Raw genomic sequence first — 40,940 nt, forward strand, 5'->3', positions numbered from 1 at the left:
AGTCCATCCAAGAAAGCCGCACCCAGTCTGCCGAGGAGAACGCCGCCCGTCTGCGGGAAATCGAGGAGCTGCGTCAGTCCATCCAAGAAAGCCGCACCCAGTCTGCCGAGGAGAACGCCGCCCGTCTGCGGGAAATCGAGGAGCTGCGTCAGTCCATCCAAGAAAGCCGCGCCGAATTTGCCGAACAAGCTGCTGCCCAAGCTCAAAGCCTGCGAGAGCTACAGCAAGTTGTCAGCGAGACCCGCTCTGACTTAGCTCACCTTGCCGAGTGGGCAGAGGAAGTGACTCAAGCTCTTGTCACCCTCACCGCCCTACAACGAGAGCACGAACGCGCCATCCAGGCCATCAACCAACGGCAGGCGGAAACGGATCAGAGGTTCAACGTTCTCCTTGAAGAGGTGCGCTACCTGATTCGCCGGCAAGGCTCTGACGGAAATCCTCCCCCCTCGTTGCCCTGAGCACTGGGATCCCTTTAAGAACTGCAAGGACAGCCCTAATCTTCATCCACTTCCCACTCCAACAGATGTGCATAAGGGGCCACCAAGTCGGGGGCGTAAAAGGCGATGGCTCGAAGGGCATGCCAGTCTTCCAAGCAGCCAAAGACGGTCGGATACTCATTGCGCTCCAACCGCTCTGCAATTGCCGCCACCTCAGCTTCGGTAAACTGGCGGGGATCCATCCCCTTGGTAGGGGCTTCCACTTTGGACTTGGATCGGGCAGACATAGGCAGCCTGAACACGCTACAAGCCGATCTTAGCCTCTTCCTTTTTGCCCGGCCGACTTTGAAAAAACTTGACACACTCCCCACCTCAATCGCTTGCTTCTTGCGCAGTTGTGAGGACGGGGCCTCAGACCCAACTTTTGGGTAAGCCAACCCCTGTTCTCCCGAAACTCTGAAAAGGGATCCCCATTCCTCCAGTTTCGTGGCAAGGTGAGGACAGATACCGCATCGGAGGCTGCTATGGAGAGCAAGATCCCCGCCCGCGATGTCCAAGTTGCCCTTATCGGCCCGTCCACGTTGGTTCTCCGCTCCCGCACCTGGGATCGCCTGAAGTTTGAGCTGGAATACGCTCGGCAACGGGGCACCACTGCCAATAGCTACCTCATCCAGGCCCGCCAAACCCTTCTCATCGATCCTCCGGGGGAATCGTTCACCGGCATCTTCTTAGAAGAGTTGGCCCAACACCAGTACCTGCAGCGGTTGGACTTTATTTTGCTCAGCCACGTCAACTTTAACCGCATTGCCACTCTCAAAGCCCTATTGCCTCTGGCTCCCTACGCGATGGTGCTCTGCTCCAAGCCGGGATCCATTACGCTACGGGCCGCCTTTGAAGAGATGGATCCCTTGCCCCGCAGTCGCGACGAAGAGGAAGCCGCCGATCTGGGCATTTTCTACAATGGCGACCAGTCTTTCCGTTTGCGGGTCATCCGGGATGGGGATCGCCTGGATCTGGGGGAAGGGCATGAGTTGCACTTTCGCACCGTGCCCACGCCCCGCCACCCCGATGCCCTCTGTACCTACGATCCGGCCACCGGGATCCTCTACACCGATAAGCTGTTCGGCGCCCACGTGTGCGATGAGCAAGTTTTTGACGAACATTGGCGGCAGCTTAGCGAAGACCGTCGCTACTACTTCGACTGCTTGCACCGCAACCAATTGCCCCAGGTGAAGGCAGCCCTGGCCAAGTTGGAAGAATTTCCCGCCCAAATCTATGCCCCTGCCCACGGCCCCTTGGTGCGCCACAGCCTGCGGCGGTTGCGGTTGGACTACCACACTTGGTGCGAGGAGGATCCCGGCGAGCAGCGGGTAGCTCTTCTGTACACTTCTGCTTACGGGAATACAGGTTTGATGGCCATGGCTATAGCCCAAGGGCTGGAGCGGGCCGGCGTTAAGGTGGAGCGGATCAACTGCGAATGGGCCACCCCGGAGGAGATCGCCCAAGCTCTGGAGCGCTGCCAAGGGTTTGTTGTCGGATCCCCGACTTTGGCCGGCCATCCTCCCGTGCAGATCCAAACCGCCCTTGGCATCATCCTTTCTTCAGTTCCCACCACCCGATTGGCCGGGGTTTTCGGCTCCTACGGCTGGAGCGGAGAAGCGGTGGATCTCATCGAGAGTAAGTTGCTCAATGCCGGCTTTTCCTTGGGGTTTGAGACGATCCGCGCCAAGTTTAAGCCCACCCCTGAAATCCTGGAAGCCTGTCAAGAGGCGGGATCCCAGTTTGCTCAGGCCCTGCGCAAAGCCAAACGAGCCCGCGCCCCTCGCCAAACCAGCAGCGAAACTCAGGCGGATCGGGTTGGGCAAGCCCTGAGCCGGGTGGTGGGATCCCTGTGTGTAGTCACCGCCCTGCAAGGAGAGACCCGCCGTGGCTTTCTCACCTGGTCGGTGGCCCAGGCCAGCTTCAATCCGCCGGGGCTAACCCTGTCGGTGAACAAGGAACAAGAAGCCGAATTGCTGACCTATCCCCAGGCCCCCTTTGTGCTCAACATCTTGCGGGAAGGCAAGGGCAGCAACTTGCAGCGGCACTTTCAGCGGCCCCAGCGCCCTGGAGAAGATCGCTTTGCCGGCTTGGCCACGGCCACTGCTGAGAATGGCTGCCCCATTTTGTTGGATGCCTTAGCTTACCTGGAGTGCCGTGTCAAAACCTGGATGGACTGCGGGGATCGCTACCTGGTCTATGCCGAGGTGGAACGGGGCAAGGTGCTGGATCCCACGGGGGTTACGGCCATGCGGCGGGGGTAGTGTATTGGAGAACAAAGATTTGTTGTGGAGTCAATGCTAACTGGATCCCGTCGATCACCTTAAGCTGACGATCTCCTCGGCAAATTTCCGGCTCTTGTTGAGGGGCAAATATCAAAATAGAGTAATCGTCTAAATCCACCATCCACCCTAATTTGCTGCCGTGCTTTAGGCAATGCAGGATATTATCGATTACACGGCTTACCCTTTGACCCGGCGAAAGAATTTCGATAATCCAGTCGGGTGCTGCGGTGAAGTCATCTTCTGGGTCGCCTGTTTCACTGAGGCGAATTCGATCCCACGCAATTACGGCAATATCGGGAACAATGGAACGACCGGCAAAAGTGCATCGCAATTCGGGTAGGGCAGTATAGTCGGTGGTGCTGCCGTCAACCTCAGCCAAAAGGCGTTTTTGCAAAATGGAATGGCGGACTTTGGGCAGCGGTTTTTGAATGGCAACTCCATCCACGTACTCCCATGCCGGAGACTCTTCTATGTGAGGCAACTTGAGGAAGTCTTCAAGAGTGAGAGCCAAATCTAGGCGAGTTGTCATAGGTTTAGGCAAAGCCCCCCCGGATCCCTGCCAGTAATGTATCCCAAAGCGAGGGGAAGAAGTGGAATTAAAATTGCGGCAATTCGGGTAGATGTAGCGTAAAAGTCGTCCAACCGGCAGAGCTGTTGACCTCAATGGATCCCCTCAGTTGATCCACCATTTGTTTCACCAAAGCCAAGCCCAGACCGGTGCCCCCTTCTTTCCAAGGATCATGGCTGGGGATCCGGTAAAAACGCTCGAAAATGCGCGTGAGCTCCTTGGCCGGGATCTCCCGGCTGTTGCTGACCTCTACAACGCTGCGACGGCTTTCGGTTCCTATCCGTAAGCGGATGGATCCCTGAACCGGGGTGTATTTCACAGCGTTGTGCAGGAGCTCCCGCAGGATACGCCCCAAAAGGAGAGGATCTGTGGTGATGCTGCTCTCCAGAGGGACACTGGCTTGAAAGGTTTGCCCCTTAGTACGGGCGCGTTCGCCAATAGCCAACAGCAAATCCCCCAACAAGGCTTCCCAGGTCAGCGTTTGCAGATTCAAAGCATAGGCTCCTGCCTCTAGCCGCTGCAAATCCAACAGGTCATTGATCAGCTCGATCTCCCGTTGGCATTCCCGCTGGGCGATGGATAGGTACTGGGCCTGCTTCTCCCTCGCAGGGGCAACTTGCAGCATGTGCAACGCCATTTTCATGCTGGCTAGAGGAGTGCGCAGCTCGTGGCTGACGGTGCTGATAAAGTCATCTTTGAGGCGGTTAAGGCGCTCTAGGGCTTGCACCTGCTCTTGGGCAGCTCGGAATAGGCGCGCCTGCCTTAGGCCGATAGCACATTGATTGGCCACTTGAGCTACGAGATTCATTTCCTGCTCATCAAAACTTTCCTCGCTGCTGCGAAAAACCCACAGATCCCCCAAGACTTGCTCCCCATCCCGCAGAGGGCAGGCCAAGACTGATCCTTGGCGGGGGGCGTCAGGAAGTAAACAAAATATGCAGGGCTCTCCTCGCAACAACTGGGCGTAGAGATCTGGATATTGGGCAAAGGGAATACAAGTATGCAAGGCCGACCCCAAGCGAGGACAATACTCGTAGCTGATGGCGGAAAGGGTGAGATCGGCGTTGTAAAGGCCAATATCGCAGCCATCTGCATTTAGGTTTTCTCCCAGCTCGCGCAGAGCGGTGTTGAGAATTTCAGCTTCATCCAGAGAGTCGCGCACCCGGTCAGTGATGCGTTTCAGCAGGGCCTCAAATTGCAGGGATCGCTGCAACTCAGAGGTGCGTTGCCGAACCTTTTCTTCCAAGGTTTGATTGAGGGCTTGCAGTTGTTCATATAACTGGGCCTGTTGCAACGCGATGGCTAATTGATCGCTCAGCTCTTGTAAAAGCCGGATTTCCCACTCTTGCCAAGGGCGGCTGGATTGGCAGTGCTGAACTACCAATAGACCCCACAAAGCCTCACCCTGCCGAATCGGGATCACCAAGTTGGCTTGGGCTTGGAAAGACTCCAGCAACTCCCGATAGCAAGGATCCAAATCGGCTATTGCTACATCCCCCACTGCCTGGACAAAGCCCTCTTGGTACTTGCGATAGCACGGATCCCTTTGGAAATACTCATCCCACACGTAGCGGCCCAGGTGGCTGGGCCAGGGATCCGCTACCGACTCGGCGGCCACAATCCCACCCCCGTTTCCCTGCAGTCGGTAGATCATCACCCGATCTACCTGGAGAAACTCTCGCACTTCCGCAACCGTTGTTTCCAAGAGGGTTTGCAAGTTCAAAGCTTGGCGGATCCGCCGCAATAAGGCCCCCAACAGTCGCTCCCGCTCTGCCTCTTGCCGAAGCACTTCTTGAGCTTCTTTGAGGGGGGTGATGTCCACAACAACACCGCAAACGGCATAGGGATCCCCTTGCTGATCCCGCAGGGCAAACTTGGTGACCCACTGGGTCAATCTCTTGCCATCGCGGAAAAAGGTTCGCTCGTAGCTGACAGGATGCGGAGATTGCAGGACTTTTTGATCCTGATCTCGAAATTCTAGAGCCTCTTCTGATGCGAACAGCTCACTATCCAACTTTCCAAAGAGCTCTTCTGCCTTGCAGCCTCTCTGTTGTAGATAAGTCTTGTTTACATGAAGATAGCGCCCTTCCAGGTCTTTGAGAAAGATAGAAAAAGGGATCCCGTCCAGAATAGCCCTAAGCCGAGCTTCGCTTTCTTGTAGAGCCAGCTCTGCTTCTTTCTGCTCCGTAATATCTTCGGTAATGCCAACAATACGGATAACCTCTTGCTGTTCGTTCAAGATGGGTCGGCAAGAAGTACGCAGCCAGCGCAGCCTGCCACCCCGATGGAAAATGCGGTAGGTGATCTGCTGGGCTTCTTGAGTGGCTCGGGCGGCCGCCTGCAGTACCCTTGGCAGATCTTCGGGATGGATCGTGTCTTTCCAGAGATCTGGCTTGCGGCGAAACTCTTCTGCTGTGTAACTCCAGATCTTCTCGCTTTGGGGGCTTTTGTAGAGAGACTGGCTCAAGTCTGCAGAATACACAAAGAAAACCACCGGTACAGCCTCTGCAATTTCTCGGAAGCGGGCTTCGCTCTCTCGCAAAGCCAGTTCCACCTGCTTTTGTTGGGTGATATCGCGGGTACTGGAAACGATCCCTTGCACAGAGGGATCCTCCAAAAGATTGGTGCAGAGGCTCTCCAGCCACACCCACTGGCCGTCGGCATGTTGGGCCCGGTAAATAAAGCTGAGTGTCTCGCCAGGTCGAGCCTTGAGTTGCTCAAGAGCATTAGCAACGTTCTGCCGATCCTCGGGGTGAACCCAATCCAAGGGTACGGCCTCTCCCTGATTGGGAGCACGCCCCAAAATTTTCTCAGCAGCCGGAGGATTTAAGGTATGCAGCAGACCTTGGGCATCGATCCGACACAAAATGTCGTGGCTGTTGTTGAGGAAGGCGCGAAAGCGTTCTTGTTGATCTGTTAGCTCTCGTTGCAGGCGCTTTTGTTCGGTGATATCTAGGACAATGCCGAGAAGTCCCAAACCTTTAGACTGATCCTGAAGCTTTACGGCCAGGCGATAAGTATAGCGCTCCTGACCTTGAATCATTTCCTTACCTTCGAATTGGCAAAACCCTTGCCGCTCTACGTCGGATAGAACTTGAGAGGTGTACTCCAGCCAGTGAGGATATTCTCGAGCTGCCTCCTCCAGAGAAGTACCCAGCAGATCGCCAAACCAGGCGCGGTCAGTGGCATTTTGCAAAATTAGCACTCCCTGGGGATCCCTGGCCCACACCGCCAATGGCAGGGCGTCCAACAAGGTGCGCAGTTGGGCTTCCCGCAGCCGCAGGTTTTCTTCCAACTGTTTCTTCTCGGTAATGTCTCGGCCCACCCCGCGAATGAACTGCAAGCGGCCCCGCCGGTCAAAAATGCCTTGGTTGATCCACTCAAACCACCGCACCTGCCCCGCTGCATCCGCCACTCTGCTAATCCGGGTAAAGGTGGGCTGCTGAGGGGTAAGGTGGGCTATCTTTTGCTGCGCCTGCTCCTGCTCTTCTGCCAGCAGCACGTCGATCCAGCGCCTGCCCCGCCAATCCCCCAAGATTTTCTGGCAAGCTTCGTTACATTCCACCACCGTCGTATCTGCACGCGCCAGCATGATGACATCGGGAAAACCCACCTGATCCCGCTGCAGCCAGCGCCTTTGCCAGTACATCACCACGGCCAGTGAGGATCCCCAAAGGAGCAGCCAAAGCCATCCGGGCAGAGTGTTCCAGTTGAGTAAGGTAAGCAGGTTGACCAGATCCCAGGAGGCGCTCATGAAGGTTGTCGATTAAGTTAAGTTTAGAAAGTGTCAAGGAGTGCACTGCTTTTCGGTAGCATTTCTAACCCAGGATCAAGCACTGTGCCAACAATTCCCCATCTCCCCGAAAAGGAGAGCAAAGTTTGAGTCTACTGGAACGGTGGGGCAGTATCCTCGAAAAGGGGGCTTTCAGGGTGAAGAGTTGTTTCTTAGGTTTCCTGAGTGTTCGGATAGATAGTTCTGAATCCAGCGCACCAGCCGCTGAGAGAGCACGAAAGCTTCTGGTTCGTCCCCTTTGATGCCGACTTGGCTGCTAAAGCAGGCGATGACCTCCTCGTTCAGCTCCGGTTTAGAAGGATCGCTGTGAAACTGCAGCCGCACTTGGCTTTGGACCTGAAAACTCTCTTGAGCTTGGTTATCCAAAACTTCCTGACCCACTCGATGCAGCCGCACTCCTTGCAACTGAGCCAAGGGATAGGAAAACACCTGCTGCCGCCAAAAGCCCCAAGGGCCACCCAGCCGGGTCAAGGTCACCCGTTGGCTTTGGCAATCTAGATTCAGGATCTGCCCCAACCCCCAAGGGATCCCAGCCCACAGGCCCATCCCCACAGCCACCAAACCCAACAGCGGCGAACGAGCCCACAGTTGGGATCCCACAATCAGCAGCACCAAGCCTGCTGCCGCCCGCCAAGCCAGTTGCTGGGAAGTGAACCGTTGTAGGGCAATGCGCAGCCGTTTGGGATTGCGCTCCAGAACCTGCGGATAGACCGGTGCCATGAAATGGGATCCCACTGCTTAGGCTAGCTTAACAGGGGTTGCTTTTCCCTAGGCGCTGAAGGCGTCTTATCCGGGCATTGCGTTGGTGAAAAACTACAACTCCGGCTCGGCAAAAAACTCTGATAAATCCAGCGCAAATCCAGGGATCACCTCTCCACCTTCCAGGATGTCGCCGGGTTTCTTCAATGCTTCAGGCTCAGGCCGGCGATAGACCAGAACGTATTTCTCTTCAGGATGAATGATCCAGACCAGCCGGGATCCATTCTCAAAATACTCAACGAGCCTATCATGGATCTCTCCAACGGTGTTGGCATCGGAGAGAACTTCTACAGCCAAGTCTGGGGATCCCTCAATATAACCCCTTGGGATCCCGCCCAGAGATTGCAGTCGTTCTTTGGAAAAAAAAGAACAATCCGGAGAGCGGCGATTACCGGATTTCATTTTGAAGGAAGTATCGGAATCGAAGGTAAATCCAATCCTTTGACTGCGAACGTAGGAGCCCAGAATGATGTGAATCAAACTTACGTAGTACCCATGCTTTGCACCTGCCGAGCCCACGGTAACCAGTTCTCCGTTCACAACCTCATAGCGATTGCCATCCTCCGGTAAAGCCATAAACTCTTCGTCAGTCCAAATTTTTCGAGAAGCTGCCGGAGAACTATCAGCAGGTGCCTCGGCCAATTTTTCTCTTTCCAAAACCTCGACCATCATGACCTCCGCAATGAAAAACGGCTAAACCAACCAAGGGAGCCGGTCTGGGGTCAACACATCGTAAACTACCCGACCCTGACTGCTTCGCAGTACAGGGCGGGCTTTCGGTAGCCCTGCAGTTGGCAAGCCAACCACGAACCTCTAGGCTGGTTTACAGCAGCCCCCAAAAGCGCAATCACATTCGCACCATTCAAATCCGCATCCCCTTCCCATCCACAGTGTCCACACTTAAACTTCTTTCCACTGCGGTAGGATTGCGCAGGGTCGGGATGAATGTGCAAACACCGGTGGCAGGTCTGCGACGTGTAGGCAGGCGGAACAAGAATCAGAGCAACCCCCGCACGCAGAGCCTTGTACTCCAAAAATTGACGGAGTTGATAAAACGCCCAACTATTTGCCCGCCTACGCTCTGTCTTGCTGCGTGGCTGTTGATTGACCCTTTCCCGAATCCCTGTCAAGTCTTCCAGAGCAAGAGCGCTATTTGTCGCCTTTGCCCTAGAGACAATAGCTTTGGAGATGCGATGATTGACCCACGTTTGAAAGCGTCTTTCCTTGCCAGACAGCCGTTGCAACAGTTCTCTGCATCTGCGCCGCGAACTGCGTGTGCCCTTACTGGCTTTGCGTTGGAGTGCCGCCCTCAACCGGGAGTAGTGGTCGCGGACTCGGTTCAACTGCTGCCCATTCCAATTGTCCCCCTCTGACGTATGGGCGATATCCGTCCTGCCCAAGTCCACCCCGATCACCCTGTCGGTATCTTGTTGCTTGGGCGGGTTTTTCTCTACGCAAATCTGGATGTAGTAGGAGCCGTCCTTCCGCTGGACTAGGGTGGCCGATTTGGGGTTAGAGCCAGCCAGCATTCCCCTCTGGTAGTTACCAATGGCTAGTTCAAAGCGTTCTCTCCCTTCCACCGTGGTCAGCGACACCGTCCAGTCTTTCTCGCGGAATGAAAAGATACGTGCGTCGTAGGTAACGAACCTACGCTTGAACTCTTTAACCGGACGGTTGCGCTGTCTCGCCACTTTGCGAGCGCCTGCCACCCGTCTGCACACCTGTTGAGCCAAGTTACTGGACAAGCCGAACCGGGCTCGAATCTCGTAGTAGCAAAGGGATTGCAGTTTGACCGCGTTGACGATCTTCTCCGGCGTGTTCTGGTTGACCCAGTTCAATGCCTGCACAAAGACATCCATCGTCGCGTCCAATTTGGCGGCTTGTGACGGGAACGCCTTGAGCTTACAGGATATGGTCAGGACTTGGCTCATAAGTTCATTGTACTTCATCAAAGCGCATTCCTCCCGGCACTGACCCTACGGGTACAGTGCGGGGCTCCTGCGATTTCTAGCTGAAGAGCGATCTGCACGCCCGGTAAGAAGTCAGCAAGCTGCCCTGAGGGATCCCCTTATTCAGGATCCACTAGGGATCCCATGAACAACACGGTTTGGGCCGCTGGGTTGCCGCCGGATCCGGAGGCCACAATGGCAAACCAGAAGGGCCGATCTGCCACAAATTGAAAGGGCTCTTGCCGGTCGACAGCAGTCCGGGAGACGATCACCCCAGTAGCGGCTGCCGCCTCGGATCCCTCTTCGTTCACTTCAATTGCTGCTTTGTGCAGGACTTTGCTGATCCGCGCTGGCTCTGGGGTCATCTGGCTGAAATCGGCTCGGTTGGAAAAGGCAACTCCCAGGCCCAACTGCTGCAGAACGGAAGTGAGATCCGTTTCATAAGCCAATTCAAATCTCGGGATCCGCACCGAACCTGCACGGGGGCGCAGGGATCCCGTCCATTCTTGCCAAGTTTCCGGGCTCAGCTCTGCCCGCAGCGATTCCAGCTTCACTCCCTTCTTGGGCAGCAGGATCAGCATTTCCAGTTCTCCTTCCCCGTAGGGCAGGCTCACCACCTGCAACTGCTCGGTTTCCAGGTAGTCGTAACGACCTGATTGAACCATCATGGGTACTCGGACGCGGCGGCCATCCAACCGAGTAAAGGGCTGAGTTTGGGTGCGCTCCGGATCGAAGGGCTGAGTCCACTCGCCTTTGAAGTAGATGGCATTGAGCAAAACCATCAAATCCTCGCGGCTGAGGCGATCCACAATGCGGTTGATCTTGCCCTGGGTGCGCTCGGCCACCCAGCCGTTGATCTGGTTCACCGTTTGCCGGGATCCCAAATTCACCCGATTCACCACCGCTTGGTAGTAGGTGGCCAAAGCCTGCAAAAACTGGGGCTGTAAGGTGAGGGTTTGATCCACCCAGAGGCCGTTGGCCATTTGCACCTGGACTGGCCCTCCTGCCGGGGATCCCTCCGCCAGCCAGACCACCATTTGGGCATTGCTCCAGTTCAACTCATTAAGGGAAAGGTCCTGTGCCTCCAGCACCTCGGCCATTGCCGTTTGAGTCTCCCCAGAGGCGCTGTTGTAGAGCATGCTCAGGGCCAGGCGGATGCTCAAGGGGGAGAAAAAGAGGTTCTCTTGGGGCTGCTGACGGAGCAGGTGATCAAACAGTTTCAGCGCAAAGCGGCTTTGGGCTTGTTGGGCCACGGTCTTTTCCCCATACCCTTCCCCATAGGTCACCGTTGGCTCAAAGGGAATCCGCACCGGGGTTTCCTGTGAACGGGATCCCATCCCGTGAGTGGGCCAGAGGCCCAGGCTCAGTAAACCCAGCAGAGCCAGAAGAGGGATCCGGCTCACCAAGGATCGATTGAACAGGTCTTTCATAGGGCTCTCCTGGCAGAGTCTATGGCTATGCTATCGGGTCGGTTGTGGGCTGCCCTTGCCCAGGGACGCCATTTCCGCTGCGCTCAAGGTGGAAAGACGCAGGCAGCTTCCGGCAAGCAAGAATTGGCAAGGCTCTCCCAGGGGGGAACTTCCTGCGTCTGGCTGGTCAAGTCGCAGCAGCAGCGTCTGGCGCGATAGGATGAAGCCTGCACAGGAGAGTGCCACATGGTTCTGTTCACGATACACGTTCCAAAAGGGTGCAGAGTCGCCTTGGGCCTGGCTCTACTGCTCCTGGGATCCGGCTTGGGATGTACTGCTGCCACGGAGAGATCTCCCGCCTCACAAACTCAGGTAACCGAAGCCATCTCTCCATCCCCCCCAGCCATAGGGCAGCCCCAGCAACTGCCGGTTGAAGCCGAAGTCACCCTTGCCGGCCAACGCTTTGAGCTAGAGGTGGCCCGCACCCCTGAGCAACAGCGCTTGGGCCTGATGTTTCGCACCGATTTGCCGCCGGATCGGGGCATGTGGTTTCCCTTTGATCCGCCCCAGCCAGCTTCTTTTTGGATGTTCAACACCCTGATCAACCTGGACATCATTTTCCTTCACCAAGGCAAGGTGGTGTACATTGCCGCCGATGTGCCCGGCTGCCCCGCCCAACCCTGCCCCACCTATGGGCCGCCTCCTTCCCAGTTGGTGGACGGTGTGCTGGAGTTCCGCGGCGGGACGGCTGCTGCTTTGGGTTTGGCCGTTGGAGATCCGGTCGAGATCCGAGAGCTTCAGCCCGTAGCCCCTTGATTTCTACCTCCCTTGGGGACAAAGAAGACGGGCTCGAAGATGATCTTTTGAAGAATTTTTGCGATGATTTTTGAGAGTCGCCAACTGAGTCCATAAAAGAGGCGACCGCGAGCTCAGGATTGGTTTGGCTACTGCGAGCGAGCCTATGGATGTCGGCAGCGCGAGTCATTGGATAGGGGTGGGGGCTGTCGCCCTAGCCTCCATCCTTTGGGCTGAGATCGTGCGGGATGTGCGCCATTGGCTGGCCCATCGGTGGCCCTGGCTGATGCCCAAACACATCCTGCACCACCGCCTGTTCCGCCCCGACCTTAGCGTGGTGGATGCACAGCTGTACCGAGAATCCCAGTGGCACCACGACGTTCCCGAAGCGGCGACGATGATCCTGGCCGGGATCCCTTGGGTGGTGGTATTGGGCCAGGGATCCTGGCTGTACGGCCTGGCGGCAACGGTGGGCATTCTCTACTCGGCCAGTTTTTGGGTGGCAGGCATGCTGCGGGGTTGGGGGCTGGCCCTGCAGACGGATATCACCCACCAGCCGGGGCCTTTCCCCGTTCCTCCCAGCCAATGGCATGTCAACCGCGCCTACCACTGGCGGCACCACTTCGACGATACCAACGCCTATTTTTGCGGCACCCTGACTCTCGTAGATCGGCTCATGGGCACCAGTCTCTCCTTGAAAGGTAAGCGAGTAGCCGTCACCGGCGCCTCCGGCACCCTGGGCCGGGCCTTGCTCAAGCATTTTCACCAGCAGGGGGCCAAAGTCATCGCCCTCAGCTCCCATTCGGATTCGGTTCACATCGAAGTGGACGGCCAGATCCAGCCGGTGGAGACCGTTCGCTGGCAGGTGGGGCAAGAGGGATCCCTGGCTGAGCTGCTGGAGCGGGTGGATATCTTGGTGCTCAACCACGGCTTCAATGTTCATGGGGATCGGGATCCCGAGGCCATTCGCCAGTCTTACGCCGTCAATACCTTCTCCAGTTGGCGCCTAATGGAGCTGTTCTTCCAGACGGTGCGCGGCAACCCCGAAATGGCCACCAAAGAGGTGTGGGTGAACACCTCAGAGGCTGAGGCTAGCCCTGCTTTCAGTCCCCTCTACGAGCTCTCCAAGCGGGCCCTAGGCGATCTGGTTACTCTGCGCCGCCTCGATGCTCCCTGCACAGTGCGCAAGCTCATCCTCGGCCCCTTCAAGAGCCAGCTCAATCCCATTGGGGTTATGTCGGGAGATTGGGTGGCCGCTCAGATCTTGGCCCAGGCCAAACGAGACTGCCGCAACATCATCGTCACCATCAACCCCCTGACCTACTTGCTTTTCCCGCTCAAAGAGCTGGCTGTGAGCACTTATTTCCGCTTGTTTAGCCGTCGGTCTCCAAGGACTCCGTCCCGCGAGCGCGAACAGACAGGGATCCCTGCCCCCAACCCAGATGCTGCAGGTGAGGCGAAGTCCCGCGAGTTCCCTTTGGTTTAGAAGGGATCGGATCCCAACCCGTCCCATAGCTCTATGGCATTGGGCGCAAAAGTGGAGTAAGACAAGAGCAGGTTCCTTGGCGTCAGCAGGGTGGGATCCCTTGCGCCAATACGAACTCTTGGGGAGCGAGAGCGCCCCTTGGCTTGGCGGAACACAGCAGCTCGATCCCCGGTGAGCGTTGGGTGTGAGGAGTAGGAGTGAGCGTGAACATGGTGCGACGGTGGGTGGGCGCAGTGCTCTGCGTGGTGAGTGGGTCGTTGATGCCGGGGCTGTTGTCCGGCTGTGCCATCCCGATGCCTTCGGCATCTGCGGGAGTTTCTGAAGTCCAAGTGCGCTTGGTGCATGTGGCCCCCAATGCCCCTCGGATCGACTTGGAGGTGGGAGGGGTGAGAGCTGCTCGGGGCATAGCCTATGGCTCGGTGAGCGAGTACGTGCGCATACCGGCGGGCGAGTACGACATTGTTTTGTTTTCAACGCCTGAGAACCCTGGCCAGCCTGCGAGTTCTGCGGTTGCGGCCAGAACCGTAGCCAATCTCAGGGGCGGGGGAGTGTTCTCGGTGGTGGCCGCCAATGAGCCGAATCGCATGACAGCCCTGGTCTTAGAGGACAACATCCATCCGCCGTTTGATCAGGCCCTGGTGCGGTTTGTCCACGCTGCCCCTGATGCGCCGGCCCTGCAATGGCAAGGGGAGCAAGGGCGGGTACTGCTGCCCCAGTTGGCGTTTGGACAAGTATCCACCTTTCAAGCTATGCGCCCCGGCTTTACCCAAATTCAAGTGGCCATAGCCCCTTCAGCCTCCGCGCCAAGTGTGCAGTCGGCTCCCAGCCGGAGCATTCCCTTGCAACGGTTTGACCTGCAGCTGGAGGCGGGGAAAGTCTATACCCTCTATGTAGCGGGATTGTTGCGCAGCAATCCGGCCCTAAGCCTGGTGCTGGCAGAGGAAACTCGAGCTCGTAGGCTCCTATAGCCAAGGTGTTTCGGTCTCTCTTCTCCTTACACTGAGTTAAGGAATACCTCAGGGTGGGGGCAGATAGGGAATATGCTCTGTGGTGGAGCAAGCCAATGCCGTTGGCGTTCTCCGCTGCCAATATGATCTTACAAGGATCTCAGAATCCTAACATGCGGTGCGAAGCACTAGGGGATGCAGCCTGTGGATGCTTTGTTTCAAGTTGTGGTGCTGAATCAAACCCCAGATCCAGAACGGGTCATCTACCAGGCCATGCATCAGGATTACAGCCCTGATTTTGTCACTCCAGAGAGCCGGATCCCGGAAAAGTATGGAGAGGCCGTGGTGAGGCATTTGCTGGAGGGCAACCGTGGCCACTATGGGCCTCTAGAGCATCCTCAGATCACGTTTGGGGTGGGCTATTTTCCCCACGCCGTCATGCAACAGGCCCGTACTCATCGGGTGGGAATTTCTTTTGATGTTCAATCCTTCCGATATACAGGCCAGCAAATTGCCGATTTGGGCAAAAAGCTCTTGTTCGCGTCAGCGGTGCGGAGCACAACCGAGACTGCTGCTCCTGTTGGCGAGACCGGCTGCGGTTGCGTCAGCAATGCGGAGCACAGTGGCGGGACGGAGTCCTCCTTGTCTTTGCAAGAGCTGGAAACTTTGTTTTACGTTCCTGCCAGCGTCAAGGAGGGCAAGGCCAAAACCCGCCAAGGCTTTAGGCCCATCTCCCCCGAAGCTTTGGATATCATTCTTGCGCAATATCGCAGCCAGGCCATTGCTTATTATCGCCTGGTAGAAGAGTGCGGATTGCCCTATGAAGATGCCCGTAACATCATTGGCTACGGGATCCGACAACACTTCGTGGTCTCTTTCAATTGCCGTAGTCTAATGCATTTTTTGGATTTACGAGCCAAAGAAGATGCTCAACGAGAAATTCAACATCTGTGTGAACTGATTTGGCCCCACTTTGAAGCGTGGTGTCCCCACGTGGCGGCCTGGTATCGTAAGCATCGCTGGGGAAAGGCTCGATTATCCCCCTAAACTTAGTTTAGATAGATATGCTCTGCTAACCCCTTCTGCGGCTAATCCTGTTTTTGATCTTTTGTTGGGTTACGGGTATGGATCCCGAAGCTTATGAGCAAATGGCAGGCTTGGAAGACCGGCATTGGTGGTTTTTGGGTCGCCGTCACATTCTGAGTCGGGTTATTGGATCCCTGCCGCTTCCCCCCTCTGCTTATATTTTGGAAGCTGGCTGTGGTAGCGGCGGCAACCTGGAGATGTTGTCCAGATTTGGCAAAGTTTGGGCTATGGAAAAGAGTGAAATTGCACTGCCGCTGGCCCAAGCTCGCGGTATTGGGATCGTGGCAGAGGGGGAGTTGCCAAACCGGATCCCCTTTGGTTCTCAACGATTTGATTTGATTGCTTTGCTGGATGTGCTGGAGCATCTGGAGAATGACAAAGAAGCTCTCCTAGCCCTCAGTCAAAGGTTAACCCCATCTGGCTACTTAGTTGTAACTGTTCCGGCTTATCCGTGGCTGTGGAGTTTACATGATGAGCTTAATCATCACAAGAGACGATATACCCGCGGGCAACTTTTGTCGTTGCTTAAAAGCTCAGGTCTAGAAGTTTATACCCTTGTTTTCTTCAACAGTTTTCTTTTCCCAATCATTTCAGGGATCCGCATAATGCAGAAAGTGCTTCGCCTGAGGGAAAGCCAAGATCTGAAAATGCCGCCGCTTTGGCTCAATCGACTGCTGACGGGTATTTTTGCTGCAGAAGCCTATCTGATACCTAAGTTTTCTCTGCCCTTTGGTGTATCTCTGCTGGCAGTAGCCGGCCCGGCAACGAAATCGTAGTATCCTGTCATCATTGCTGTTCTCAGACTGCACTTTGATCATTGCTTAAACTCTCATGTTTCGACATCCAATGTCTGCAATTCTGGTAGTTTCTACAACAGCCTTTTCCGACGGTACTTAACCCACTCAACAGGGATTTTTATCTCTTGCGTGATGAGGATCCCAATTACTTAAAGAACTTATTTTGTGTCAGTAGCATGAAGTCCTTTGAAGCTGGGAAGGGCCGTCAATAGAATTATCTGGTGAGGGCTACCCATTCAAGTTTTGGTCAACACTGATCTTGTCCAATAGCCTCAGATGCACAATCTTTTCTGTAAGATTGTCAACAGTCTTGATGCCGAAGGAGATAACCCTTGGCCGAACGCGGCTATAAAACTCGTCTGGATCTGCATCGTTTGTGGGTGCCCTTGGCCTGTTTCGGGGATGGCCTTTGTATTTGGTTGGCCTTTGGGGCGGGCTACTGGCTGCGCAGCTTGCGTCCTCATCAGCTCTTGCCTTGGGATGTCTACGCGGCCTTGGGATTGTTGACCGCCCTCAGTTATTGGGGCATTCAGGCGGGCTTAGGCGGATACGGTGAGTCGAAGCGCTTGTCTCGCTTTGAAGAATGGGCCAGTTTGCTGGTGGGGTTGGGATTGACGTTTGGTTTGGTGCTGGCAGGGGCCTTTTTCGTTCGCTCGGTCTCTTTGTCGCGGCTGGTGGTGGGCTACGCCGGCTTGTTGGCTCTGCTGAGTTTGACTTTGGTACGGGTGGGGTTGCGGCTGGGCATGGGCTGGTTGTGCTCTAGGGGCTACGGTCGGCGGCAGGTCATCTGGGTGGGATCCTGGTCGGTGTTGGCGGAAGTGTTGGAGCGATTGCAGCGATCCCCGCAGTTGGGCTTCCAGGTAGTCGCCTGGGCAGGCGTAGAGCAAGGCTCTTTTGAGGAAGATCCCCCATCTCAAAATGGGGATCCCTGTCAAGATTCATATCCAGTACTAAACACCGCCCGCCCTACCTCTGGCGGGGTTGAGTCTGCCGACAGGACTCTGTCCGGCTCATCCCGAGGAACCCTCTCCTGCTTGTGCAGTCAGCTTGAGCCTTCCTGGTCGGCTCTTGAGCGTCTGGATCTGGTCCATTTGATCGCCTATCTGCAAGCCCACCCAGAAGTGCAGGAGGTGTGGTTTGGGCAACCGGAGCTGGCAACTGCTCCTCTGTTGCTCAGTTTGCAAACATTGTCGGTGCAGGTGCGCTTGGTGCCGGATATCTTAAGTTTTTTAACGGTAAACTTCAGCCTGCAGTCTCTCGACGGGATCCCGCTGCTAACTCTGCGTCAGCCCCCTTTGCGCTACGCCCACAACCGGTTCCTCAAGCGAGCTGTAGACATCCTAGGAGCTTCCCTGGGCCTGATCTTGCTTAGCCCTCTGTTTTTGATTATTGCCCTGCTGGTAGCCTGCAGCAGTCCTGGCCCCATTCTGTATTGGCAAGAGCGGGTGAGCTTGGACGGGCGTCGCTTTTGGATTGCCAAGTTCCGCACCATGCGAGTGGATGCTGAGGCAGCCGGCCAGCCGGGCTGGACGCGCCCCGGGGATCCGCGCCGAACCAAGATAGGAGCCTTTTTGCGCCGCACCAACCTGGACGAGCTGCCCCAACTGTGGAACGTCCTGAAAGGGGAAATGAGCCTAGTGGGCCCCCGCCCAGAGCGGCCCTACTTTGTCGAGCAGTTTAGCCAGGAGATCCCCAAGTATCCGGATCGGCATTTGGTAAAAAGTGGCCTCACCGGCTGGGCCCAGATCCACGGCCTGCGGGGAGATACCAGCATTGCCCGCCGCACCCAGTATGATCTCTACTATGTGCAAAACTGGTCGCTGTGGCTGGATCTGCGCATCCTGGCCATTACCCTCTGGCAAGGGATCCGCGGACGGCTGGCCGGATACTAGGGGTTAGCGTATGCCATTCTCCCCCCAAGAGCTGCTCTACGAGGGCAAGGCCAAGCGCATCTACCGCACTGCCGATCCCAGGGTTTATCTTTGCCAATACAAAGACGACGCCACGGCCTTCAACGCCCAAAAGCGGGGATCCATCGCCGGCAAGGGAGAGGTGAATTGCACCGTCTCCAGCCATGTGTTTGCCTACCTGGCGCAGCAAGGGATCCCCAACCATTTCTTGGCCCAAACCGGCCCCACCGAGATGCAGGTGCGAGCCTTGCACATCCTGCCTTTGGAAGTGGTGGTGCGCAACCGCACAGCGGGTAGCCTCTGCCGACGGCTGGGCCTGGAGCAGGGCCTTCCCATCGAGCCGCCGCTGGTGGAGTTCTATTACAAAAACGATGCCCTAGGGGATCCCCTGGTAACCCCCGACCACATCCGCCTATTGCAGTTGGCCACGCCGGAGCAGGTGGAGCGCTTGGGATCCCTGGCTTTGGCCATTAACTCTCATCTGCAGGCCTTTTGGCGGCGCTGTCAGCTGGAGCTGGTGGACTTTAAGCTGGAGTTTGGCCTGGACGAGAAGGGAGAGATCCTGCTAGCCGACGAGATTAGCCCCGATACCTGCCGTCTTTGGGATCGGGAGGGATCCGAGCCGCGAGTGCTGGACAAGGATCTCTTTCGCTTTGATCTGGGGGATCCGGTGGCTGGCTATCAAGAGGTGTTGCAGCGGGTGCTTCAGGCAGTGGGATCCCAATTCCTTCTCTGATACATTTACGCTGAACACTGCTGAACATCACTGTTCAACTATGCAGCAATAGCATTCTGTTTGTTTCCATTCGCGTTAGCGGGACGGAGTCCAAACAGAATGGCGGTATCCCGCAAAGCTTTGAGTAGAATACCCAAAGCGCAGTTTCCGTGTCGTCTTACTACCAATTTTCTGCTTTGCTTTGGCTACCATGTTGGCAGACTCGAAAGTAAACAGAAAGATCAACTGGTAGTAATCTGTACTGAACATATTATACATTATTTTCAGTATAGTTGAGCTTATTATTGACTAGAGTCATGCTCCTAGAGGGAGAGGAGCCAGGGGTGAGGGACTATAATCGCCTCAGCGATCCCACTCCTTTAACGCCCGAGCCTCCTTTCGCTTGTCGGGATCCCGCCATGACCTCTCCCCGCCCCCCCTACCCCGGCGAGCGTTTCCGCCGCCAACTGGCCAACCTGCTGAACACCTGGGTGGAGCAGGGGTTGATCGAACCTGAGCAGCGGGATCGGCTGTGGGAGTACTACCAACTGGATAGCTTGCCCCGAGCGGCCGGCAGCCGTTTTGTCTTGGTGCTGCTGCTGTTTGGCGCAGTTCTGGTGGGCCTAGGGGTGATCTCCTTTGTGGCGGCCAACTGGGCTGCCATTCCCCGCTGGGCAAGAGCCTGGGGGTGCTTGGCCCTCATGGTAGGGCTGCAGGTGGCTGGCTTCCAGGTTTGGCAGCAGGGATCCCGACGGCTGGGCAGCGCCCTGCTGATAGCCGGTGAACTGACCCTGGGAGCCTGTATTGGCCTGATGGCGCAGTGGGTTCAGCTTGGCGGATCCGCGGCAGGCCTGTTTTGGGCCTGGGGGATGGGCGGTTTGGCCATGGCCTACGGCTTGCGTCACAGCCCCAGTGGTGTACTGGCCTGCCTTCTGCTGGGCTTGGGGATGGTAGCCGACTTCGTGGATTGGGGGACTGTCAACTTCCTGATACATTTACGCTGAACACTGCTGAACATCACTGTTCAACTATGCAGCGATAGCATTCTGTTTGTTTCCAACCAGAATGGCGGTATCCCGCAAAGCTTTGAGTAGAATACCCAAAGCGCAGTTTCCGTGTCGTCTTACTACCAATTTTCTGCTTTGCTTTGGCTACCATGTTGGCAGACTCGAAAGTAAACAGAAAGATCAACTGGTAGTAATCCGTACTGAGCATATTATACATTATTTTCAGTATAGTTGAGCTTATTATTGACTAGAGTCATCCTCTATCCTTGGTTGACCCTGGGCCTGCTGGTTCCTCTGGCCTATTGGTGTTGCTCTCGCTGGGTTTTTGCCCTGGCCGTGGTGAACTTTGGCCTGGCGTTGCAAGGGTTAGCCGAGCGTTTGGGCAGCTCTTTCCAAGGTTTAACCCTTTTGCATCTGCTTGGTGTTGCAGTTGTGTGGGGGTTGGGTCTGTGGCACCAACGCCATAAGCCTTGGCTAAGCCGGGTTTTAACTGAAGGAAGGGATCCAGAGCTTCCCGGCGAGCTGGAGCAAGGCTTGGATTTGGCCCCGACAGCCCAGAACTTGGCTCTGCTGGGGCTGGGTGTCCTGCTCTATGTCTGGAGCTTTGTCGGGACGTGGGTCGATCTTTCCGAGGATCCCCTCTGGAACGTTGGGGATCCCTGGGCGAGCTTGTCGGCAGTGGGGTTGCTGCTGCTGGCGGGCTGGGGCTGGTGGCAGGGTTGGCAGGAGAAGGGATCCCAGCCCGTTTCGTCTTGGCTGAAGGATGCTGCTGTTCTGATTTCTCTGGTTGCCTTGGCGCTTTTGCTGGGGATCGGCAGCGCTGTGCCTTTGAACGTGACGGCAGGAGCAGCCTTGGTCCTCTTTGCCCCCTGGATAGTGACCTTGCTGTTGCTGGGGCTGTCAGCAGTGCTCTGCTGGGAAGGGCTACAGCAAGGGCGGCGGGGGCGCTTCTGGCAGGGACTGTTGGGGCTAACCCTGGTGGTGCTGACCCGCTTTTTCGAGTACCCAACCGGCCTGTTGGCCAAGTCGGCGGTGTTGGTGGCCTGTGGGATCGGGGTAATCTGGCTGGGGCTGAAATTTGAGCGGCGGATTTTCTCCCGTCTCTAATTCTTGCCCTTCTAGGAAGCCAAGCCCCGCTACATGATCAAGCAAAGGAAAAAGCTGGAATTGAGCTGGAATTCACAAGAATTTACAAAGTTTAAGGAACCTGCTTGTATTCCCCAATGTCTTTGCTAGTAAATTCTCAGCTTTGGCTTGAGCTGAGAAGGAAGTGGGCATCTCTATCAAGATTTGGAGAATACAAATGAAAGTAGGACTGCGTTTGGGCATTTTAGCCTTGCTACTTACGCCCCTTTGGGAGAGTGGTTTTCTTTCGGGTGTTGCCTTGGCTGAAGATCATCTTTTAGTGGCTCAGGCCCCGGAGCCAGCTAGGCAGCCTATGCCTTCTGTGCCTAGATCGATACCCTCCCTAGTTCCCATAGCTCCGGCAGAATCCTCAGAAACTGTAGATGAGCTATTCCGCCAGGTTCCTTTCCCCCCTTCGCAAAGACCTCTGCCTGGCCTTCCGTGCTCGAGACCCATGGTGTTGCGCTCAGTAACCCTCAGCGCTCCTCCGCCAAACCCTGCTTCCCCCCTGCAATCGGAGCTTCACCCCAACATTTGGACAACTCTCCAGGGCCCTTTCGGGACAGTCAACTGGGGAGAGCGCCAAGCCAATAAACTCTTTGCTCATACCTTCCAATGGAGCCCCCCTTGTAGAATAGGCTGCCGGATGGGAGGCACCCTTACGTTTACCTATCGCAATAACTTGCAGGCAACAAGTAACACAGCTCCTAATGCCGGGAACGACAGGTACTACCTATTCAACGGCGGGACTTCAACTCAAGCGGGGTTTTTGTATACTTTCTCAAGTCCGCCTACCCCAATTCCGCCTGGCCAAACCTTCACCAAAACTCTAACCCTCTCGCCGGCAGAGATTGCCAACAACCGAGTGACCTTAGTAGTTCAAGATGATACGGCGGTTTTGGAAGCTAAGCTAGAGCTTAGATACTGCTGCTGCGAATGCGAATTTCCCATTTGAAGTTGAGTGAAATTTGCCTTAGGGGGGACTTCCGTGCCCCCCTTTTCTTCAACTCCCCCTGGCTGCAGACCTCAAAGCTTACTCAGAAAGGATGGAAAAGCCTAACGGCGGGCCTGGGCAAAAATGGCTTGCAAAATCTCGTCGGCCCCCTGCCGTTTTAGCTTTTCTGCAAGAGCCATCCCCACTGCCTCGGGATCGGCGGTGGATCCCGTCTGAGTATCGCGGATGAGCCGCCGGCCATCCAGGTCGGCCACCATACCGGTTAGGTGCAGCGCCTCCCCTTGGACTTGGCTGTGAACGCCAATGGGCACTTGACACCCTCCTTCCAAAGCCCGCAGGAAAGCTCGCTCTGCCAAGCAGCGGGCTGTGGCCTCCGCATCGGCCAAGGGTCGGATAAGCTCCAGAATCCGCTCATCTCCCTGCCGACACTCGATTCCCAGGGATCCCTGCCCAACCGCGTACAGAGACACGCTGGGATCCAACACCTCGTGGATCCGGTCGGCTTTGCCCAGGCGCTTCAACCCGGCCACTGCCAAAATCAGGCCATCGTACTCTCCCCTCTCCAGCTTAGCCAGGCGGGTGTTGAGGTTGCCCCGCACATCCTTAAAGTGCAAGTGGGGAAAGGCATGGCGCAGTTGGGCCAGTCGCCGCAGCGATGAAGTGCCGATCACCGTCCCCTCTGGCAGGGTGGCCAGTCGGTAATCCCGGAACTTTTCCCCCACCACCAAAGCATCCAGGGGATCCTCCCGCCGCGTGATCGCCCCCAACACCAAGCCCTCCGGCAGGCGGGTGGGTAAGTCTTTAAGGCTGTGTACCGCCAAGTCGCTGCTGCCGTTGAGCAGGCTAACTTCCAATTCCTTGGTAAAAAGACCTTTGTCCCCAATTTTGGCCAGTGCCACATCCAGGATGATGTCTCCCTGGGTGGAGAGAGTGTTGAGCTCCAGAGGTAATCCCGGATGGTGTTCTTGCAACTGACCCATCACCCACTGGGTCTGCACCAAAGCCAACTCGCTTTTTCGAGAGGCAATCCGCACCGGCTTGGTGATCCCAGCAGAGGGCTTGGAAGGGGTCGAGGCCCGTTCGCTCATGGCTGCCGCAAAAAAGAACACTGTCTCTCACGCTAGCCGAATCTGTGCCAGGGCAAGGCGGCGGCCTTTAAGATCCTTAACCAAAATTGCAGTTTCCCGAAATCAAGACTTTACCGCAGGGATCCCAGCCGGTAGGATAAGTAGATGGATTCTCCGGCTCGGCGGGGGAGGATCCGGTCTGTCAAGCTCCTCTTCCCCAACCCCAGAGCTTTTGAGGGGAGCTTTCTACAATGGGCACAAGCCCCTGGTTTGGTTGGTCGTCTGCCTGGATGAGTCTTATGGAAGAAAACAACGTCAGCAACGGCACTCAATTACTGCTCAAACGCAACATTCCCGTTAAGGTGGTGGTCACACCCCTTTGGAAAAAGGAAATGCAGGAGCAATTGGAGCGGCAGATCGAAGCCACCGATGCTCAGATGCAACAGCTGGAGTTTCAGGGCAAGCGGGCTATTGCCGAACTGGAGAAACAGAGCCCCAACCCCAACAGCCCCCAAGTGCTCCAACAGGTGGAAGCGGTGAAAAGCCGCGTGAACGAGCAGAAAATCCGCCTCTTGGATCAGAAAAACCAATTGTTGCAGCAGATCAACCAACTGAGCACCCTGGAGCTTAACCAAGAAGTGCTGCAGGGCAATGTGGAGAGCTTCTTCCGAGTCCAAAAAGGAGACAACCTGATCCAGAAAATGCAGGTCGAGATCCTTCTGGAAGATGGGGTGATCAAAGAGATTCGCGGTAACCCCTAGGCCGCTCACCCCCTTGCCGGAGAAGCGGCAGTCGGGATCCCCAATTTTTCTCGCCTGTAGGTTCTCGAGAACTCCGTTTCGCCAACACAATGGGTGACAATAGGTAACAACCTCTTAACAGCCTTTGGGTTAACGCTCGCACAGGCTGGCGAGGTTGGGTAACATTGCCGCCCGGGGGAGGATTCCCATGTCTGAGTTCGTCTGGTCAGAGCCGGAGCCTCTTGAGGATCTTTATCTTCCCGATTGGCTGCTCACCTCGGCCCAACGCCGCCGTCTCAAGGCTCTGCTGGTCCTGGCCATGGTGTGGGGGTTGGTCAGCCTGATGCATGTGGTGCCGACAGCTCGTTGGATCACCGTTGGTTTGGCCACGTTCATGGTGATCCACATTAGCCGCTTATTTCGCCTGCAACCGGCGACCTCCCTGCCCCCTCTGAGACTTCCTCCTGCCGCTGCGACCCGCCGGGATCCCAGGTCAACAGATAACAGCGATGACCCTAACAACAATGACTCTGTCCTGCCAATGCAACGGGATGGGCAGAGCGGGCTTTCTGAGTTGGGCGGGCTGGCCTTGCCCCGTGTGGCTGTGTTGATCCCGGCCAAGAACGAGAGCGCAGTGCTCCCACGGCTGTTGCACAGCTTGACCCAGCTCCGTTACCCCACCAGCCATCTGGAGCTGTGGGCCATCGACGACAACAGCAGCGATGCCACCCCTGACGTTCTGCGGGAAGCCCAAAAGCGGATCCCCCATCTGCGGGTTTACCGGCGGCAGCCAGGACGAGGGGGGGGTAAGTCCGGTGCCCTCAACGAGGTACTGCCCCTCACCCAAGGGGAGATCATCCTGGTCTGCGATGCCGATGCTGTGGTGCCCTCGGATTTTCTTGCCCGCACTCTGCCCTTGTTTGTTCAAGTGAGCAGCCTGCGCAGCCGTTTCAGCAGACGGACGGTAGGCGCTGTCCAGGTGCGCAAGGCCCTGAGCAACCCCAACGTCAACTTCTGGACTTTGGGGCAGGTGGCGGAAATGGCCTCCGACGCTTATTTTCAGCAGCAGCGCGTGGCCGTGAGGGGCATTGGCGAGCTACGCGGCAATGGCCAACTGGTGCGGCGAGATGTCTTGGAAAAGTGCGGCGGCTGGAACGAGGCCACCCTCACCGACGACTTGGATCTCACCTTTAAGCTGCACCTGGCGGGCGTAGATATCGCCTTTCTGCCAGAGCCGGCCATCGTCGAAGAAGGGGTCACCTCTTGGAAAAGCCTCTGGCACCAGCGCTGCCGCTGGGCAGAAGGGGGCTACCAGCGCTATCTCGACTACTGGCCAGGGATCCTCGGTCGCCGGATGGGGATGGCCAAAACAGTAGATCTCTGGGCCTTCTTTATTTCTCAGTACTTGCTGCCGATGGCCTTGGTTCCCGATACCCTCTGGGTGCTGTTGACGGGCCACTCCTCGGTGCTGCTCCCCTTGAACGCTCTGGTGATGGGCTGCTTGACGGTGGCCTTTTACCGGGGGCTACGCCAAGTGGAAGGTCTGCGCGGACGGCGACTTTGGTGGCACACTGCCCTGGGCTTGGTCTACATGCTCCACTGGCTGCCGGTTATGATCGCCACAACTGCTCGCATGTGTGTACAGCCCAAGCGCCTAAGGTGGGTGAAAACTGTTCATCACGGCGCTTGAGGTCAGCAAGTTGGATCCAATCCTGCTATCCTAGTCAAGCACCTGCTCACGCCCTGCTCGACCATGGCCCGCCTCTACTACGACACCGACGCCAACCTGGAGCCTTTGGCCGATAAAACCGTTGCCATCATCGGCTATGGCAGCCAAGGCCACGCCCACGCCCTCAATTTGCGCGATAGCGGTGTCCAGGTCATCGTTGGCCTTTACCCTGGCAGCCCTTCCTGGCCCAAAGCCGAGCAAGACGGCTTAATGGTCAAAACGGTGGCGGATGCTGCCGCTGCCGCCGATTGGGTAATGGTTTTGCTGCCCGATGAAGTGCAAAAGGCCGTTTTCCAGGGCGAAATCCGTCCCCACCTGCAGCCGGGGAACGTGCTCCTCTTTGCCCACGGCTTCAACATTCACTTCGGGCAGATCCAGCCGCCGGCAGACGTGGATGTCATCATGGTTGCCCCCAAAGGCCCTGGGCACTTGGTGCGGCGCACCTACCAAGCGGGGGAAGGGGTGCCCTGCCTGTTTGCCGTCTATCAAGATGCCTCGGGAATGGCACGGGAGCGGGCCATGGCCTATGCCAAAGCCATCGGTGGCACGCGGGCCGGCATTTTGGAAACCACCTTCCGGGAAGAGACCGAAACCGACCTCTTTGGCGAGCAGGTGGTGCTCTGCGGTGGGCTGACGGCTCTGATCAAAGCGGGGTTTGAAACCTTGGTGGAAGCGGGCTACCAGCCGGAACTGGCCTACTTCGAGTGCCTGCACGAGGTGAAGCTGATCGTGGATCTCATTGTCGAGGGGGGCTTGGAGAAAATGCGCCACAGCATCTCCAACACGGCAGAATACGGCGACTACACCCGTGGCCCCCGCATCATCACGGAGCAAACCCGCGCTGAAATGAAACGGATCCTCGCCGAGATTCAAAGCGGCCAATTTGCCCGTGAATTTGTCTTGGAAAATCAGGCCGGCAAGCCAGGGCTTACTGCGATGCGGCGCCGCGAGGCCGAACACCCCATTGAACAGGTGGGCAGGGAGCTGCGGGCCATGTTTAGCTGGCTAAAGAAATAGGTCGGATATCTGGAGCTGAGGGTAGACCATCTCTGTGCTGGATCTGAAGCTGCTGCGGGATCGCCCTGAACAGGTACGCCAAGCCCTGCAAAACCGCCGGGCCACAGTCGATCTGGATGGGATCCTGCAGTTGGATCGGGAGCGGCGGCAGTTGGAGACCCGCAAGGGATCCCTGCAGGCCGAAAGCAACAGCCTCGGCAAAAAAGTCGGCGAGATCATCCGCCAGGGGGCGGATCCCCAAGGCCCCGAAGTGGCGGCCCTGCGGCAGCGGGGGGTGGATCTCAAGGCCGAGATTGCCCAACTGGAGCAGCAGGAACGGGAGCTGGAAGAGGAGATTCGTGCTCGGCTGCTTACCCTGCCCAATTTGCCCCTGCCCAGCGTGCCGGTTGGCCGAGATGAGACCGACAATGTAGAGGTGCGCCGCTGGGGTGAGGAGCTAAAGCCGGCCCATCCTGTCCTTCCCCATGACGAGATTGCTGAAAAACTGGGGTTGCTGGAGATTGGCCGTGCGGTCAAAGTGGCCCAAAGCCGCTTTGTGGCTATGGTAGGGGCGGGCGCGGCCCTGGAACGGGCTTTGATTGCCATGATGCTGGAGCGCCACGTTGCAGCCGGCTACACCGAGGTGATCCCACCCTTTTTGGTCAACAGCGCCGCTTTGCAGGGGACGGGGCAGTTGCCCAAGTTTGCCGAAGACAGCTTTCGCTGTGCTGACGACGACCTGTGGCTGATCCCGACGGCGGAAGTTCCCCTTACCAATCTGTACCGGGATGAGGTAATCCCTGCGGAGTCCCTCCCTCTTTACTTCTGTGCTTACACCCCTTGTTTTCGCCGTGAGGCGGGCAGCTATGGCCGCGACACCAAGGGGCTGATCCGGTTGCACCAGTTTCAAAAAGTGGAGCTGGTCAAGGTCACTCGCCCAGATCAATCGGAAGCCGAACACGAGAAGCTGGTGCAGGATGCCGAGGCCATCTTACAGATGCTGGAGCTGCCCTACCGGGTGGTGGAGCTGTGTAGCGGCGATTTGGGCTTTGCGGCAGCCCGCTGCTTTGACTTGGAGGTGTGGTTCCCCTCCCAAAATCAATACCGCGAGATCTCCAGTTGCTCCAACTGCTGGGACTTTCAGGCCCGCCGTGCTAACCTGCGCTACAAAGAAGCCGGCCAGAAAGGCACCCAGTTTGTCCACACCCTGAACGGATCTGGCTTGGCGGTGGGGCGCTCTCTGGCTGCCCTGCTGGAAAATCACCAACAGCCGGATGGCTCGATTCGCATTCCCAAGGCGCTGCGTCCCTTTCTCAGCTCCCGGTTTCTCTCGGAAGACGGGATCCTCATTCCTGCTGCCTGAGCTCAAACTCAACCCAGTTTGATTGAGATGCTCCTGCCCAGATAGGCGGGTGTTCCCATCTTTTCTCCGACGACGGAGACGGAGAATTGCAAGCTGTCTCACGGCAGTTTTTTGAAACCTCTGAAATGAACAACCTTGACCTGCCCCCGGCTCTAAAGGGCGAGGATCCCTGACGCCTCAGGGAGACGTCTCACATACAGGTAGTCTTCAAATCCATTTTCCTATTGGGCTATCCTTTCGCTTGGGATTTGCCCTTGAGGCGATCCAACTCAGCTTGCAATTCGGCGATCTTCTGGCGCAGACGGGCCGCTTCCGAAAGTTCGATGGCCGTGCCTGCCTCGCCCTCGGTATCGCTAATGTCATCAATGGTGATCTTGCGGGGGCCGGCAGTTTGTCTGTATTCCCCCTTGCGGTTGGCGTTGGCGGCGATGGCATCCATGTAAGCCCGCGCCTCTTCAGCGGTCATCGCCCCCCGCTCCACCAGCTCGTCCACCAAAGCTTGCGCCTGCTTGCGCAACTCCATCAGACGGATACCCGCTTTGCTGGCCACCTTGGCAGCATTATCCGCCGCCACAGCCGCCAAACCCATGCCGAAGTAAAAGGCTTTTTGAGCCCAGTTGGCGAGGGGATTGTCTGTTTCGGACATAGTGTAATGCGCTGCTAGGGCAAGGAGGAGAGAACCCAGCAGAGAGAAGTAGGGCTGCAAAGAGCGACCCGGGTTGACGCGCCTGCTCTGAGCATCCCGTGGTGCTGCTATCTTCCGATCCTGACACGGTTTGGGCGTCGGAGCTGCACGGACCCAGGTCTTCCAGTAGCCTAGCATTTTTCCCCTCTGCCCTGCTCAGCTTTCTTGGGCAACAGATGGGTTTCTCAGGGGGCTAGGGAGTTTCAGGCGGCTCCAGATAAACAGGGATCCGCTCTACGGCTGTATCGCTGCGCTGCACCTCCTGTTCCTGAACTTGAGGAAGGGTTACCGGCAGGGTAACCGGTTGAGCAACAAAACAACTGGCCACGGGCAGCGCTTGCTCCAGTTCGTCCAGAGGGCGGGGGATCACTGCCACCGCGTGCAATTCCCCAATGCGCTCTGCTTCGTACATGCCGGCATCGATGGCAATGGCCACGTTGGCCACTGTACCGCGGATAATGGCCGTACATAGGCCATCCCCAATGGTCTCGTAGGCCGCCAGTTGGACATCCGCGGTTTTGAGCATGACATCGGCAGCTCCCACCATTGCCGGGAAGCCGCGAGTTTCCAGCAGGCCCACGGCCAAGTTACTGAGGCGGCTGTAGCCGCGGTTTTGTGCCAGTTGAGACAGCTTGCTGCTGATCGGCAGTACCACTTCCAAGTTGGGCAGGGGGCGCGGGATCACCAAACTGGAGATCTCCTCTTGGTCAAACTGGCGGGCCAGCTCAATGCCCTCCTCAATGGCAATGCGCACATCGGCAATTCCCCCCCGCACAATGGCTGTGCAGTAGCCCCCCGAGGTTTTCTCAAAGCCGATCAGCGTCACGCCTGCCGACTTGGTCATAGCGTCGGCAATGCGCACGATGACCGGAAAGCTGCGCGTCTGAATCAGGCCCAGGGAGGTTGACATCGGCATCCTAACTACTCACGCCAGTTTAGCCATTAGAGCCGGCTATCCCCAGAGGAGAGCACCTGTCGATGGGGATAAATCTTGCTCAAGAGGCGATCCAATTCCCAATGGCCAGGGATCCCATTGAGCTTATGGGTTTTGGTCTCTGGGGAGTCGGATTTTTCTTGGTGCCAACGGCGGGTTTGCTTTTCAACATTGGCCACCGGAGAACTGGGTGGGGGAGACGGCTCAGGCGACATCTCTGGAGCCATTTCCACTGCCGCCGGCGAGGGCTCTGCCGGGATGGGCTTGCTGCCGCCCGCCTCCTGGAGATCGAAACCATAGGTGGGATCCCCGAGCAGCGAGCCGGGGGGAATGACTGCTTGGCTGAGCACCGAACAATTCAGCACTGTGGTTTCTGAGCCGATGCAGGCGTTTTTGCCGATGGTGCCCTGCCCGAGCACCAGCACCCCCATTCCCAAGGTTGCTCCCGCCTCCACGATGAGGGATCCCCCACAGGCGTGCAGAACGGATCCCATGCCGATACACGCGCCGCGCCCGATGTGAATTCGACAGCCGGGGTTGGCCCGCAGCAGCACCCCTGCCCCAATCCCCGCCCCGGCTTCCACCTGTACCTCACCACTGACAAAATAGCGAGTTTCGTCGTTCTGGCCAGGCAAGGCGCGGAGCGTCATGGAGTTGGGCAAAGTAGAGGCCAACAAAGTGCTCCTCATCGCTGGGGGGTTGGGCTTGAACCAACAGAGGTCAAAAAAAGCTGGGATCCCTCAAGGGGTTTGGATGATCTGCTCCAGCACTCGCCGTTTGGCCTTGGGATCGATCCCCAGCAGGCGGACGTATTCGCCGCGATGTTCCTCCAGACAGGCTTCCAGAGCTGCCACCACTTGGGGCACTTGGGTGGCCTCGATGGGGCTACAGCTTTGCCAAGAAGAGGTGCGAAAACGGCGCTTGTCCGCATGTTCGGTGCCGATGCGGTAGCCTTGGCTGAGCAACTGCTGCACCTGAGCCACCACCTCGGCATTGAGGCGGGTGCCAGAAGGGGATCCCTTGGGGGCAGAAGCAGGAGCCGCGGCAGCAGCAGCAGATTTTCCGCCAGGGGTTTGGATGATGCGCTCATAGACCCGCCGTTTGCCTTTGGGATCGATCCCCAGCAGGCGCACATATTCTCCCTGGTGCTCCGCCAGGGCAGCCGTCAGCTTAGCCAACACCTCTGGCCCGCGGGTGGCGCGAATGGCCGGCCCACTCTGCCAGGAAGAGGTTTTGAAGCGGCGCTCGTCGGCATATTCGTAGCCGATGCGATAGCCCTGAGCCAGCAGCCGATGCACCTCCTCCTGCACCTCCAGATCCAGGCCGGCACTGCCCCCTGCCGCAGGAGCCGTATCTGCCACCACGCCGGTTCCTGCAGGACTGCTGCTCACCTGGCCTTGCGGGGTTTGAATGACCTTCTCCAGCACCCGCCGTTTGCCTTTGGGATCGATCCCCAACAGGCGCACATATTCTCCCTGGTGCTCTGCTAGGGCAGCCTGAACAGCGGCCAGGATCTCCTGCGGCTGACCGCTCAAATTGCCCAAGGTCTGCCAAGAAGAGGTGCGGTAGCGGCGGGCATCGGCCACCTCCAGGCCAACGCGATACCCCTGCGCCAACAGCGTTCGGATTTCTTCCTCTAGCCCTGAGCCAGACTGAGGGCCGGATGTGCCAGAACTCGGGGCAGCGGCTGCCGAGACGCGGCTGGGCATCCCAGAGACCAGCGCCGGCCCATCGGGGGTTTGGATGATTTGCTCCAGCACCCGCCGTTTAGCCTTGGGATCGATCCCCAGCAGGCGCACATATTCCCCTTGGTGTTCTGCCAGGATGGCCCCCAATGACTGCACCACCTCCGCCTCGTGGGTGCTGGTGATTGGGCTTTCGCTTTGCCAGGAAGAGGTTTTGAAGCGGCGAGCATCGGCATACTCTAGCCCCACGCGATAGCCTTGGGCCAACAGGGCACGAATTTGCTCCACCACCTCCGGCTTGAGAGGGGATCCGCCGCCGTTCCGGCCATTGCCGCGATGGGAAGAATGAGTCATGGGTGCCGTCTCCGTAGCCGTTGAGTTAGAGGTGCGCTGCAGTTCGTTGCGGATGGGAGCGATACAGACGAGGTTTTCGCTGCACTGGTAGCCCTCTCGCAGGGCTTGGTTGATGCCGATCACGTGTTGGGCAAACTTGGCATCGCTATCCTGGACGTCGGGCAGCCGGTCGGCCTCGGCCTGGGTGGTGATGATGGATCCAGAAGGCACGTACTTGCCTGGGGGGATCTCCACATCCTGGATCAGGCAATGCAACATGATGATGCAGCCATCCCCAACCCGAGCGTTGAACACCGTCGAGCGGAAGCCAATAAAGCAGTCGTTGCCCACGTAGGCCGGCCCGTGGATCAGAGCCATGTGGGCAATGGAAGTGTTTCTGCCAATCCAAACGGAGTAGGGTTGGCCGTCTTCTCCTATCACCCGCCCCTGTTCCAGGCCGTGGATGACCACCCCATCCTGAATGTTGGATCTGGCGCCAATGTGGAAGGGGGATCCCTCGTCAGCGCGAATGGAAGTTCCCGGGGCGATCAGCACCTCCGCTTCCACCCGCACATCCCCAATGAGGTTGGAGAAAGAATGCACGTAGGCTGTGGGATCGATCTTGGGCTCCGCCAGTCGGCGAGACCAGGGCGTTGGCGGTGCAGCATAGGTGTGAGCAGGCATAACCGTGAGCCTCTAGAACGCAGTAGGGCGGACAAGGGCAGCAAGAGAGATGAGAAGGGAAGGGATCCCAGCTAGCGTTGATCGCGCTTGTTGTAGAGAGAGCGACCGCCAACGCTGACCGTATCGATGATCGCCATCACCACCGCATCCAGCGGGCGAGTCTGGTTTCCTTGCGGCTGGCGAGCGGCACTGCCTTGGCTAACCAGCACCCACTCGTCAATGCCGGCCCCCACCGGATCGGCAGCCACAGCGTAATCGGGTTGCGGCTGGCCCTCGAGATCGACATACTGCACCAACAAAAACTTCACGCCCGTCAAGCTGGGATCCTTTTGAGTGCTGGTGACGGTGCCCCGCACAATGGCAATACGCATCAGGGACGGGTGAAGGGACGGATGGCATTTACCCCTTCGCGGAACTGAGCCACATCCTCGGTGTAGCGAATGGGCAACACGTACTCCAGGTTCTCGTGGGGACGGGCGATAATGTGCCAAGACAACAACTGGCCGCCGTTCACCCGCTTCACCGAGTCAATGCCGGCAGCCACCGAGGCTTGCACCTCCGAGACATCCCCCCGCACGATCACGGTGACCCGACCGCTGCTGATTTTCTCGTAACCCACCAGGGTAACGCGGGCTGCCTTGACCATGGCGTCGGCAGCTTCTACCACTGCCGGGAAGCCCAGGGTTTCGATCATTCCAACTGCAATAGCCATAGGTACTCCTTACGCTGAAAGTGAAAGTGGGGTGCGAACTTTCTGGGGTGCGAACTTTACTGAAGTGGGGACTAGGTGCGGAACTGCTCTACCGCCTCGGTATAGCGGATGGGCAACACAAACTCCAGGTTCTCGTGGGGACGGGCAATGATGTGGTGGGAGAGAATCTCACCCCCGCTCACCCGCTTGGCAGACTCCAAACCGGCGGCTACCGAAGCTTGCACCTCCGAGACATCCCCCCGCACGATCACCGTGACCCGACCGCTGCCGATTTTTTCGTAACCCACCAGGGTAACGCGGGCCGCCTTGACCATGGCATCGGCAGCTTCCACCACTGCCGGGAACCCGCGGGTCTCGATCATTCCAACTGCAATAGGCATATCAACTCTCCACTTCTGAACACTCAGTTCCTGAACGTTGTCGAACCCAGCAACAAGGCAAATTGATCTCGCTTATTGGGTTCGCTCATGCAATCTCCTTTCGATTTCATCAGAGAGATCCTCTGCCCAAATCTCGATTGACAGCTTTTCCCGGCGACACCTACCCCAGCCACCAGAGACCCCCCTCTGAGGGGAGAAGGCTCTGAGCCACAGACCTCCGACTGAAGTCAGAACAGGTTGTAGGAGCCATCAGGGTTAACCGCAACTGTCACTCAGGCGGGCAAAGCTGCCAACTCTGAGCTAAGTCCACATCTTTCTTGTACAAAATCGATCATACAAAATCGATTAGGACGACTCAGAGAAGGGATCCCCGACTTAACAAAATGATATCCCCACTCAATCCTGGACGAAAATCAATATTTTTAATTAGCACGATAGCTTTTTATTAAGAGAGGCAAAAATGTTGTCAGCTTAAAAATAATTCTTGATATCTTTTCAACTTTTGTCGTTATCGGCGCAGTGAGGGGGGCACTTCCAGGCCGTGGGCTTCCATGAGGTCGGCTTGGCCCATCAGGTGGGCCGGGGATCCCTGGGCCCAGATCCGCCCTTGATCCAACAGGATGACCTGATCGCACACCTCCAAGATCAGCTCCAGATCGTGGGAAGCCAGCAGAAAAGTGTGGGCGGCCTGTTGCAAAAAAACTATCAACCGGCGCCGGGCTCGCAAATCGAGGTTGGCCGTCGGCTCATCGTAGAGCACCAACTGGGGTTTCATCGCCAGGATCCCGGCAATGGCGACCATGCGCTTTTCCCCACCGGAGAGGTGATGGGGGGGACGATCGGCCAAATGGAGGGTGCCGGTCATCTGCAGGGCGGCCTGAACGGCAGCCGCAATCTCCGCCTCAGGACGGGCCAAATTGCGCAGTCCGAAGGCCACATCTTCGGCCACCGATGGGGCAAACAGTTGGTCGTTGGGATCCTGAAACACCAACCCCACCTCAGGGCGAAACTGGCCGGGCCGCAGCGGCTGGCCAAACAAACTCACCTGGCCGGAGCAGGGGGGCAACAGGCCGCAGAGGGTGAGGAACAGGGTAGTTTTGCCCGCGCCATTGGGGCCGATCACCCCCAGATGTTGCCCAACCTCGACCCGTAGATCCAGCCCTTGCAGCACCGGCGGATGACCGGGATAAGCTGTCCACAATTGGTTCACCTCCACCGCCGGCACCGGGTTCATAGCAAAGCTAGGGCATCCGCACGTCTTTCCAGCGCTCCTGGGTGGCCGTGGGGGTAAGTTGCAAGGTGGGCACACTGGGGCTGGTCAGGTCAATCTGGACGATGTCGTCGGGCGTACACTCGCAGTAGCGGCGCAGATCCCGCATTTGGTTGAGGGTCTGAATTTGCAAGGGCAAGCGGTCGGAAATTGGCCCCAGGTAGACGTTGCCCAGCTCAGTATGCAGGGTAATTCCCGCTCCAGATTGCCAATCCACTGCCCTGATCTGAATTTCAGACTGCTGTAAAGCCCTGAGCAACAGCGCCCATTGCTCTGGGGTGTGGTTCTCCCAGCCCAGCAGCTCCAGCTCAGGCCAAGACGCGGGGGAACGGTAGGGATCCGGAGACAGCCAGTTGCCTTGGACATCCACCCAGCCCAGTTGGTTGCCCCATCGCGCGCGCGCCACAGGTTGCCGTTCCCGCACCTGGACGATGACACCCACCGGCAGCAGCCGCCGCTGCACCTGGACGCTTTCGATGGGAGAGGGGCGGGTCGGGGATCCCAGCAAAGCCCTTTCCAAAACAGCCGGTTGCACCTGCCAAATGTTGAGGGGATACTGCAGGGGCAATTGTGCCCGTATCCAGGCGGGATCGACCCAGTGGGCACCCTTTACCTGAATCTGTTCTGGCTGACGAATTTGCCAGTGGGGCTGCCGTAGGCCCAGCACCAGCAGCGCCAAGAGGGTCATCGAACCGGTCAGGCGCCAGGATCCCTGCCAGAATCGGCTGCGCCGTTGCCGACGCAAAAGCTGCCTACGCTGCAGGATTTGTTCACGGTTGGGAGCAGCCAGGAGTGCCATGGATCCCCCTTCACCCCATCACGGGGTATGCAGATGGGGAACATTCCGTGCTTCTACTCAACCCGCCATCTCCTGAACCTGATCCGCCCGCAGCCAAACCGTAGGGGTGGGAACAGCCCCAAACTTAATCTGCAGGTAGTCACCTTTGATATCCACGACTTCTCCGGGGGTCTCGAAAACGTAGTTGGGAATAAAAGGATCGCTTGCCTGCGCTTCTAAGCTACCCTCCAGTTTCTCGCGGATGGCCCGCACCAGGGTGCCTCGCTTAATCGCCATTGCTCCTCCTCAAGTTCAGTCGCGGATTAGTCGGCTCGATAGCAGTTGTATCACGCCTGCCGCTGCCGTGAAGAAGAAAGCTGGGATCCAGCCTCTGGCTCGGCTCTGACAGGGATCAACCTGAGTTTGGCTTATTTGCGTTTTAGGCTGCGGGCCATATTGCGGAAGGTATCCATGTCCGATCCCCCTTGACGGCGTGGGCTTGCTCCGCTGCTGCTTGAAGCGGAGGATCCCTGCTCAGCAGCAGTTTCAGGAGTTTTGGCTTGCTCTGTGGACAACTTAACTTTGCTGAGGGAAGAGACCTGCTCCACCACCTCCACCTTCTCCTTGCTGCCAAAATCTTGGAAGGTGTGCTTCACGATCCTGGGGGTGCGCATATACTCGATGTTGCCAAGGGTTTTGGCTTCATCTGGGTCGAGAAAAAAAGTATTGTCGTTTTTCGCTTTCTTTGGGGTTGGCTTAGCAACAGTTTCCGGTGAGGACGTGGCCGCAGCTTGACCACGCCAGCCGAACAAGCGCTTGAAGATGCCTACCATGGTCGTTTTGCCTGCAATGGGAAGGAAGTTGAGCCGGATCCCTAGGCACTGATATTGGCCACCCGCCCTTGGCAAGGTGAGGGCCAGGCCCGGTCATGAAATAATGTTAAGCCAACTGAGAGCGCCGTGCCCCCTTGGCAGAAGGTTTTCTGGGCCAAGTGCTTGTGGCTGCTCTGACCAGTTTGAGTTCCCCTGCTCTCCGGCCTGCTGGGCGACTGTCCTCACCCCTTTTCCCAAAACGAGAGAGCTGACCTGGGAGGATTAGACCGCCTTACGGAAGCCATCATCCAGGGGATCGTTCAGAACTAGCTCTGTAGACTCCGCACGCAGTTTAATATGACCTGCAGGTTTTTCAGCCCTAAGGCTTTGGACGAACGGGATCCCTGCCCCACAGAAGCTGCATTGCGCATTGCTAAATACAATCACTTTAAGCACACTTTAAGCAGGAAGGAGACTTTTCCGTTGTGTTGCTTCCTAGCTCCTCTCTCCCTATGGGAGAGGGGTTGGGGGTGGTTGCGGAAGCGGCGCAGAGCGTTTGGACGGCACTGCGTAGCAATTAGTAAAGTGTCTTAATCTAACTTGAAATGACTATGTGATGATGTAGTGAATAGAGTTGTCTCAATCCAGCCAGACTAAAATCGTCGGCTTATGCCCAGCTCCTCTCTTCTAGAGAGACCTCAGGTGTGCTGTTCCAGCCAGCAGTGACTATACGGACATACAACGAAATAAGAAGCCCAAAAATCACTCTAGCCCCAGGCAAGCACAAACCATAGTAGCAGCTGTGCCCCTAGAGCGGCCTGCCAAGAAAACCTTGCTACCGAGCTTGTGAGGTGTAGTGCACTTCAACCCTGAGGGGAGCGCCCAGGTTCAAGGCAGTGCCAATACACCGGGCCAAGATTTGAATGTTAAGCCGCTGATCCGTCGATTCTAAACTTGTTGCAAGCCGACTCTTGCTTGGACCAGCTACGGGTGAACGCTGTACGCTCATCTTAACAGACTCCCTATTTTGGTGAGGGCTGAACAACCAACTGACTTTCAGGTGATGTTATTGAGGAATCTCAAAGGAATACCGACCAGCAGCATCCAAGAACCTGCTCTTTGAGATTAGGATGATTTGCCCTTCTTGTGCATCGACAACCCTACGGATTTGTTAGGCAAGACACTCTTGGACTTTAAGGGATCCCACGGAAAAAGAATCTCTACTTTGCGAAACTTTGCGAAGCACTTTTGGGTAGAGATGAGGACGACCCGGAAAACTGGCTCTCGGTTCCCTGCGCACGCTCGCCAACTGCCAAGATGCTCTACCCCAAGTGGCCGGGGATCCAGCCGCATCGGATTGCCTGGCAACAGGGTTGCCGTAGGTTTCTGGAAGAGCTGTGCTGTTTGGCGGGTTCGGTCTGCCGCGGCTCCCTGTAAAGGATGGATGTTGCCGCCCCGCAGTTGGGCATTGCTCTATTCTGGGATGAGCCCTCTTATAATGAGCATTAGGAATTCAACTGTCCCTGCTGCCCATCCGCCTGGCTGGGTGCTCTTCGTAACCTGGAAAGGGGCAACCGAGCCGCAAAGTCTGGGATAACTGCTGTTACGTTTTGAGAGGAATCCATGTCTCTAGTTTTCAACCTGGTGAAGCGTTTGCAGCTCATCCTGCTCAGCCTTGTGGTTGGGGGGGTAGCTGTGGCGCTCTTGTCCAACCCTGCTGCTGCCGAAACCTACATCGTCAAAATGGGATCCGACAAAGCCCAGTTGGTCTACGATCCGCCTTCTCTCACCATCAATCAAGGGGATACCGTCCAGTGGGTGAACAACAAGGTCTACCCCCACAATGTTGTCTTCGACAAGGTGCCCGGTGGAGATGCGGCTCTGGCCGCCAAGCTCTCCCACAAGGCACTGCTCACTGCTCCTAAGCAGGTGGTGGAGTCGGCTTTTGTTGATGTTCCTCCAGGTGAGTACACCTACTACTGCACGCCCCACCGCGGGGCCGGAATGGTCGGCAAGATCATCGTGAACGGCTAAATCCACACCCCAAGTGCTGAACTTCTAGGGATCCCACTTTTGGTTTTGCCTTGCTGGACGGGGATCCCTGGCTTTAGCATAAAAGTTAGCCCTCTCAGGAGTGGGAGGGCTTTTTAGCGAATGAATACGCATTCGACCGGCTTGCCCTGTACTGCGCAAGTGTAGTTCTCAAACGGGTTCTCTATGACCACCAGCGTTAAAGGTTACCTGCTCTTGGCCGTTTCCTGCCTCAGCGCCATTGCTGCTGTTGGCTCAATTTTCGAGTTGGCTTCTGGCGAGCCGGATTTTGGCGTCGGCCCCACCAGCATCATCTTGGTTGTCGCTGCTCCATTGGCTGTTTGGCTGTTTCAGGCTGCGGTTGGAGCGGCACGGGCCGGCAATACGGCCGGAAAGGGGAGCAAAAAGAAAAAGTGAGAAGATGGTGAGAACCCTAGGCAAATGGATATGGAGTCAGCGGGTTTGCTTCAAAGAGACTTCTGACTCCCTCTCGATTTCAGTCAGTTGGTGAAACTCCGGCAAGAGCTCCCGTTTCTGCACGGCTCCGAGCGCCGATTCCAAGCCGGCGGTAGCTAGGGTACAACTGGAGCCAGAACCATTCAGTACGGTCTCGGTAACCTGTCCGTTTTTGTCGATCCGATATTCCACCTTGATGTATTCAGGCATCGGCACTCCGCTTGTTACCGAACAACAACGGGTTCTTCCCCATTCTAGTTCTTGCTTCCTTTTCCTGGGCTAGATCTGGCTGGGCTCTATGGCTTCTGCTCGTCCCCCCTTCCAGGCTGTCAAAAGGGATCCCGGAATCCGGCGAGACCTCGGCTTGGGCGTGGGGGCATTGGTGTGTGTGGTGCTGATCGGCACCCTCTGGTACCACGGGGTGGAGCAGTGGCCTTGGGTGGAAGCTTTTTACATGACCGTTATCACCCTAACCACCGTGGGCTTCATGGAGGTGGGGCCGCTGGGGGAGCGGGGGCGTTTATTTACGGTGGCCTTGATCCTGATGGGGGTCTTGAGCATCGGCTTCATGGTAAATCGCTTTACAGAGGCCCTCATCCAGGGACATTTTCAGGAAGGGATCCGGCAACGGAAATGGAAGAAACAGATGGAAGCGCTGAACAACCACTACATCATTTGCGGTTTCGGGCGCATTGGCCGGCAGGTGGCTCAAGAGTTTCGAGCAGAAGGGGTGCCATTTTTGGTGATCGATCAGTCTGCCGAGGCCATTCAGGTGGCTCAAGAGCTGGGATATGTGGCTCTCCAGGGGGATAGTACTCTAGATGCCACTTTGCTCGAAGCGCGGGTGCAACAGGCGGAGGGGCTGATTGCCGCCCTATCTTCCGATGCCGAGAACCTCTACGTGGTCTTGTCGGCCCGCACCCTGAACCCCCGCATTCGCACCATTGCCCGCGCCAATACGGAGGAGGCTTTGCAAAAACTGCAGCGAGCGGGCGTTGCCCATGCCATTTCTCCTTTCATCACGGGCGGAAAACGCATGGCGGCGGCTGCCTTACGCCCCCGGGTTGTGGACTTTGTGGATGGCATCCTTGTCGGTCGGGATCGCACTTTCTACCTGGAGGAGTACGAGCTGGCAGCCCAGGAATGTCCTTATGTCGGGCAAACCCTACGGAAAGCCGATTTGCGCAACCGATCCGGAGCTTTGGTGGTGGCGATTCGACGGGCGGATGGCCAGTTGATCGGTGGCCCCAGCGGAGAAACCCTGTTGCAGCCGGGGGATCTGCTGCTGTGTATGGGCACTGCAGAGCAGTTGCGCCGGCTTGGACAGTTGCTCTATCCACGCCCGTAGCAGCCCGTTCTCCACCTGGGTAGCCTGGCTCAAATCCGCCTCAGAATACTGGGGCCATGAGAGTCGGTGCCACAGGTTTTCAAAAGTCCGTAGGTCTCGGCCAGCTCTTCGGCTTTCTCCGTCACTTCCGGGCTAGGGATCCAAATCTCCGGGTTTTTGTAGGCGTAGTAGACCTCAAGGCCATCTATTCCCAACTCCGCTGCTGCTGGGACAATTTCCTCTGCAGGCAGGCAATAGCGAAAGGGATGGGCCAACACCGCCAAGCCTCCTGCCGCTTGAATGGCCTGGATCGCGTCGGCGGCGGGCAAGCCGGGAACCTGCTCCCCTTGGGCAAAGGGATCCAGGACACCATCGGTGGGATCGAAGCCGTAGCCGAGAATATGCACTTCACAGCCCAACAGGTTGGCTGTGATCTCGATCCCCGGCCACAGGATGGGGTCGTCGGGACGATCCAGGTGGGCGCGGGCTCGCTCGTAGCCCTTCAAGGTGTGGTGATCGGTGATGGCCAGTCCCTTCAGACCGTGCCGGCGTGCTTGCTCCGCCAGATCCACGGGATCCATCTGCCCATCCGAACAACGAGTGTGTAGGTGAAAGTTGTACTGCAAGGGACAAGAACGAGGGCCAACCCCCTGTAGCACCTGCCGCAACTCCCCAGCAGAAGGCACCACGCAGGGATCCCGTTCCAAGCTGACAACCATAGCCACCCTTGGGTTCTGAAGTTTTATTAAGCATGTCCCCCCATTGTAGCCAGGGGCAAGGGTCAGTGCTATGGGTCAAAGACTAGGTCGTGTTGATCTTATGTTAGGATAGAGAGAATAATTTATAGAGGAAAGAGGATGAAGTTGGTTTTTTTAGATGAAAACAAATGGCAGAAG

Annotated in this window: 39 protein-coding genes, 1 other RNA gene and 1 pseudogene; 19 read left to right on the forward strand and 22 right to left on the reverse strand. The window is 57.2% G+C overall.

The genetic code is table 11. The features are described 5' to 3' along the window. Positions 1–458: pseudogene (locus ACVW0C_RS09955) on the forward strand (hypothetical protein); the annotation flags it as partial. Positions 459–493: 35 nt separating this feature from the next. Here ACVW0C_RS09955 and ACVW0C_RS09960 read toward each other — a convergent pair. After that, on the reverse strand, positions 494–724 hold the full coding sequence (locus ACVW0C_RS09960; RefSeq protein WP_457385214.1) for a DUF2555 domain-containing protein: 231 nt from the start codon (positions 722–724) through the stop codon (positions 494–496). Positions 725–961: 237 nt separating this feature from the next. On the opposite strand from ACVW0C_RS09960, the gene ACVW0C_RS09965 reads away from it, so the two are divergent. Beyond that, positions 962–2,740: a flavin reductase gene (locus ACVW0C_RS09965; protein ID WP_457385215.1), complete on the forward strand. Its 1,779-nt coding sequence runs from the start codon at positions 962–964 to the stop codon at positions 2,738–2,740. Here ACVW0C_RS09965 and ACVW0C_RS09970 read toward each other — a convergent pair. The 6 genes from ACVW0C_RS09970 to ACVW0C_RS09995 form a co-directional block, all read right to left on the reverse strand. After that, positions 2,718–3,290 carry a Uma2 family endonuclease gene (locus ACVW0C_RS09970; RefSeq protein WP_457385217.1) on the reverse strand — a complete coding sequence of 191 codons (573 nt, stop codon included), beginning with the start codon at positions 3,288–3,290 and terminating at the stop codon, positions 2,718–2,720. The two genes, ACVW0C_RS09965 and ACVW0C_RS09970, sit on opposite strands and share 23 nt — an antisense overlap. 67 nt (positions 3,291–3,357) lie before the next feature. Beyond that, positions 3,358–7,083, reverse strand: a complete 3,726-nt coding sequence (locus tag ACVW0C_RS09975; protein ID WP_457385219.1) for a PAS domain S-box protein — start codon at positions 7,081–7,083, stop codon at positions 3,358–3,360. A gap of 171 nt (positions 7,084–7,254) precedes the next feature. Then, complete coding sequence (locus ACVW0C_RS09980; protein ID WP_457385221.1) at positions 7,255–7,842, reverse strand: hypothetical protein; 588 nt, start codon at positions 7,840–7,842, stop codon at positions 7,255–7,257. Positions 7,843–7,935: 93 nt separating this feature from the next. Continuing rightward, positions 7,936–8,550 carry a Uma2 family endonuclease gene (locus ACVW0C_RS09985; protein ID WP_414350202.1) on the reverse strand — a complete coding sequence of 205 codons (615 nt, stop codon included), beginning with the start codon at positions 8,548–8,550 and terminating at the stop codon, positions 7,936–7,938. A 68-nt stretch (positions 8,551–8,618) separates the two neighbouring features. Beyond that, positions 8,619–9,812, reverse strand: coding sequence for an RNA-guided endonuclease InsQ/TnpB family protein (locus ACVW0C_RS09990; RefSeq protein ID WP_457385257.1), 1,194 nt, complete (start codon positions 9,810–9,812; stop codon positions 8,619–8,621). A 137-nt stretch (positions 9,813–9,949) separates the two neighbouring features. Next, entirely contained in the window at positions 9,950–11,260 is a 1,311-nt protein-coding gene (locus ACVW0C_RS09995; RefSeq protein WP_457385223.1) for a serpin family protein, read from the reverse strand. A 21-nt stretch (positions 11,261–11,281) separates the two neighbouring features. Here ACVW0C_RS09995 and ACVW0C_RS10000 point away from each other — a divergent pair, with 21 nt between their 5' ends. From ACVW0C_RS10000 to ACVW0C_RS10045, 10 genes are all read left to right on the forward strand, one after another. Continuing rightward, the gene (locus ACVW0C_RS10000) at positions 11,282–11,458 is read left to right on the forward strand and encodes a hypothetical protein (RefSeq protein WP_457385225.1); all 177 of its coding nucleotides are present in this window, start codon (positions 11,282–11,284) and stop codon (positions 11,456–11,458) included. A gap of 72 nt (positions 11,459–11,530) precedes the next feature. After that, on the forward strand, positions 11,531–12,055 hold the full coding sequence (locus ACVW0C_RS10005; RefSeq protein ID WP_414344197.1) for a DUF192 domain-containing protein: 525 nt from the start codon (positions 11,531–11,533) through the stop codon (positions 12,053–12,055). Positions 12,056–12,200: 145 nt separating this feature from the next. Further along, the gene (locus ACVW0C_RS10010; RefSeq protein WP_457385227.1) at positions 12,201–13,520 is read left to right on the forward strand and encodes a bifunctional sterol desaturase/short chain dehydrogenase; all 1,320 of its coding nucleotides are present in this window, start codon (positions 12,201–12,203) and stop codon (positions 13,518–13,520) included. 209 nt (positions 13,521–13,729) lie between these two features. Next, positions 13,730–14,488 (forward strand): DUF4397 domain-containing protein, encoded by a 759-nt coding sequence (locus tag ACVW0C_RS10015; protein WP_457385229.1) that lies wholly within the window; start codon positions 13,730–13,732, stop codon positions 14,486–14,488. A 174-nt stretch (positions 14,489–14,662) separates the two neighbouring features. Next, positions 14,663–15,514, forward strand: coding sequence for an FAD-dependent thymidylate synthase (locus ACVW0C_RS10020; RefSeq protein ID WP_457385231.1), 852 nt, complete (start codon positions 14,663–14,665; stop codon positions 15,512–15,514). 77 nt (positions 15,515–15,591) lie between these two features. Then, entirely contained in the window at positions 15,592–16,329 is a 738-nt protein-coding gene (locus ACVW0C_RS10025) for a class I SAM-dependent methyltransferase (RefSeq protein WP_457385233.1), read from the forward strand. Positions 16,330–16,682: 353 nt separating this feature from the next. Then, positions 16,683–18,242 carry a sugar transferase gene (locus ACVW0C_RS10030; protein WP_457385234.1) on the forward strand — a complete coding sequence of 520 codons (1,560 nt, stop codon included), beginning with the start codon at positions 16,683–16,685 and terminating at the stop codon, positions 18,240–18,242. Between the two features lie 10 nt (positions 18,243–18,252). Further along, positions 18,253–18,996 (forward strand): phosphoribosylaminoimidazolesuccinocarboxamide synthase, encoded by a 744-nt coding sequence (gene purC / locus ACVW0C_RS10035; RefSeq protein ID WP_457385236.1) that lies wholly within the window; start codon positions 18,253–18,255, stop codon positions 18,994–18,996. A gap of 323 nt (positions 18,997–19,319) precedes the next feature. Continuing rightward, positions 19,320–19,979 carry a DUF2157 domain-containing protein gene (locus tag ACVW0C_RS10040; RefSeq protein WP_457385238.1) on the forward strand — a complete coding sequence of 220 codons (660 nt, stop codon included), beginning with the start codon at positions 19,320–19,322 and terminating at the stop codon, positions 19,977–19,979. A gap of 246 nt (positions 19,980–20,225) precedes the next feature. Then, the gene (locus tag ACVW0C_RS10045) at positions 20,226–21,089 is read left to right on the forward strand and encodes a hypothetical protein (protein WP_457385239.1); all 864 of its coding nucleotides are present in this window, start codon (positions 20,226–20,228) and stop codon (positions 21,087–21,089) included. A 1,074-nt stretch (positions 21,090–22,163) separates the two neighbouring features. Here ACVW0C_RS10045 and hemC read toward each other — a convergent pair. Continuing rightward, positions 22,164–23,150 carry a hydroxymethylbilane synthase gene (gene hemC, locus ACVW0C_RS10050; RefSeq protein ID WP_414350959.1) on the reverse strand — a complete coding sequence of 329 codons (987 nt, stop codon included), beginning with the start codon at positions 23,148–23,150 and terminating at the stop codon, positions 22,164–22,166. Between the two features lie 278 nt (positions 23,151–23,428). Between hemC and ACVW0C_RS10055 the strand changes: the two genes are divergently transcribed. From ACVW0C_RS10055 to serS, 4 genes are all read left to right on the forward strand, one after another. Continuing rightward, on the forward strand, positions 23,429–23,890 hold the full coding sequence (locus ACVW0C_RS10055; protein WP_011433386.1) for a YlqD family protein: 462 nt from the start codon (positions 23,429–23,431) through the stop codon (positions 23,888–23,890). Positions 23,891–24,077: 187 nt separating this feature from the next. Continuing rightward, positions 24,078–25,559 (forward strand): glycosyltransferase, encoded by a 1,482-nt coding sequence (locus ACVW0C_RS10060; protein WP_457385241.1) that lies wholly within the window; start codon positions 24,078–24,080, stop codon positions 25,557–25,559. A gap of 63 nt (positions 25,560–25,622) precedes the next feature. After that, a complete protein-coding gene (ilvC, locus tag ACVW0C_RS10065; RefSeq protein WP_414329205.1) occupies positions 25,623–26,615 on the forward strand; it encodes a ketol-acid reductoisomerase in 993 nt (330 codons plus the stop codon). Positions 26,616–26,649: 34 nt separating this feature from the next. Beyond that, on the forward strand, positions 26,650–27,957 hold the full coding sequence (gene serS / locus ACVW0C_RS10070) for a serine--tRNA ligase (protein ID WP_457385243.1): 1,308 nt from the start codon (positions 26,650–26,652) through the stop codon (positions 27,955–27,957). 229 nt (positions 27,958–28,186) lie between these two features. Here the strand turns inward: serS and ACVW0C_RS10075 are convergent, their stop codons facing one another. The 12 genes from ACVW0C_RS10075 to ACVW0C_RS10130 all read right to left on the reverse strand — a co-directional run bounded on the left by ACVW0C_RS10075 (position 28,187) and on the right by ACVW0C_RS10130 (position 36,251). Further along, a complete protein-coding gene (locus ACVW0C_RS10075; RefSeq protein WP_457385244.1) occupies positions 28,187–28,603 on the reverse strand; it encodes a hypothetical protein in 417 nt (138 codons plus the stop codon). A gap of 62 nt (positions 28,604–28,665) precedes the next feature. Then, positions 28,666–28,763, reverse strand: an RNA gene (gene ffs / locus ACVW0C_RS10080) — signal recognition particle sRNA small type. A gap of 72 nt (positions 28,764–28,835) precedes the next feature. After that, a complete protein-coding gene (locus ACVW0C_RS10085) occupies positions 28,836–29,552 on the reverse strand; it encodes a carbon dioxide-concentrating mechanism protein CcmK (protein ID WP_457385246.1) in 717 nt (238 codons plus the stop codon). A gap of 32 nt (positions 29,553–29,584) precedes the next feature. Continuing rightward, complete coding sequence (locus ACVW0C_RS10090) at positions 29,585–30,250, reverse strand: hypothetical protein (RefSeq protein WP_457385248.1); 666 nt, start codon at positions 30,248–30,250, stop codon at positions 29,585–29,587. Positions 30,251–30,316: 66 nt separating this feature from the next. Then, complete coding sequence (locus ACVW0C_RS10095) at positions 30,317–32,278, reverse strand: ribulose bisphosphate carboxylase small subunit (protein ID WP_457385249.1); 1,962 nt, start codon at positions 32,276–32,278, stop codon at positions 30,317–30,319. A 71-nt stretch (positions 32,279–32,349) separates the two neighbouring features. Further along, on the reverse strand, positions 32,350–32,649 hold the full coding sequence (locus ACVW0C_RS10100; RefSeq protein ID WP_011433394.1) for a EutN/CcmL family microcompartment protein: 300 nt from the start codon (positions 32,647–32,649) through the stop codon (positions 32,350–32,352). Then, positions 32,649–32,990, reverse strand: a complete 342-nt coding sequence (locus ACVW0C_RS10105) for a carbon dioxide-concentrating mechanism protein CcmK (protein WP_011433395.1) — start codon at positions 32,988–32,990, stop codon at positions 32,649–32,651. Before ACVW0C_RS10105 ends, ACVW0C_RS10100 begins: the two co-directional genes overlap by 1 nt. 71 nt (positions 32,991–33,061) lie before the next feature. Continuing rightward, positions 33,062–33,370 (reverse strand): carbon dioxide-concentrating mechanism protein CcmK, encoded by a 309-nt coding sequence (locus tag ACVW0C_RS10110; protein WP_011430450.1) that lies wholly within the window; start codon positions 33,368–33,370, stop codon positions 33,062–33,064. Between the two features lie 508 nt (positions 33,371–33,878). Further along, a complete protein-coding gene (locus tag ACVW0C_RS10115) occupies positions 33,879–34,604 on the reverse strand; it encodes an energy-coupling factor ABC transporter ATP-binding protein (RefSeq protein WP_457385251.1) in 726 nt (241 codons plus the stop codon). A 7-nt stretch (positions 34,605–34,611) separates the two neighbouring features. Further along, positions 34,612–35,439, reverse strand: a complete 828-nt coding sequence (locus ACVW0C_RS10120) for a cell division protein FtsQ/DivIB (RefSeq protein WP_414522134.1) — start codon at positions 35,437–35,439, stop codon at positions 34,612–34,614. A 57-nt stretch (positions 35,440–35,496) separates the two neighbouring features. Further along, on the reverse strand, positions 35,497–35,715 hold the full coding sequence (gene ndhO, locus ACVW0C_RS10125) for an NAD(P)H-quinone oxidoreductase subunit O (protein WP_011433398.1): 219 nt from the start codon (positions 35,713–35,715) through the stop codon (positions 35,497–35,499). Positions 35,716–35,846: 131 nt separating this feature from the next. Then, positions 35,847–36,251: a hypothetical protein gene (locus ACVW0C_RS10130; RefSeq protein ID WP_457385253.1), complete on the reverse strand. Its 405-nt coding sequence runs from the start codon at positions 36,249–36,251 to the stop codon at positions 35,847–35,849. Positions 36,252–37,853: 1,602 nt separating this feature from the next. Here ACVW0C_RS10130 and petE point away from each other — a divergent pair. Next, on the forward strand, positions 37,854–38,264 hold the full coding sequence (gene petE / locus ACVW0C_RS10135; RefSeq protein WP_414373743.1) for a plastocyanin: 411 nt from the start codon (positions 37,854–37,856) through the stop codon (positions 38,262–38,264). A 183-nt stretch (positions 38,265–38,447) separates the two neighbouring features. Beyond that, entirely contained in the window at positions 38,448–38,678 is a 231-nt protein-coding gene (locus ACVW0C_RS10140; protein ID WP_011433402.1) for a hypothetical protein, read from the forward strand. A 36-nt stretch (positions 38,679–38,714) separates the two neighbouring features. Here ACVW0C_RS10140 and ACVW0C_RS10145 read toward each other — a convergent pair whose 3' ends face one another. Continuing rightward, on the reverse strand, positions 38,715–38,927 hold the full coding sequence (locus ACVW0C_RS10145; RefSeq protein WP_414344087.1) for a DUF2997 domain-containing protein: 213 nt from the start codon (positions 38,925–38,927) through the stop codon (positions 38,715–38,717). A gap of 88 nt (positions 38,928–39,015) precedes the next feature. Here ACVW0C_RS10145 and ACVW0C_RS10150 point away from each other — a divergent pair, with 88 nt between their 5' ends. Then, complete coding sequence (locus ACVW0C_RS10150; protein WP_457385255.1) at positions 39,016–40,065, forward strand: potassium channel family protein; 1,050 nt, start codon at positions 39,016–39,018, stop codon at positions 40,063–40,065. A 29-nt stretch (positions 40,066–40,094) separates the two neighbouring features. Here ACVW0C_RS10150 and ACVW0C_RS10155 read toward each other — a convergent pair whose 3' ends face one another. Beyond that, the gene (locus tag ACVW0C_RS10155; RefSeq protein WP_011433405.1) at positions 40,095–40,763 is read right to left on the reverse strand and encodes a PHP domain-containing protein; all 669 of its coding nucleotides are present in this window, start codon (positions 40,761–40,763) and stop codon (positions 40,095–40,097) included. Positions 40,764–40,940: the final 177 nt, after the last annotated feature.

It is taken from the genome of Thermostichus sp. OS-CIW-26 (assembly GCF_054058395.1).

Excerpts from the sequence above, each read along its gene's own strand:
- ACVW0C_RS10150 (WP_457385255.1), top strand. The coding sequence starts at position 39,016 with ATGGCTTCTGCTCGTCCCCCCTTCCAGGCTGTCAAAAGGGATCCCGGA.
- ACVW0C_RS10000 (WP_457385225.1), top strand. The coding sequence starts at position 11,282 with ATGGCTATGCTATCGGGTCGGTTGTGGGCTGCCCTTGCCCAGGGACGC.
- ACVW0C_RS10105 (WP_011433395.1), bottom strand. The coding sequence starts at position 32,990 with ATGGCTATTGCAGTTGGAATGATCGAAACCCTGGGCTTCCCGGCAGTG.
- ACVW0C_RS10110 (WP_011430450.1), bottom strand. The coding sequence starts at position 33,370 with ATGCCTATTGCAGTTGGAATGATCGAGACCCGCGGGTTCCCGGCAGTG.
- petE (WP_414373743.1), top strand. The coding sequence starts at position 37,854 with ATGTCTCTAGTTTTCAACCTGGTGAAGCGTTTGCAGCTCATCCTGCTC.
- ACVW0C_RS09990 (WP_457385257.1), bottom strand. The coding sequence starts at position 9,812 with ATGAGCCAAGTCCTGACCATATCCTGTAAGCTCAAGGCGTTCCCGTCA.
- ACVW0C_RS09965 (WP_457385215.1), top strand. The coding sequence starts at position 962 with ATGGAGAGCAAGATCCCCGCCCGCGATGTCCAAGTTGCCCTTATCGGC.
- ACVW0C_RS09970 (WP_457385217.1), bottom strand. The coding sequence starts at position 3,290 with ATGACAACTCGCCTAGATTTGGCTCTCACTCTTGAAGACTTCCTCAAG.
- ACVW0C_RS10145 (WP_414344087.1), bottom strand. The coding sequence starts at position 38,927 with ATGCCTGAATACATCAAGGTGGAATATCGGATCGACAAAAACGGACAG.
- purC (WP_457385236.1), top strand. The coding sequence starts at position 18,253 with ATGCCATTCTCCCCCCAAGAGCTGCTCTACGAGGGCAAGGCCAAGCGC.
- ACVW0C_RS10085 (WP_457385246.1), bottom strand. The coding sequence starts at position 29,552 with ATGTCAACCTCCCTGGGCCTGATTCAGACGCGCAGCTTTCCGGTCATC.
- ACVW0C_RS10010 (WP_457385227.1), top strand. The coding sequence starts at position 12,201 with ATGGATGTCGGCAGCGCGAGTCATTGGATAGGGGTGGGGGCTGTCGCC.
- ACVW0C_RS10130 (WP_457385253.1), bottom strand. The coding sequence starts at position 36,251 with ATGGTAGGCATCTTCAAGCGCTTGTTCGGCTGGCGTGGTCAAGCTGCG.
- ACVW0C_RS10055 (WP_011433386.1), top strand. The coding sequence starts at position 23,429 with ATGGAAGAAAACAACGTCAGCAACGGCACTCAATTACTGCTCAAACGC.
- ndhO (WP_011433398.1), bottom strand. The coding sequence starts at position 35,715 with ATGGCGATTAAGCGAGGCACCCTGGTGCGGGCCATCCGCGAGAAACTG.
- ACVW0C_RS09985 (WP_414350202.1), bottom strand. The coding sequence starts at position 8,550 with ATGGTCGAGGTTTTGGAAAGAGAAAAATTGGCCGAGGCACCTGCTGAT.
- hemC (WP_414350959.1), bottom strand. The coding sequence starts at position 23,150 with ATGAGCGAACGGGCCTCGACCCCTTCCAAGCCCTCTGCTGGGATCACC.
- ACVW0C_RS10140 (WP_011433402.1), top strand. The coding sequence starts at position 38,448 with ATGACCACCAGCGTTAAAGGTTACCTGCTCTTGGCCGTTTCCTGCCTC.
- ACVW0C_RS10115 (WP_457385251.1), bottom strand. The coding sequence starts at position 34,604 with ATGAACCCGGTGCCGGCGGTGGAGGTGAACCAATTGTGGACAGCTTAT.
- ACVW0C_RS09960 (WP_457385214.1), bottom strand. The coding sequence starts at position 724 with ATGTCTGCCCGATCCAAGTCCAAAGTGGAAGCCCCTACCAAGGGGATG.
- ACVW0C_RS10015 (WP_457385229.1), top strand. The coding sequence starts at position 13,730 with ATGGTGCGACGGTGGGTGGGCGCAGTGCTCTGCGTGGTGAGTGGGTCG.
- ACVW0C_RS10095 (WP_457385249.1), bottom strand. The coding sequence starts at position 32,278 with ATGCCTGCTCACACCTATGCTGCACCGCCAACGCCCTGGTCTCGCCGA.
- ACVW0C_RS10060 (WP_457385241.1), top strand. The coding sequence starts at position 24,078 with ATGTCTGAGTTCGTCTGGTCAGAGCCGGAGCCTCTTGAGGATCTTTAT.
- ACVW0C_RS09995 (WP_457385223.1), bottom strand. The coding sequence starts at position 11,260 with ATGAAAGACCTGTTCAATCGATCCTTGGTGAGCCGGATCCCTCTTCTG.
- ACVW0C_RS10020 (WP_457385231.1), top strand. The coding sequence starts at position 14,663 with ATGCAGCCTGTGGATGCTTTGTTTCAAGTTGTGGTGCTGAATCAAACC.
- ACVW0C_RS10100 (WP_011433394.1), bottom strand. The coding sequence starts at position 32,649 with ATGCGTATTGCCATTGTGCGGGGCACCGTCACCAGCACTCAAAAGGAT.
- ACVW0C_RS09975 (WP_457385219.1), bottom strand. The coding sequence starts at position 7,083 with ATGAGCGCCTCCTGGGATCTGGTCAACCTGCTTACCTTACTCAACTGG.
- ACVW0C_RS10120 (WP_414522134.1), bottom strand. The coding sequence starts at position 35,439 with ATGGCACTCCTGGCTGCTCCCAACCGTGAACAAATCCTGCAGCGTAGG.
- ACVW0C_RS09980 (WP_457385221.1), bottom strand. The coding sequence starts at position 7,842 with ATGGCACCGGTCTATCCGCAGGTTCTGGAGCGCAATCCCAAACGGCTG.
- ACVW0C_RS10155 (WP_011433405.1), bottom strand. The coding sequence starts at position 40,763 with ATGGTTGTCAGCTTGGAACGGGATCCCTGCGTGGTGCCTTCTGCTGGG.
- ACVW0C_RS10075 (WP_457385244.1), bottom strand. The coding sequence starts at position 28,603 with ATGTCCGAAACAGACAATCCCCTCGCCAACTGGGCTCAAAAAGCCTTT.
- ACVW0C_RS10025 (WP_457385233.1), top strand. The coding sequence starts at position 15,592 with ATGGATCCCGAAGCTTATGAGCAAATGGCAGGCTTGGAAGACCGGCAT.
- ilvC (WP_414329205.1), top strand. The coding sequence starts at position 25,623 with ATGGCCCGCCTCTACTACGACACCGACGCCAACCTGGAGCCTTTGGCC.